This is a genomic window from Nocardiopsis endophytica (assembly GCF_027706725.1).
In the GTDB taxonomy this organism is placed as follows: Bacteria; Actinomycetota; Actinomycetes; order Streptosporangiales; family Streptosporangiaceae; genus Nocardiopsis_A; species Nocardiopsis_A endophytica.
This window is the reverse complement of record NZ_JAQFWQ010000030.1, coordinates 1-57,671: the sequence shown is the minus strand read 5'-3', so window position 1 is coordinate 57,671 and position 57,671 is coordinate 1. Positions and strand designations below refer to the sequence as shown.

Annotated in this window: 45 protein-coding genes, 2 rRNA genes and 1 riboswitch (1 of these 48 running past the window's edge); of the genes, 20 read left to right on the top strand and 27 right to left on the bottom strand. The window is 74.0% G+C overall.

What is annotated here, in order from left to right; translation table 11 throughout:
* The 3 genes in view from O4J56_RS12725 to mnmA are tightly spaced (at most 59 nt apart) and all read right to left on the bottom strand, a layout consistent with a single transcriptional unit that may run on beyond the window.
* A protein-coding gene (locus tag O4J56_RS12725) for a methionine synthase (protein WP_270685950.1) crosses the window boundary here: on the bottom strand, nucleotides 1-695 show its 5' portion. Its footprint begins 340 nt before the window's first position; 695 of the gene's 1,035 nt are visible here — the first part of the coding sequence; the start codon lies at nucleotides 693-695; the stop codon falls past the left edge of the window.
* Nucleotides 688-1,209 (bottom strand): DedA family protein, encoded by a 522-nt coding sequence (locus O4J56_RS12720; protein ID WP_270685949.1) that lies wholly within the window; start codon nucleotides 1,207-1,209, stop codon nucleotides 688-690. The genes O4J56_RS12725 and O4J56_RS12720 overlap by 8 nt, the downstream gene beginning before the upstream one ends.
* Before the next feature lie 59 nt (nucleotides 1,210-1,268).
* The gene (gene mnmA, locus O4J56_RS12715; protein ID WP_270685948.1) at nucleotides 1,269-2,363 is read right to left on the bottom strand and encodes a tRNA 2-thiouridine(34) synthase MnmA; all 1,095 of its coding nucleotides are present in this window, start codon (nucleotides 2,361-2,363) and stop codon (nucleotides 1,269-1,271) included.
* Nucleotides 2,364-2,430: 67 nt separating this feature from the next.
* Between mnmA and O4J56_RS12710 the strand changes: the two genes are divergently transcribed.
* The gene (locus O4J56_RS12710) at nucleotides 2,431-3,588 is read left to right on the top strand and encodes a DUF695 domain-containing protein (protein ID WP_270685947.1); all 1,158 of its coding nucleotides are present in this window, start codon (nucleotides 2,431-2,433) and stop codon (nucleotides 3,586-3,588) included.
* An 11-nt stretch (nucleotides 3,589-3,599) separates the two neighbouring features.
* Here the strand turns inward: O4J56_RS12710 and O4J56_RS12705 are convergent, their stop codons facing one another.
* The 10 genes from O4J56_RS12705 to glgP all read right to left on the bottom strand — a co-directional run bounded on the left by O4J56_RS12705 (nucleotide 3,600) and on the right by glgP (nucleotide 15,970).
* Complete coding sequence (locus O4J56_RS12705; protein WP_270685946.1) at nucleotides 3,600-4,775, bottom strand: cysteine desulfurase family protein; 1,176 nt, start codon at nucleotides 4,773-4,775, stop codon at nucleotides 3,600-3,602.
* Between the two features lie 91 nt (nucleotides 4,776-4,866).
* Entirely contained in the window at nucleotides 4,867-5,811 is a 945-nt protein-coding gene (locus O4J56_RS12700; protein ID WP_270685945.1) for an electron transfer flavoprotein subunit alpha/FixB family protein, read from the bottom strand.
* A 31-nt stretch (nucleotides 5,812-5,842) separates the two neighbouring features.
* Entirely contained in the window at nucleotides 5,843-6,622 is a 780-nt protein-coding gene (locus O4J56_RS12695; RefSeq protein ID WP_270685944.1) for an electron transfer flavoprotein subunit beta/FixA family protein, read from the bottom strand.
* Between the two features lie 233 nt (nucleotides 6,623-6,855).
* Nucleotides 6,856-8,727: a serine/threonine-protein kinase gene (locus tag O4J56_RS12690; protein ID WP_270685943.1), complete on the bottom strand. Its 1,872-nt coding sequence runs from the start codon at nucleotides 8,725-8,727 to the stop codon at nucleotides 6,856-6,858.
* A gap of 146 nt (nucleotides 8,728-8,873) precedes the next feature.
* Nucleotides 8,874-9,428 (bottom strand): YbaK/EbsC family protein, encoded by a 555-nt coding sequence (locus tag O4J56_RS12685; protein ID WP_270685942.1) that lies wholly within the window; start codon nucleotides 9,426-9,428, stop codon nucleotides 8,874-8,876.
* A gap of 29 nt (nucleotides 9,429-9,457) precedes the next feature.
* On the bottom strand, nucleotides 9,458-10,246 hold the full coding sequence (locus tag O4J56_RS12680; protein WP_270685941.1) for an enoyl-CoA hydratase/isomerase family protein: 789 nt from the start codon (nucleotides 10,244-10,246) through the stop codon (nucleotides 9,458-9,460).
* A 55-nt stretch (nucleotides 10,247-10,301) separates the two neighbouring features.
* Nucleotides 10,302-11,012, bottom strand: a complete 711-nt coding sequence (locus tag O4J56_RS12675) for an energy-coupling factor transporter transmembrane component T (protein WP_270685940.1) — start codon at nucleotides 11,010-11,012, stop codon at nucleotides 10,302-10,304.
* Nucleotides 11,006-12,520 (bottom strand): ABC transporter ATP-binding protein, encoded by a 1,515-nt coding sequence (locus O4J56_RS12670; RefSeq protein ID WP_270685939.1) that lies wholly within the window; start codon nucleotides 12,518-12,520, stop codon nucleotides 11,006-11,008. The genes O4J56_RS12675 and O4J56_RS12670 overlap by 7 nt, the downstream gene beginning before the upstream one ends.
* Nucleotides 12,517-13,104 carry an ECF transporter S component gene (locus O4J56_RS12665; RefSeq protein WP_270685938.1) on the bottom strand — a complete coding sequence of 196 codons (588 nt, stop codon included), beginning with the start codon at nucleotides 13,102-13,104 and terminating at the stop codon, nucleotides 12,517-12,519. Before O4J56_RS12665 ends, O4J56_RS12670 begins: the two co-directional genes overlap by 4 nt.
* 60 nt (nucleotides 13,105-13,164) lie before the next feature.
* A riboswitch (TPP riboswitch) is annotated at nucleotides 13,165-13,270 on the bottom strand.
* Nucleotides 13,271-13,339: 69 nt separating this feature from the next.
* Nucleotides 13,340-15,970 carry an alpha-glucan family phosphorylase gene (gene glgP / locus O4J56_RS12660; RefSeq protein ID WP_270685937.1) on the bottom strand — a complete coding sequence of 877 codons (2,631 nt, stop codon included), beginning with the start codon at nucleotides 15,968-15,970 and terminating at the stop codon, nucleotides 13,340-13,342.
* 388 nt (nucleotides 15,971-16,358) lie between these two features.
* Here glgP and O4J56_RS12655 point away from each other — a divergent pair, with 388 nt between their 5' ends.
* The 5 genes from O4J56_RS12655 to O4J56_RS12635 all read left to right on the top strand — a co-directional run bounded on the left by O4J56_RS12655 (nucleotide 16,359) and on the right by O4J56_RS12635 (nucleotide 24,761).
* Nucleotides 16,359-18,311, top strand: coding sequence for an alpha-1,4-glucan--maltose-1-phosphate maltosyltransferase (locus O4J56_RS12655; protein WP_270685936.1), 1,953 nt, complete (start codon nucleotides 16,359-16,361; stop codon nucleotides 18,309-18,311).
* Nucleotides 18,308-20,017: a maltose alpha-D-glucosyltransferase gene (gene treS / locus O4J56_RS12650; protein WP_270685935.1), complete on the top strand. Its 1,710-nt coding sequence runs from the start codon at nucleotides 18,308-18,310 to the stop codon at nucleotides 20,015-20,017. Before O4J56_RS12655 ends, treS begins: the two co-directional genes overlap by 4 nt.
* Nucleotides 20,014-21,399 carry a maltokinase N-terminal cap-like domain-containing protein gene (locus tag O4J56_RS12645; protein ID WP_270685934.1) on the top strand — a complete coding sequence of 462 codons (1,386 nt, stop codon included), beginning with the start codon at nucleotides 20,014-20,016 and terminating at the stop codon, nucleotides 21,397-21,399. The genes treS and O4J56_RS12645 overlap by 4 nt, the downstream gene beginning before the upstream one ends.
* A 9-nt stretch (nucleotides 21,400-21,408) precedes the next feature.
* The gene (gene glgB, locus O4J56_RS12640) at nucleotides 21,409-23,586 is read left to right on the top strand and encodes a 1,4-alpha-glucan branching protein GlgB (RefSeq protein ID WP_270685933.1); all 2,178 of its coding nucleotides are present in this window, start codon (nucleotides 21,409-21,411) and stop codon (nucleotides 23,584-23,586) included.
* A gap of 104 nt (nucleotides 23,587-23,690) precedes the next feature.
* The gene (locus O4J56_RS12635) at nucleotides 23,691-24,761 is read left to right on the top strand and encodes a DUF418 domain-containing protein (protein ID WP_270685932.1); all 1,071 of its coding nucleotides are present in this window, start codon (nucleotides 23,691-23,693) and stop codon (nucleotides 24,759-24,761) included.
* Here the strand turns inward: O4J56_RS12635 and O4J56_RS12630 are convergent.
* A complete protein-coding gene (locus tag O4J56_RS12630) occupies nucleotides 24,676-25,398 on the bottom strand; it encodes a hypothetical protein (RefSeq protein ID WP_270685931.1) in 723 nt (240 codons plus the stop codon). The two genes, O4J56_RS12635 and O4J56_RS12630, sit on opposite strands and share 86 nt — an antisense overlap.
* Nucleotides 25,399-25,477: 79 nt before the next feature.
* Between O4J56_RS12630 and sppA the strand changes: the two genes are divergently transcribed.
* Both sppA and O4J56_RS12620 read left to right on the top strand, forming a co-directional pair.
* Nucleotides 25,478-27,184, top strand: a complete 1,707-nt coding sequence (gene sppA, locus O4J56_RS12625; protein ID WP_270685930.1) for a signal peptide peptidase SppA — start codon at nucleotides 25,478-25,480, stop codon at nucleotides 27,182-27,184.
* A gap of 32 nt (nucleotides 27,185-27,216) precedes the next feature.
* Nucleotides 27,217-27,684: a flavin reductase family protein gene (locus O4J56_RS12620; RefSeq protein WP_270685959.1), complete on the top strand. Its 468-nt coding sequence runs from the start codon at nucleotides 27,217-27,219 to the stop codon at nucleotides 27,682-27,684.
* A gap of 163 nt (nucleotides 27,685-27,847) precedes the next feature.
* On the opposite strand, the gene O4J56_RS12615 is transcribed toward O4J56_RS12620, so the two are convergent.
* From O4J56_RS12615 to O4J56_RS12590, 6 genes are read right to left on the bottom strand one after another with little or no spacing between them, the layout of a single operon-like run.
* Complete coding sequence (locus O4J56_RS12615) at nucleotides 27,848-28,768, bottom strand: ABC transporter substrate-binding protein (protein ID WP_270685929.1); 921 nt, start codon at nucleotides 28,766-28,768, stop codon at nucleotides 27,848-27,850.
* A 24-nt stretch (nucleotides 28,769-28,792) separates the two neighbouring features.
* Complete coding sequence (locus O4J56_RS12610) at nucleotides 28,793-29,476, bottom strand: ABC transporter permease (RefSeq protein WP_270685928.1); 684 nt, start codon at nucleotides 29,474-29,476, stop codon at nucleotides 28,793-28,795.
* Complete coding sequence (locus O4J56_RS12605; protein ID WP_270685927.1) at nucleotides 29,473-30,141, bottom strand: ABC transporter permease; 669 nt, start codon at nucleotides 30,139-30,141, stop codon at nucleotides 29,473-29,475. The genes O4J56_RS12610 and O4J56_RS12605 overlap by 4 nt, the downstream gene beginning before the upstream one ends.
* Nucleotides 30,134-31,249: an ABC transporter ATP-binding protein gene (locus O4J56_RS12600; RefSeq protein WP_270685926.1), complete on the bottom strand. Its 1,116-nt coding sequence runs from the start codon at nucleotides 31,247-31,249 to the stop codon at nucleotides 30,134-30,136. The genes O4J56_RS12605 and O4J56_RS12600 overlap by 8 nt, the downstream gene beginning before the upstream one ends.
* A 7-nt stretch (nucleotides 31,250-31,256) precedes the next feature.
* Nucleotides 31,257-31,907 carry an HAD family hydrolase gene (locus O4J56_RS12595; protein ID WP_270685958.1) on the bottom strand — a complete coding sequence of 217 codons (651 nt, stop codon included), beginning with the start codon at nucleotides 31,905-31,907 and terminating at the stop codon, nucleotides 31,257-31,259.
* 16 nt (nucleotides 31,908-31,923) lie between these two features.
* Nucleotides 31,924-32,646 (bottom strand): NUDIX hydrolase, encoded by a 723-nt coding sequence (locus tag O4J56_RS12590; protein ID WP_270685925.1) that lies wholly within the window; start codon nucleotides 32,644-32,646, stop codon nucleotides 31,924-31,926.
* Between the two features lie 71 nt (nucleotides 32,647-32,717).
* Here O4J56_RS12590 and nadA point away from each other — a divergent pair, with 71 nt between their 5' ends.
* Together nadA and O4J56_RS12580 are read left to right on the top strand one after the other, a co-directional pair.
* Entirely contained in the window at nucleotides 32,718-33,698 is a 981-nt protein-coding gene (nadA, locus tag O4J56_RS12585; protein ID WP_270685924.1) for a quinolinate synthase NadA, read from the top strand.
* Between the two features lie 83 nt (nucleotides 33,699-33,781).
* On the top strand, nucleotides 33,782-35,023 hold the full coding sequence (locus O4J56_RS12580; protein ID WP_270685923.1) for an RNA polymerase sigma factor: 1,242 nt from the start codon (nucleotides 33,782-33,784) through the stop codon (nucleotides 35,021-35,023).
* Nucleotides 35,024-35,032: 9 nt separating this feature from the next.
* Here the strand turns inward: O4J56_RS12580 and O4J56_RS12575 are convergent, their stop codons facing one another.
* Complete coding sequence (locus O4J56_RS12575) at nucleotides 35,033-36,145, bottom strand: steroid 3-ketoacyl-CoA thiolase (protein WP_270685922.1); 1,113 nt, start codon at nucleotides 36,143-36,145, stop codon at nucleotides 35,033-35,035.
* A gap of 22 nt (nucleotides 36,146-36,167) precedes the next feature.
* On the bottom strand, nucleotides 36,168-36,755 hold the full coding sequence (locus tag O4J56_RS12570; RefSeq protein ID WP_270685921.1) for a TetR family transcriptional regulator: 588 nt from the start codon (nucleotides 36,753-36,755) through the stop codon (nucleotides 36,168-36,170).
* 229 nt (nucleotides 36,756-36,984) lie between these two features.
* Here O4J56_RS12570 and O4J56_RS12565 point away from each other — a divergent pair, with 229 nt between their 5' ends.
* The 9 genes from O4J56_RS12565 (at nucleotide 36,985) to O4J56_RS12525 (ending at nucleotide 46,718) form a co-directional block, all read left to right on the top strand.
* A complete protein-coding gene (locus tag O4J56_RS12565) occupies nucleotides 36,985-37,959 on the top strand; it encodes an acyl-CoA dehydrogenase family protein (RefSeq protein ID WP_270685920.1) in 975 nt (324 codons plus the stop codon).
* A gap of 22 nt (nucleotides 37,960-37,981) precedes the next feature.
* Nucleotides 37,982-39,151, top strand: a complete 1,170-nt coding sequence (locus O4J56_RS12560; RefSeq protein ID WP_270685919.1) for an acyl-CoA dehydrogenase family protein — start codon at nucleotides 37,982-37,984, stop codon at nucleotides 39,149-39,151.
* Nucleotides 39,152-39,161: 10 nt separating this feature from the next.
* The gene (locus tag O4J56_RS12555; protein WP_270685918.1) at nucleotides 39,162-40,421 is read left to right on the top strand and encodes an OB-fold domain-containing protein; all 1,260 of its coding nucleotides are present in this window, start codon (nucleotides 39,162-39,164) and stop codon (nucleotides 40,419-40,421) included.
* Nucleotides 40,418-41,578, top strand: a complete 1,161-nt coding sequence (locus O4J56_RS12550) for a lipid-transfer protein (RefSeq protein WP_270685917.1) — start codon at nucleotides 40,418-40,420, stop codon at nucleotides 41,576-41,578. The genes O4J56_RS12555 and O4J56_RS12550 overlap by 4 nt, the downstream gene beginning before the upstream one ends.
* 30 nt (nucleotides 41,579-41,608) lie before the next feature.
* Nucleotides 41,609-42,649, top strand: coding sequence for an MBL fold metallo-hydrolase (locus O4J56_RS12545; RefSeq protein ID WP_270685916.1), 1,041 nt, complete (start codon nucleotides 41,609-41,611; stop codon nucleotides 42,647-42,649).
* Nucleotides 42,642-43,529, top strand: a complete 888-nt coding sequence (locus O4J56_RS12540; protein ID WP_270685915.1) for an SDR family NAD(P)-dependent oxidoreductase — start codon at nucleotides 42,642-42,644, stop codon at nucleotides 43,527-43,529. The genes O4J56_RS12545 and O4J56_RS12540 overlap by 8 nt, the downstream gene beginning before the upstream one ends.
* A 77-nt stretch (nucleotides 43,530-43,606) precedes the next feature.
* Complete coding sequence (locus O4J56_RS12535; RefSeq protein WP_408639113.1) at nucleotides 43,607-44,917, top strand: glycosyltransferase family 4 protein; 1,311 nt, start codon at nucleotides 43,607-43,609, stop codon at nucleotides 44,915-44,917.
* Nucleotides 44,914-45,642, top strand: coding sequence for a class I SAM-dependent methyltransferase (locus O4J56_RS12530; RefSeq protein ID WP_270685956.1), 729 nt, complete (start codon nucleotides 44,914-44,916; stop codon nucleotides 45,640-45,642). Before O4J56_RS12535 ends, O4J56_RS12530 begins: the two co-directional genes overlap by 4 nt.
* Entirely contained in the window at nucleotides 45,639-46,718 is a 1,080-nt protein-coding gene (locus O4J56_RS12525) for a prenyltransferase (RefSeq protein WP_270685914.1), read from the top strand. Before O4J56_RS12530 ends, O4J56_RS12525 begins: the two co-directional genes overlap by 4 nt.
* A gap of 63 nt (nucleotides 46,719-46,781) precedes the next feature.
* On the opposite strand, the gene O4J56_RS12520 is transcribed toward O4J56_RS12525, so the two are convergent.
* Nucleotides 46,782-50,192: a transglycosylase domain-containing protein gene (locus O4J56_RS12520; protein WP_456299795.1), complete on the bottom strand. Its 3,411-nt coding sequence runs from the start codon at nucleotides 50,190-50,192 to the stop codon at nucleotides 46,782-46,784.
* Between the two features lie 427 nt (nucleotides 50,193-50,619).
* Nucleotides 50,620-51,279: a hypothetical protein gene (locus tag O4J56_RS12515; RefSeq protein WP_270685912.1), complete on the bottom strand. Its 660-nt coding sequence runs from the start codon at nucleotides 51,277-51,279 to the stop codon at nucleotides 50,620-50,622.
* A gap of 225 nt (nucleotides 51,280-51,504) precedes the next feature.
* On the opposite strand from O4J56_RS12515, the gene O4J56_RS12510 reads away from it, so the two are divergent.
* Entirely contained in the window at nucleotides 51,505-51,945 is a 441-nt protein-coding gene (locus tag O4J56_RS12510; protein ID WP_270685911.1) for a protein-tyrosine phosphatase family protein, read from the top strand.
* 266 nt (nucleotides 51,946-52,211) lie between these two features.
* Here the strand turns inward: O4J56_RS12510 and O4J56_RS12505 are convergent, their stop codons facing one another.
* From O4J56_RS12505 to O4J56_RS12495, 3 genes are all read right to left on the bottom strand, one after another.
* Entirely contained in the window at nucleotides 52,212-53,603 is a 1,392-nt protein-coding gene (locus O4J56_RS12505; RefSeq protein WP_270685910.1) for an HNH endonuclease signature motif containing protein, read from the bottom strand.
* 668 nt (nucleotides 53,604-54,271) lie between these two features.
* Nucleotides 54,272-54,390, bottom strand: a 5S ribosomal RNA gene (gene rrf / locus O4J56_RS12500).
* A 120-nt stretch (nucleotides 54,391-54,510) separates the two neighbouring features.
* A 23S ribosomal RNA gene (locus O4J56_RS12495) occupies nucleotides 54,511-57,603 on the bottom strand.
* Nucleotides 57,604-57,671: the final 68 nt, after the last annotated feature.

Genomic DNA, 57,671 nt, shown 5'->3' with positions numbered 1-57,671 from the left:
TGGAACAGGGACACCGGCGCGCCCTCGGCGCAGCAGTGCACCGCCGGGACCGCCCCGGCATCGGCGACGGCGGCGGTCAGCGCGCGCAGCCGCTCCTCCACGCGCACCCGGTCGGGCGCGGGGATGCTGCGCAGCCCGCTGGCGGTGGGCACCCGCCCGGCCGCCACGGCGGGCAGGCCCGGCTCGTCGACCTGCACCACCAGGCGCGCGCCGGGAAGCCGCCCGGCCACCTCGGCGATGTGCGCGCGCAGGCCCTCCTCCAGGGACGCGGCCAGGTCGGCCACGGCACCGGGGTCGGAGAGCATCCGCTCGCCGCCGCGCAGCTCCACGGCGGCCGCGAGCGTCCAGGGCCCGGCCACCTGGAGCTTGAACGCGCCCTGGAAGGCGGCGCCGTGCCGCTGCACCGCGTCCAGGTCCCAGGACAGGAAGCTGCGGGCGCGCGCCAGGTCCCGGCCGGGGGCGCGGGCCACCCGCCATCCGGTGGGCTGCACCTCCAGCGGCAGGTCGACCAGCAGGGCGGCGGCGCGGCCCACGGTGTCGGCGCCGGCGCCGCGGGCGGGCAGCTCGGGCAGGTGCGGCAGGTCGGGCAGCTCGCCGAAGACGGTGCGCGCCGCCTCGTCGGGGTCGGTCCAGGGGTAGGACCCCATGCCGGTGGCGCTCGCGGCGGGCCAGGGGTAGCGTCGGGGCTCAGTCACGTCCGACAAGGGTAGGCGAACCCTCGTCGGAGCCGGTGCCCGCGGCCTTTCGGGCGGCGCGGCGCCGGTACACCAGCACCCCGGCCACCGCGGCGGCGGCCAGCAGGGCGAGCGCGGCGGCCAGCGCGGGCGAGTGCGTGAAGGCGCTCCACCAGGCGGCGATGACCGCCATCCCGCCCAGGCTGTACAGGGCGGCCCACAGGGCGCAGCCCGGCAGCATCGCGGCCAGGTAGCGCCCGAAGTGCATCCGCATCGCCCCGGCCACCAGGTGCACGGCGGTCTGCACGCCCACGGTGAGGTAGACGGCGGTGACCACGGGCGGGCCGAACCGGTTGATCAGCCGCTCGGCGCGGTCCAGGCGCGGCCCCAGCCGCTCGCCCAGCCGCGAGCGGTGCACCCCGGCGCCCAGCCCCCGCCCGGCCCAGTAGGTGGCCATGGTGCGGGCGAAGACGATGGCGAACAGCGCCGAGTAGACGATCCAGAAGGGACGCCCCTCCAGGAACCCGTACTCCATGCGCCCTCCCGGTCCCCGCCGGCCGCCCGGACCCCCCGGGCGGCATTGCTAAGGCTAACCTAACCGGCAGTGGCCGGGGAAGGGGCGGCCTCCGTGGCCCCGATCGTCGCCGAGCCCAGCACCGCCGCGCCGTCGTAGAGCACCGCGGTCTGCCCCGGGGCCACCCCGGCGGCCGGCTCGTCCAGCACGATGCGCAGTCCTCCCTCGTGGGCCCGGACCGTGCAGCCGTAGACCTCGCCGTGCGCGCGCAGCTGCACGGTGCAGGCCAGCTCCCCCTCCTCCGGGGACAGGGCGGCGCGGCCGCTCCACACCGGGCGGTCGCCGCGGATCGCCGCGACCCGCAGCGAGGAGCGCGGCCCCACCGTCACCGTGTTCTCCACCGGCTCGATGGACAGCACGTAGCGGCGCTCGGGGGCCCCGCCCAGGTCCAGCCCCTTGCGCTGGCCCACGGTGAAGGCGTGCGCCCCCTGGTGCTCGCCCACCACGTTGCCCGACTCGTCCTTGATCGGCCCCGGGGAGCCGCCCAGGCGGTCGTTGAGGAACCCGGCGGTGTCGCCGTCGGCGATGAAGCAGATGTCGTGGCTGTCCGGCTTGTCGGCCACCGCCAGCCCGCGCCGCGCCGCCTCGGCCCGCACCTCCTCCTTGGTGCAGTCGCCCAGCGGGAACATCGCGTGCTCCAGCTGCTCACGGGTGAGCACCCCCAGCACGTAGGACTGGTCCTTGCCCTCGTCCACGCTGCGCACCAGGCGGCCGCCGGCCTTGCGCACGTGGTGGCCGGTGCACACCGCGTCGAACCCCAGCGCCACCGCCCGGTCCAGCACCGCCTCGAACTTGATCTTCTCGTTGCAGCGCAGGCACGGGTTGGGCGTCCGCCCTGCGGCGTACTCGGCGACGAAGTCCTGGACCACGTCCCGGTCGAACTCCTCGGCCATGTCCCACACGTAGAACGGGATGCCGATCACGTCGGCCGCCCGCCGGGCGTCCCGGGAGTCCTCCACCGTGCAGCACCCCCGCGCCCCCGTCCGGTAGGACTTGGGGTTCTTCGAGAGCGCCAGGTGCACACCGGTCACCTCGTGGCCCGCCTCAGCGGCGCGGGCGGCGGCCACGGCCGAGTCGACGCCGCCGGACATGGCGGCCAGTACGCGCAGAGTCATAGCCCCTCCAGGGTATGCGCCCCGGGGGCGGGCCCAGGACGCCTCCCGCTTCTGCGAAAATCGGACCATGGCTCTGTTCCGTCGCCGTCGCTCCCCCGCGTCCGATTCCGCCGTCACCATCGACGCCTTCTGGGCCGCCTGGCCCGGGCTGCGCTCCGCGCTGGCGTCGGCCGTCGACGCCGGAGAACCCGTGCCCGAGGAGGCGGCGGCGCGCCTGACCGAGCTGGTGCAGGGCATCCACCCCGCCCTGGGGTGGGACGTGGGCCGCGCGCCCGAGCCCGCCGAGCCGGAGCTCGAGGGCCTGGACGCCCCGCTCGACGCCGACCCCGAGGACCTGCTGCGGCGGCTGGCCGAACAGGACGAGGCGGCCGCCGCCCCGGCCCCCGACTACGCGCTCACCCTGCGCCCCGGCCCCGACGACGAGGCGCGGGTGCTGTCCGAGCGCTGGTCGCGCGCGGCCCCCGAGGAGCCGGAGTGGGTGTTCCGCCCCGCCGTGCCCGCCGACCACCGGGCGCTCGCCGGGGGCCTGGACTGGAACGGCCACGAGCTGGACCTGTCGCACGCCACCGTGGAGCTGCGGGTGGACCAGCGCCGGGGCCGCATCGACGCCGGGGTCTACCACCCCGACTTCATGTTCCTGCCCGAGGAGGACCGGGCCGGGGTCGCCGAGCACGTGGTGCTGCTCGCCGTGGGCGAGGACGACCGGGTGCGCGCCGTCGGCGAGGTGCGGCCGCTGGTCGAGAAGCCTCTGGACCCGCTGCCGCCCACCGCCGTCCCCTCGGTCGTCGAGCAGCTCACCGGCGGCTCGGGCGGCTCCTGGGTGTCCTTCCGGGCGCGGGTGCCGCTGCGCGGCGTGATCGAGGTGCAGGCCCGCCACCCCCTGCGCCGCCGCGACTTCCCCGCCTTCACCCTGCTGGCCCGCGTCGAGCTGGCCTACACCGACGCCGACGACGAGCGCCAGCCCACCGCCGAGGCCGCCGCCGAGATGGACGCCTTCTCCCAGCGGCTGCAGCGGGTGGCCGGCGGCGACGGCGCCCTGTTCGGCCAGGAGACCTCGGCCGGCAAGCGGCGGCTCTACCTGTACCTGGACCCCGAGTCCGGGGTGATGGGCCCGTTGGAGGAGGCCGCGCGGCGGTGGCCGCACGGCGCCTCGGTGGGCAGCAGCATGGACCCGGAGTGGCGGTTCATCGGCGCGCTCACCCAGCCCATCCGGCGCCGGCGGTAGCGCCGCGGGCCTCAGCGCCGCCGCTTGCCGCGCGCGGCGCGGGCCCGCTCCACCGCGGGGCCGATCGCCGCGCCCAGCGCCTCCACGTCCGCCTCCGTGGAGCCGCGGCCCAGGCTGAACCGGAGCGAGCCGAGCGCGGTGTCGGTGTCGGCGCCCATCGCCAGCAGCACGTGCGAGGGCCGGGCCACCCCGGCCGTGCAGGCCGACCCGGTCGAGCAGGCGATGCCCTGGGCGTCCAGCAGCATCAGCAGCGCGTCGCCCTCGCAGCCGGGGAAGGAGAAGTGGGCGTTGCCCGGCAGGCGGTCCCGCGGGTCGCCGTTGAGCACCGCGTCCGGCACCGCCTTGTGCACGGTGCGCACCAGTTCGTCGCGCAGCCGCGCCAGGCGCCCGGCGTGCTCGTCGCGCTCGGCCGCCGCCAGCCGCGCCGCCTCGGCGAACCCGCGCAGCAGCGGCGCCGCCAGGGTGCCCGAGCGCACGTCCCGCTCCTGGCCCCCGCCGTGCAGCACCGGCTCCGGGTCCACCCCGCGCGCCAGCAGCAGGGCGCCCGCGCCCACCGGCCCACCGATCTTGTGCGCCGAGGCGGTCAGGGCAGCAAGGCCCGCGTGCGCGGAGAAGTCCACCTCCAGCGCGCCCACCGCCTGCACGGCGTCGGTGTGCATCGGCACCCCGAACTCGGCCGCCGCCTCGGCCAGCTCGGCCACCGGCTGGACCGTGCCGACCTCGTTGTTGGCCCACATCACCGAGACCAGCGCCACGTCGCCGGGGTCGCGCGCGATCGCCGCGCGCAGGTCCTCGGGGCGCACCGCGCCGCGCCCGTCCACGGGCAGCTCCTCGACCACGGCGCCCTGGCGCCCGCCCAGCCAGTGCGCCGGGTCCAGCACCGCGTGGTGCTCCACCGCGCTCACCAGCACCCGGCGCCTGCGGGGATCGGCCGCCGACCGCGCCCAGTACAGGCCCTTGACCGCGAGGTTGTCGGCCTCGGTGCCGCCCGCGGTGAACACCACCTCGTTCGGCGAGGCCCCCAGGGCCCCGGCGATGTCCTCGCGGGCCTCCTCCACCGCCCGGCGGGCGGCCCGGCCGGCCCCGTGCAGCGCGGAGGCGTTCCCCAGGCGCCCGTACTCCTCGGTCATCGCGGCGAGGGCCTCGGGGCGCACGGCCGTCGTCGCGGCGTGATCCAGATACACCATGGCGCCCCCAAGGATACGGCGGCGCCGGAACGGGGTGGGCCCCCGGCTCACCGCCCGGGGCCCACCCCTGCCCGCGCTCCTGCCCGCGGTCCTACTTGCGCTTGCCGATCTCCTCGGTCAGCTGCGGGGCGACGGTGTGCAGGTCGCCCACGACGCCGAAGTCGGCGATCTCGAAGATCGGCGCCTCGGGGTCCTTGTTGACCGCGACGATGTTCTTCGAGGTCTGCATGCCGGCCCGGTGCTGGATCGCGCCGGAGATGCCCAGCGCGATGTACAGGTTCGGGCTGACCGTCTTGCCGGTCTGGCCGACCTGGAACTGGTTGGGGTACCAGCCCGCGTCGACCGCGGCGCGGGAGGCGCCCACGGCCGCGCCCAGCGCGTCGGCCAGCTGCTCCACCACGGTGAAGTCGTCCGAGCCGACGCCCCGGCCGCCGGAGACCACGATCGCGGCCTCGGTCAGCTCCGGGCGCTCGCCCTGCTCCTGGGCCACGCGCTCGACCACGCGGGCGCCCCTGGCGGCCTCGGAGACCTCCACGTCCACGGCCTCCACGGCGGCCTCGCCCGGCTGCGGCTCGGCCGGGACCGAGTTGGGCCGCACGGCCACCACGGCGGCGCCGGAGCGCACCTTGGCCTTGGTGACGGTGGCGCCGCCGAAGATGCTGTGCTCGGTGACCAGGTCGGCCGAGACGTCGACGACGTCGGTGAGCACGCCCGAGCCCAGCTTGACCGCGGTGCGCCCGGCGACCTCCTTGTTCTGGGCCGTGGCCGAGACCAGGACCGCCGCCGCGCCCGTGTCCTGCGCCAGCTTCGCCAGCAGCTCGGCGGTGGGCGCCACGACGTAGTCGTTGAGCTCGGCCGGGGCGGTGTAGACCTTCTGCGCGCCGTACTCGGCCAGCTTGGCCGTGCCCGAGTCGGACGCCTCGCCGACCCACACGGCCGACGGCTCGCCGATCCGCCGCGCGGCGGTCAGCAGCTCGGTGGTGACCTTCTTGACCTCACCGTCGACGTGGTCGACGAGGACGAGGACCTCAGCCATTGGTTAATCCCCTCTTTCGTCTCCGCCGGACCTACACGAACTTCTTCTCGGCGAGGAAGTCGGCCGCCTTGGCGCCGCCGTCGCCCTCGTCCTTGACGATCGTTCCGGCGGCCCGCGGCGGGGCGGGGCTGGCCTCGACGGTCTCGGTGGCCGCGGCGGCCGTGCCGACCCTGTCGGCCTCGATGCCGGCGTCGGCGATGCCGAGCTTGGCGACCGGCTTCTTCTTGGCCTGCATGATCAGCTTGAAGGACGGGTAGCGCGGCTCGTTGATCTTCTCCACGACCGAGACCACGGCGGGCAGCTGCGCCTCGACGACGTCGTAGCCGTAGTCGGTCTGGCGCTGCACCGTGATGGCGGTGCCCTCCACGTCGACCTTGCCGGCCAGGGTGAGCTGGGGCAGGCCCAGGTACTCGGCCAGGGCGGCGCCGACCACGCCGGTGCGCGCGTCGGTGGACTCCGACCCCAGGACGACCAGGTCGAACTCCAGGGTGCCCAGCGCCTTGGACAGCGCATAGGCGGTCTGCAGCGCGTCCGAGCCGTGCAGCGCGTCGTCGACGAGGTGCACCGCCTTGTCGGCGCCCATGGACAGCGCCTTGCGGATGGAGTCGGTGGCCTGGTCCGGACCCATGGTCAGGACGGTGACCTCGCCCCCGTGCTTCTCGCGGAGGAGGAGCGCCTCCTCGATCGCGTACTCGTCGAGCTCGTTGATGACCCCGTCCGACGCGGCGCGGTCCAGCGTGAAGTCGTCGGACGCCAGTTTCCGCTCGGTCGCCGTGTCCGGGACCTGCTTGACCAAAACGACAATATTCATGGCCGGTGGCCGACCTCCCTGCACTGTGATGCGTCGCCCTCCGGCGGCGCGGACGCGGGCGCGTCCGTGGTACCTCAAGGGTGCCAAATGCGCTGGTCGCATCCGGCGCCGGGGGCGCGTTCCGGTCCCGCGCCCCGCGGGCTCGTCGTCCTGACACCACCGATGTTACTGACTGGTAGCCCAGACGGCGAACGCGGGTGTGCGCTCAGAGCGAACAGGGGGCCGGCGCCGCCTCAGCCGAACCAGTGGCTGGGCGCCCATCCCGTCCACACCGGGGCGGAGGTGAACCCGAAGGAGAGCACCAGCAGCGCGAACAGCACGGTGAACACGATCACGCCCCAGTAGACGTAGACGCTGCGGAAGCCCGCCTTGTCCACCAGCTCCATGGCCTGGCGCCGGGCGCCCCGGCCGTTGGTGCCCACCATGTTGCCCAGCACCATGAAGAACACCATGTAGGAGCCGATGTTGTTGGCCGTGTTGGTATCGGTGACCATCCCGATGATCAGCCCCAGCACGAAGCCGATGCCCAGGTAGATCAGCCCGAAGCCCAGGTTCACCCCCAGCGAGCGGATCAGCGCCACCGGCATGCTCAGCGCCACCACCATGGTGTCGGAGCTGCGCGGGCCGCGGGTCTGCAGCCGCTTGGCGTGGTCGGACTTGACCTTGTCCAGCCCGCCCAGCACGCTCACCACCAGCAGCCCGAGCACCAGGCCGATGGTGGGCACCACCAGCGCCAGCCCGGCGATCAGCGCCGCCACCGGCAGCAGGTAGAGCCTGGGCAGGTGCCACCGCTCGTCGTCGTAGTCCTCGCCGCCGTAGCCGCCGAAGTAGTCCGACCAGCGGTCGGTGCGGCTGCGGCCCCCGCGGCCCTGGCCGCCGTACTCGCGGGAGGTGGTGTAGCCCTCCTCGACGCCGTCGCCGCCGAACATCGCGGTCTGGTCGGGGGCGCCCCCGCGGCCCTGCTCCTGGCCGACCGGGGTCAGGATGTCGCGGAAGTCCTCGGGGCGCAGCGTGGAGTTGAAGTACTGGGTGTGCGGCCCCTGCGCGGCCTCGTCCTCATCGTCGTCGGCGTAGTAGGTGCGCACCTGCGGTTCGGGCTCGGCCGGGGCCACCTGCGTGTGCTGCGCCTGCTGCGCCTCGGGCTCCTCCGGCGCCACGGGCTCGGGCTCCTGGTGGAGCGCCTGCTCCTGCTGCTGCGGGGGCCGCTCCTGCATCGGCGCGTGCACCGTGTGGCTGCCGGTCGTGCCCGACGCCGCGTAGGCCGCCATGTCGTCGCTGAGCGGCAGGTCCAGGTTGAGCCGCGCGGTCTCGGCCACCAGCTGGGCCGCGGTGGGGCGGGCGGACATGTCCCGGGAGACCGCCGCGTTCACCAGCGGGCGCAGCTGGTCGGGCATCCCGTCCAGGCTGATCTCCCCGTTGAGGATGCGGAAGAAGATGACCTCGAAGGACCCGGCGCCGTAGGGCGCGGTGCCGGTGGAGGCGAAGGCGACGGTGGCGCCCCAGGCGTGCACGTCGGTCGCCGGGCCGAGCGCCGTCCCCTCGATGACCTCCGGCGACAGGTAGCTCGGGGTGCCCACGAAGGTGCCGGTCTGGGTGAGCTTGGCGCCGTCCACGGCGTGGGCGATGCCGAAGTCGATGACGATGGGCTCGCCGTTGGAGATGATGACGTTGCCCGGCTTGAGGTCGCGGTGGATGACCTCGGCGGCGTGGATGTCGTCGATGGCGCGCGCCAGGCCGCCGACGAAGCGGGTCAGGGCGCGCCCGCGCAGCGGGCCGTGGTTCTCCACGGTGGCGTCCAGGGTCGGCCCGGGGATGTACTCGGTGACCACCCAGGGCAGCTCGGCATCGGTGTCGGCGTCGATGACCTCGGCGACGTTGCGGCTGCGCACCCGCCGCATGGTCTCCACCTCGCGGGCCAGCCGGGCGCGGGCGATCGCGTCCCCGGCCACCTCCGAGCGCAGCACCTTGATCGCCACGAAGCGGTCCTGCCGGGGGTCGTGCCCCTGGTACACGACGCCCATGCCGCCCTGCCCGATGCGGCGCCGGATGGTGTAAGGGCCGACGCGTTCCGGCAGCTCCTCGCCCTCGGGGAAACCTGCCGTCATAGCCATTGCCTTCTCATCCCCTCAAACCCCGCATACCACCACACCAGCTTAGCCGTCGGCCGGGGGACCTCTGCGGCCGGCGGCCGCGGGTCCCGGAGTCCCGGGCAACCCCATGAGTATGACGGAAATCCGGGGCGCCCGGTTCCTCAGCCCGCGGCCGGAACCCCCAGCCCGTCGACGACCTGGGCCCCCGGCAGCCGCGCGAGCGCCGCCCCGGGGACGATGAGCTTGGCCGCGCGCACGCCCGCGCCTACCACGGCGCGGGGGCACCGTGCGGCGGCCGCGTCGACCAGGACCGGCCATTCCGGGGGCAGCCCCACCGGGGTGATGCCGCCGAAGGCCATGCCGGTCGCCTCCACCGCGTCCTCCTGGCGGGCGAAGGAGGCCTTGCGCGCCCCCAGCAGGCGGCGCACCGCCCCGTTGACGTCGGCCCGGGTGGTGGCGAGCACGACGCAGGCGGCCGTGCGCACCTCGCCCGCCCGCCTTCCCGCCACGATCACGCAGTTGGCCGAGGCCTCCGGCGGGACGCCGTAGCGCTCGCAGCACGCGGCCGTGTCGGCCAGGTCCGGATCGATGGGCGCCACCAGCGGCTCCTCCTCGCCCTCGGCCCCCTTCCACCCCTCCAGGGCGGCGGCGACGGGCGGGGCGAGCAGGTCGGGCCGCTCGCGGGCGGGCACGGCGTCGAACCCCCACACCTGCATCGGCTCACTCCTCTCTCGGCCGCGGTTCCTCAGCGGCCGGTGAACTCGGCCTTGCCGGGGCCCTGCTCCACGAAGCTGCGCATCCCGGCCTTCTGGTCCTCGGTGCCGAACAGGCCCGCGAACCACCCGCGCTCGATCTCCAGGCCGGTGTCCAGGTCGGTCTCCAGGCCCCGGTCGATCGCCTCCTTGGCGGCGCGCAGCGCCACCGCCGGGCCGCCCGCGTAGCGGGCCGCCATCTCCACGGCGGCCGAGTACACCTGGTCGGCCGGGACCACCTTGTCGACCAGGCCGATGCGCTCGGCCTCGTCGGCGCCCACGTGCCGCCCGGTGAAGACCAGGTCCTTGGCCCGGGCGGGGCCGATCAGGCGCGGCAGGCGCTGGGTGCCCCCGGCGCCCGGGATGATGCCCAGCTGGATCTCGGGCTGGCCCAGCTTGGCGTCCTCGGCCGCGACCCGGAAGTCGGCGCACAGCGCCAGCTCGCACCCGCCGCCCAGGGCGTAGCCGGTGATCGCGGCGACCACGGGCTTGGGCACCCGCGCCACGGCGGTGAAGCAGTCCTGGAGGACGCGCGAGTGGGCGCTCATGTCGGCGAACGACATGTCGGCCATCTCCTTGACGTCGGCCCCGGCCGCGAAGACCCGCTCGCCGCCGTAGAGGACCGCCGCCGCCACCGAGCCGTCGGCGGCGACCTCCTCGGCCGCGGCCCCGATCTCCCGCTGCACCTGCGCGTTGAGCGCGTTCATCTTGGGCCGGTCCAGCCGGACCACCGCCACCGCCGGGTGGGTCGGGTCCTTCTCCACGCGCACGAACTCCGGCACGTCTCTCGCCTCCTGTACCCGCTGTTGCCCTGTCACCCAGGTGTCTACCACGGCCTCACGCGAACAGCGGGCGCCAGGCCCCCAGCCACAGGGACAGGACGTAGGCGGCGGCCAGCACGGCGGCCGTGGCCGCCAGCAGCGCCGTGTCGGCCCACGTCCACACGCTGCTCCGGGCGTGCGTGCGCGGCCCGGTGCCGAACCCGCGCGCGTCCATCGCCGCCGCGAGCTGCGTCCCGGTCCGCACCGCCCGCACCAGCAGCGCGAACACCTTGCCCGCGAACAGGCGCACCGCGGCGGCCGGACGCCCGCCCGCCTCCAGCCCGCGCGCGCGGCGGGCCAGGGTGAGCATGCGCCACTGCTCGGCCAGCAGCGGCACCAGGCGCAGCGCGGCCAGCACCCCCAGGGCGGGCCGCTCGGGCACCTTGAGCCGCTGCACCAGCGCGTCGGCGGTCTCGGTGGGGTCGCTGGTGAGCACCGCCAGCACGCACGGCAGGGCGATGGCCGCCAGGCGCACGCCCAGACCGAGCGCGGCCATCGGGCCGGCGTCCCCGTAGAGCAGGTTGACCACCGCCACCGAGCCCGCCGCCAGCAGCAGCGGCGGCAGGAGCACCAGCGCGGCCCGCGCCGGGATCCCGGCGAACGGCAGCAGCACGGCGACGGCCGCCAGCACCACGCCGGGGGTGACGGGGTCGACCACCGGCGCCAGCGCGACGGCGACCAGCAGGGCGGCCACCAGCTTGGCCGCCGGGTTGCGGCGCGTCAGCACGGGTCCCCCCGCTCCCCCGCCGCCAGGCGCAGCTCCGCGTCGGCGAACCCGTCGAGCAGCCGCTCGTCGTGGGTGGCGGCGACCACGGCCCGGCCCTCGTGGCGCAGCCCGTGCAGCAGCTGCGCCAGCTCCGCCCAGGTCACCGCGTCCTGGCCGAAGGTCGGCTCGTCCAGCAGCAGCACGTCGGGGGCGTGCTCGGGGCCCGCGCTCAGCGCGGTGGCCACCGACAGGCGGCGCTTCTCTCCGCCGGACAGGGTGAAGGGGTGGGCGTCGGCCAGGCCCTCCAGGCGCAGCCGCCCCATCAGCTCGGCGGCCCAGGCCCCCGCCCGCCGCGCGCCCAGCCCGGCGCGCAGCGGCGCGAACTCCAGCTCGTCGCGGACCGAGCCGGTGACGAACTGGTCCTCGGCGTGCTGGAACACGGTGCCCACGCGCCCGGCCAGCCGCCGGGCGGGCCAGCGCCCCAGGTCGCGCCGGTCGGCCCCGGCCAGCGCCCCGGCCGGGCGCACCCGGCCGCCGTCCGGGCGGGCCAGCCCGCCCAGCAGCCCCAGCAGGGTCGACTTGCCCGCGCCGTTGGGGCCCGTCAGCACCGTGACCGCGGAGGCGCGCACATCGGCCTCCACCCCGTCCAGCACGGCGCGGCGGCCCCGGGAGGGCACGCCGGGTCCGCGCGGCTCCAGCGCGCGCAGGGCGCGGGCCTCGATCAGCGCCTCCCCGGGGCGGCCGTGGCCGCGCGGCGCCTCGGGCTCGCGCCCCGGCACCCACACCCCGCGCGCCGCGAGGTCGGCGCCCCGGGAGGCGAACACCCGCTCCGGCGGGCCGTCGGCGGCCACGCCGCCGCCCGGCTCCAGCACCACCACCCGGTCGACCAGGCCGACCGCCTCGGCCACCCGGTGCTCCACCAGCACCAGGGTGGCGCCGCTGCGCGCGGCCAGGTCGGCCACGACCCCCCGGACCAGCGCGGCCCCGGCCGGGTCGAGGTTGGCGGTGGGCTCGTCGAGCAGCAGCAGCCGCGGCCGCATGGCCAGCGCACCGGCGATCGCCAGGCGCTGCTGCTCGCCGCCGGACAGCGCGGCGGTGGAGCGGTCGGTGCCGTAGGGGAAGCCCACGTCCGCCAGGGCGGCGCGCACCCGGGGGCCGATCTCCTCGGGCGGCACGCCCAGGTTCTCCGGCCCGAACGCCGCGTCGTCCCCGGCGCGCGCCATCACCAGCTGCGCCTGCGGGTCCTGGCCCACCAGGGCCGCGCCGCCGCGCCCGCGCCGGGCGGGGGCGCCGTCCAGCAGCAGCTCCCCCTCGGACTCGCCGGTGACCGCGGCGTCCGGCCCGGTCAGCCCGGCCAGGGCGTGCAGCAGGGTGGACTTGCCCGCCCCGGACGGGCCGAGCAGCAGCACCCGCTCCCCCGGCGCGACGGACAGGTCCACCCCGCGCAGCGACCAGGCGTCGCGCCCGGCGTAGCGCCAGCCCCAGCCGATGAGGTCCACGCGCGCACCCTGGAGGGCGTCCGCGCTCATCCGCGCGCCGAGGGGAACGGCGAGAGCGCCCCGGCTCGGGCCAGCGCGGTGGTGAGCGCGCGGCTCCCGGCGCCGCCGATCACGGCGGCGCTGACCACCACGATCACCCCGTAGGCCAGCATGAAGTGCGGCGGCCAGGTCGGGTAGTACAGGGTCAGGTCCATGGCCACCGGCGCCAGCCCGGCCACCGCCCCGGCGGCCACCGACACGCCCATGCCCCAGCGCCGGTACCGGGTGGCGGCGAACACCAGCTCGGGCAGCAGGCCCTGGAGCAGCCCGGCGACCAGCACCATCAGCCCCCAGGAGGTGCCCAGCAGGGCCGAGACGGCCGCGGCGGCCACCGAGGTCAGCACCCCCGCGCCCGGCCTGCGGATCACCTGCATGCCCAGCACGCCCGGCACCAGCCACATCCCGTAGATCACCGCCTGGGCGGGCGGGAAGAACAGGAACACCGGCTCGGTCGCCGACCAGAGCATGCCCCAGACCCAGAACACGACGCCGACGGCGACGCCCAGGACGGCGGCGACGACGATGTCCACGGTGCGCCAGCGGACCGAGCCCGCCTGCGGATTCGCGATCTTCAACGGATGTCCCTTCGTATCGGTGGCGACACGAGGGGGCGTGAGCCAAGAGCGCCCGTCGCTCGGGCGGGTCCTACGACTTCCTTCGCCGGCATGATCCGGATCAGGTGTCTAAGGGTCTGCGGCCGGACCGCACTCTCAGCGCCGGAGCGCTCCCCTGTCGTTCCCGTCCATTATGACCGAACGGTCGGAAACGGGACGACCCGCCCTACCGCGGCACGCCCTACCGCGGCAGGCCCTACCGAAGAACGATGCCGTCGTCCATCGCCTGCGGCGGGTCGGGCAGGACCACCAGGCCCATCTCCACCGGGCAGGTCAGGCGCGGGTGGTACGGCAGCACCCGCACCGTGTACCCGCAGGCCCCGGCCCGCGACAGCGGCACCGTCCCGGTGTAGCGCAGCAGCGCCCCCTCGCCGCCGTCCGGCTTCAGCTCCACCGCCAGCGGCTCCTCCAGGCGGTCCCCCTCGCCGACCCGGCCGATCAACGCCTCCACCCGCACGTCGCCCGGTTCCAGGCCGCCCAGCACCACCGTGGCGTGCACCGTCAGCTCGCCGCCCACCTGCGGCGCCTCCTGCACGCCCGCCACGTCCACGTGCTGGATGCGCACGCCGGGCCAGCCCGCGCGCACCCGCCGCTTCCAGTCGGCCAGCTCCCGCGCCCCGGCCGCGCCGTCGGCCAGCAGGCGGCGCGAGGAGTCGGCGGCGCCCTGGTAGAGCCGCTCGGTGTACTCGCGCACCATCCGGGTGGCCAGCACCTTGGGCCCCAGCGACACCAGGGTGTGCTTGACCATCTCCAGCCAGCGCTTGGGCAGCCCGGAGGCGTCGCGGTCGTAGAACAGCGGCGCCACCCGGTGCTCCACCAGGTCGTACAGGGCGCGCGCCTCCAGGTCGTCGCGGCGCTCGGGGTCCTCGACGCCGTCGGCGGTGGGGATGTCCCACCCGTTCGAGCCGTCGAACCACTCGTCCCACCAGCCGTCGCGCACCGACAGGTTGAGCCCGCCGTTGAGCGCCGACTTCATCCCCGAGGTGCCGCTGGCCTCCAGCGGGCGCAGCGGGTTGTTCAGCCACACGTCGCACCCCTGCACCAGGGCGGTGGCCAGCGCCATGTCGTAGTCGGGCAGGAACACCAGGCGGTGGCGCACCCGCGGCTCGTCGCCGAAGCGCACGATCTCCTGGATGAGCCGCTTGCCGCCCTCGTCGGCCGGGTGCGCCTTGCCCGCGATGACGATCTGCACCGGCCGGTCCGGGTGCAGCAGCAGCCGCCGCAGCCGCTCGGCGTCGCGCAGCATCAGGGTGAGGCGCTTGTAGGAGGGCACCCGGCGGGCGAAGCCGATGGTGAGCACGTCCGGGTCGAGCGCCTCGTCCACCCAGCCCAGCTCGGCGGCGCCCGCCCCGCGCACCCGCCAGGAGGCGCGCAGCCGCTCGCGGGCCTCCTCGACCAGCCGGGCGCGCAGCACGCGGCGCATGTGCCACAGCTCGGCCTCGTCGGCGCCGGTGACCTTGCGCCACCCCTCGGGCCCGGTGAACTCCCCGGAGTCGGGCACCAGGCGCGCGGCCAGCTCCTGGGCCTCCTCGGCGACCCAGGTGCGGGCGTGCACCCCGTTGGTGACCGAGGCGATGGGCACCTCCTCGGCGTCGAACCCGGGCCACAGCCCCTGGAACATCGAGCGGCTCACCGCCCCGTGCAGGCGGCTGACCCCGTTGGCGCGCTGGGCCAGGCGCAGCCCCATCACCGCCATGTTGAACACGCCCGGGTCGCCGCCCTCGTGGTCCTCGGCGCCCAGCGCCAGCAGCCGGTCGGCCGGAAGCCCCGGCACCGCCGGGGACGGACCGGCCAGGTGGCGGCGGACCGACTCGCGCGGGAACCGGTCGATCCCGGCCGAGACGGGGGTGTGGGTGGTGAACACCGAGCCCGCGCGCGCGGCCTCCACCGCCTCGTCGAAGCCCAGGCCGGTCTCCATGTACTCGCGTACCCGCTCCAGCCCCAGGAACCCGGCGTGGCCCTCGTTCATGTGGAACACCTCGGGCACCGGGTGGCCCGCGCGCCCGCAGTACAGCCGCACCGCGCGCACCCCGCCCACGCCGAGCAGGATCTCCTGGCGCAGCCGGTGCTCGCCCCCGCCGCCGTAGAGCCGGTCGGTGACCGCCCGCATCTGCGGGCTGTTGCCCTCGTGCATGGCGTCCAGCAGCAGCAGGGGCACCCGCCCCACCCGGCACACCCAGATGCGGGCGGCGAGCCGCTCGCCGTCGGGCATGTCCACCGCCACCTCGGCCGGGGCGCCGTCCTCCCCGGCCAGCCGGGACACCGGCAGGCCCTCCGGGTCGACCTCGGGGTAGGACTCCAGCTGCCACCCCTCGGGCGAGAGCGTCTGGGCGAAGTAGCCGTGCCGGTAGAGCAGCCCCACCCCGACCAGCGGCAGGCCCAGGTCGCTGGCGCTCTTGAGGTGGTCCCCGGCCAGGATGCCCAGCCCGCCCGAGTACTGCGGCAGCGCGGCGGTGAGCCCGTACTCGGCGGAGAAGTAGGCCACCGCGGCCGGGGGCGCCGGCGCCCCGCCCGCCGCGGCCTCCTGGGCCGCCCGCTGGTACCAGCGCGGCTCGGACAGGTAGGCGTCCAGGTCGGCGGCGGCCTCGGCGACGCGCCGGGTGAAGGAGGCGTCCCCGGCCAGCGCGGCCAGCCGGTCGGCGCCGGCGTCGCCGAGCAGGCGCACCGGGTCGCCCCCGGCCGCCCGCCACAGCTCCGGGCCGACGGCGCGGAAGACCTCCCGGGTCGGGGCGTGCCAGGCCCAGCGCAGGTTGGCGGCGAGCCGCCCCAGCGGGGCCAGCGGCTCGGGCAGGACGGTACGGACGGTGAATCTGCGGATCGCCTTCACGCAGCGGGACGCTAGTCCAGCGGCGGCCCGTGCACCAGGACGCCGCGCAATTTCACGTGCATTCGCACGCCGAATTCCCGTCGCGCCCGTTACTCCCGTGACAGAAGACCGTTATGCCGGTTTTCACAGAATTGAAACGCGGCGAAATCGCCGCGGACATCCGAATCGGAAGTGTGACGACTATCACAAAAATAAGGACCGCCGGACTGTCGGAAGCGGGCGCCCGCGCGCCGACGATAGGACTGTGGGCGCGGCGCCGATACGGCCGCGATTCCCCTCGAAAACCCCAGGTACCCCCTGCCCTCATTCGGTGATGGGCACTGCCCTGAATCGGGTCACACCGGCCACACGCGGCAAATGGCGCCGCCCGCGAAGAATTGGTGCACACGTGATAGGACGAATCCCCGTACTCGACCCCGCCCCGGTGCTCTCCTACGGCACCGCCCAGGCCGCCGAGCACGAGACGGTCCCGGTGGCCGCCACCGTGCTGCGGGAGGGCCACGGCGCCCTCGGCGCGCACGCGGTCCTGTACGACCCGCGCGGGCGCCGCCGCGCCCGTGTGCGCATGGCCGAGCAGGCCCCCGGAACCGACCGCTACACCGCCGGGGTGCGCCCGGATGAGCCCGGCAGGTGGAGCTTCGCGATCGAGGCCTGGGCCGACCCCTACGCCACCTGGAGGCGCGAGGCCGCCGCCAAGATCCCCATCGGCCAGGACACCGAGCTGGTGCTGGAGGAGGGCGCCCGGCTGCTGGAGCGCGCCGCCCGGCGGGTCCCGCGCCGCCCCGCCCTGGCCGCCGCCGCCCGCACCCTGCGGGACACCTCCCTGCCCGCCGCCGACCGGCTCGCCGCGGCCGCCGCCGGGGAGGCGGCCGCGCTGATGGAGGCCGAGCCGCTGCGCGACCACCTCACCCGCACCAAGCGCTTCCCGCTGCAGGTGCACCGGCGGCGCGCCCTGGTCGGCTCCTGGTACGAGTTCTTCCCCCGCTCCGAGGGCGCCCACTACGACGAGGCCGAGGGCGTGTGGCGGTCGGGCACCCTGCGCAGCGCCGCCAAGCGGCTGCCCGCCATCGCCGACATGGGCTTCGACGTCGTCTACCTGCCGCCCGTGCACCCCGTCGGGCACACCTTCCGCAAGGGGCGCAACAACACCCCGGCGGCCGGCCCCGGCGACCCCGGGTCGGTCTGGGCCATCGGCTCCCACGAGGGCGGGCACGACGCGCTCCACCCCGACCTGGGCGACCTGCGCGACTTCGACGCCTTCGTGTCCGAGGCCGCCGCGCACGGCATCGAGGTCGCCCTGGACCTGGCCCTGCAGTGCTCGCCCGACCACCCCTGGGTGGCCGAGCACCCCGAGTGGTTCACCGAGCGCGCCGACGGCACCATCGCCTACGCCGAGAACCCGCCCAAGAAGTACCAGGACATCTACCCGCTGGACTTCGACCGCGACCCCGAGGGCCTGTACGCCGAGGTGCTGCGGGTGGTGCGGTTCTGGATGGACCGCGGGGTGCGCATCTTCCGGGTGGACAACCCGCACACCAAGCCGCTGGCGTTCTGGGAGCGCCTGCTGGGCGAGATCGCCTCCACCGACCCCGACGTGGTCTTCCTGTCCGAGGCCTTCACCCGCCCGGCCCCGATGCACGCCCTGGCCAAGGCCGGGTTCCACCAGTCCTACACCTACTTCACCTGGCGCACCGGCAAGGAGGAGCTGCAGGACTTCGCCACCTCCCTCGCCGGGGAGGCCGCCGCCCACATGCGCCCCAACCTCTTCTGCAACACGCCCGACATCCTCCACGCCTACCTGCAGGAGGGGGGCCGCCCGGCGTTCGAGGCGCGGGCGGTGCTGGCCGCCACCCTGGCGCCCTCGTGGGGGATCTACTCCGGGTACGAGCTCTGCGAGAACACCCCGCTGCGCCCCGGGAGCGAGGAATACCTCGACTCCGAGAAATACGAGTACAAACCACGGGACTGGGACGCGGCCGATGCCGCGGAAATGTCGATCTCCCCGCTGATCCGCAGGCTAAACTGTCTGCGGCGCGACCACCCGGCATTGCAGGAACTGCGCAACCTGCGGTTCCACGATGCCGACCAGCCGGAGCTGATCTGCTATTCCAAACGGCTGGCCGGGGACACGGTCATCGTCGTCGTGAACCTCGATCCGCACCACGCCCGCGAGGCGACGGTGCGACTCGACATGCCCAATCTGGGATTCTCGCCCGAAACGAGCCTGTCGGTACGCGACGAGCTCTCCGGCGAGACCTACACCTGGGGTCGGGCCAATTATGTGCGCCTCGACCCGGCCGTCCAGCCCGCCCACGTCCTGACGGTGGAGCCGCTCCCGTGACCACATCCGCCCTGCCGCCCAATCCGCACTGGTACAAGCACGCCGTCTTCTACGAGGTCCAGGTCCGCGGCTTCCACGACTCCAACGGCGACGGCGTGGGCGACCTGCGCGGACTCATCGACAAGCTCGACTACCTGGCCTGGCTGGGCATCGACTGCCTGTGGCTGCTGCCGCTGTACGAATCGCCGCTGCGCGACGGCGGGTACGACATCTCCGACTACATGGCCGTCCAGCCCGAGTTCGGCACCATCGCCGACTTCGTCGAGCTGGTCGAACAGGCCCACGCGCGCGGCATCCGCATCATCACCGACCTGGTGATGAACCACACCAGCGACCGCCACCCCTGGTTCCAGGCCTCGCGCACCGACCCCGAGGGCCCATACGGCGACTTCTACGTCTGGTCCGACACCACCGACCGCTACTCCGACGCGCGGATCATCTTCGTCGACACCGAGCAGTCCAACTGGACCTACGACGAGGTGCGCGGCCAGTACTACTGGCACCGGTTCTTCTCCCACCAGCCCGACCTCAACTTCGAGAACCCCGCCGTGCAGGAGGCCGTGCTGGAGGTGCTGCGGTTCTGGCTGGACCTGGGCATCGACGGCTTCCGCCTGGACGCGGTGCCCTACCTGTACGAGCGCGAGGGCACCAACTGCGAGAACCTCAAGGAGACGCACGAGTTCCTCAAGCGGGTGCGCAAGGAGGTCGACCGCCTCTACCCCGACCGGGTGCTGCTCAGCGAGGCCAACCAGTGGCCCGCCGACGTCGTAGACTACTTCGGCGACTTCGAGTCCGGCGGCGACGAGTGCCACATGAACTTCCACTTCCCGCTGATGCCGCGGATGTTCATGGCGGTCCGCCGCGAGCAGCGCTACCCCATCTCCGAGATCCTCGCCCAGACGCCCCGCATCCCCGCCAACTGCCAGTGGGCCATCTTCCTGCGCAACCACGACGAGCTGACCCTGGAGATGGTCACCGACGAGGAGCGGGACTACATGTACGCCGAGTACGCCACCGACCCGCGCATGCGCGCCAACGTGGGCATCCGGCGCCGGCTGGCCCCGCTGCTGGACAACGACCGCGACCAGATCGAGCTGTTCACCGCCCTGCTGCTGTCCCTGCCCGGCTCCCCGGTGCTCTACTACGGCGACGAGATCGGCATGGGCGACAACATCTGGCTCGGCGACCGCGACGCGGTGCGCACCCCCATGCAGTGGACCTCCGACCGCAACGCCGGGTTCTCCCGCTGCGACCCGGCCCGGCTGTACCTGCCGCTCATCCTCGACCCGGTGCACGGCTACCAGGCGCTCAACGTCGAGGCGCAGCGCGGCGACGCCGGGTCGCTGCTCAACTGGACCCGCAAGATGATCCGCATCCGCAAGCGCCACCCCGTCTTCGGCACCGGCGACTTCTCCGAGCTGCACGCCAGCAACCCCAGCGTGCTCGCCTTCGTGCGGGAGTGGGGCGACGACCGGATGCTGTGCGTCAACAACCTCTCCCGCTTCCCCCAGCCCGTCGAGCTGGACCTGCGGCGCTTCGAGGGGGCCACCCCCGTGGAGTGCACCGGCGGGGTGCGCTTCCCCGCCATCGGCGAACTGCCCTACCTGCTCACCCTGCCCGGCCACGGCTTCTACTGGTTCCAGCTGCCGCCGGTCGAGGAGGGCGACGGCCCCACCACCGACGACCGCACCCGGGACACGGCATGAAGGAGATCGAGGAGCTGCTGGCCGCGTGGCTGCCGCGGCAGCGCTGGTTCGCCGGCAAGCGCGCCCCCGTCGAGGCGGTGCGCGTCGAGCACGACCTGCCCGTCGGCGGCGGCGACCCCGGGCCGCACGGCCCCGGCATGCGCCTGCTGGTGGTGCGCGTGGACCAGCCCCGCGGCACCGACCGCTACCTGGTGGTGCTCGGCCTGGCCGAACCCGGCCGGCTCCGCCCCGCGCTGGAGCACTGCGTCATCGGCCGGTGCCGCGTCCGCGGCGCCCGGCGCACCGCCTACGACGCCCTGTACGACCCCGAGCTGACCGCCCGCCTGCTGCACCTGATCGCCCGCGGGGCCGACCGCGGCCCACTGCGCTTCCGCACCCGGCCCGGGCGCACGGTCCGCACCGGCCTGCGCAGCCTCGTGCTCACCGGCGAGCAGTCCAACACCTCGCTGGTGTTCGGCGAGGAGTACGTGCTCAAGGCCTTCCGGCGGCTGTGGCCCGGCCTCAACCCCGACCTGGAGCTCAACGGCGCCCTGGAGGGCTCGCCGTACGCGGCCCCGCCGCACGGGTGGATCGAGGCCGACATCGACGACGGCGGCCGACCGGTGTCCACCACCGTCGCCATGCTCCAGGGCTACCTGCGCAGCGCCACCGACGGCTGGGTGCTGGCCGCCACCAGCGTGCGCGACCTGTACGCCGCGCCCGGCGGCGGCCCCGCCGGCGCCGGGGGCGACTTCGCCGCCGAGGCCGAACGGCTCGGCGCCGCCACCGCCGCCGTGCACCGGGCGCTGGCCCGCGCCCTGCCCACCGACGTGCTCTCCCCGGCCTGCCTGCGGGACCTGGCCGACGCCATGGCCCGCCGCCTGGACGAGGCCACCGAGCAGGTGCCCGAACTGGCCCCCTACGCCGGGGTGCTGCGGGCCGCCTTCGACGACTTCGCCCGCGCCCCGGACCCGCTGCCCGTGCAGCGCGTGCACGGCGACTACCACCTGGGCCAGGTGGTGCGCACCGACGCCGGCTGGGTGCTGCTGGACTTCGAGGGCGAGCCCGCCGTGCCGGTGGCCGAGCGGCGCCGCCCCTCCAGCCCGCTGCGCGACGTGGCCGGGATGCTCCGCTCCTTCGACTACGCCGCCCGCCACCAGCTGATCGGCAGCGCCGAGGAGGAGCTGCTGGCCCCGGCCGCCCGCGCCTGGGCCGACCGGAACCGGGAGGCGTTCTGCGCCGGGTACGCCGCCGGGGGCGGCACCGACCCGGACAAGCACCTGACGGCGCTGCGCGCCTTCGAGTACGACAAGGCGGTCTACGAGGTGCTCTACGAGGCCCACCACCGCCCCACCTGGCTGCGCGTGCCGCTGGACTCCATCGCCGCGCTCGCCCACGCTTGAGGAGCCCCATTGACACCCGACCCCGCCGAGGTCGGCCGACTCACCGCCGGCCGCCACCACGACCCGCACGCGCTCCTGGGCGCCCACCCCGACGGCGCCGGGAACGTGGCGCTGCGGGCGCTGCGCCCGCTCGCCCGCACCGTGCACGCCGTCCTGCCGGACGGGTCCCGGGTGCCCATGGAGCACGCCCACGGCGGCGTGTTCACCGCCCGGGTCCCCGCCTCCGCGCTGCCCGCGGGCCCACCCGAGTACCGCATCGCCTGCACCTACACCGAGGGCGGGCCCGAGACCGTCGCCGACGACCCCTACCGGCACCCGCCCACGCTCGGCGACCTGGACCTGCACCTGATCTCCGAGGGGCGGCACGAGGAGCTGTGGCGGGCGCTGGGCGCCCACCCCGGCCCCGACGGCACCGCCTTCGCCGTGTGGGCGCCCGGCGCCCGGGGCGTGCAGCTCATCGGCGACTTCAACCACTGGGACGGCACCGCCCACCCGATGCGCTCGCTGGGCTCCAGCGGCGTGTGGGAGCTGTTCGTCCCCGGGGTGGGCCCCGGCGCGCTGTACAAGTTCCGGGTGCACGGGCGCGACGGCGGCGTGTGCGACAAGGCCGACCCGATGGCCTTCGCCGCCCAGCACCCGCCCGAGACCGCCTCCGTCGTGCACGCCTCCGCCCACACCTGGTCCGACGACGCCTGGATGAACGAGCGCAAGGCCCGCGACCACACCCGCGAGCCGATGAGCGTCTACGAGGTGCACCTGCCCTCCTGGCGCCCCGGCCTGGGATACGCCGAGCTCGCCGCCGAACTCGTCGAGCACGTGCGCGCCCGCGGCTTCACCCACGTGGAGTTCCTGCCCGTGGCCGAGCACCCCTTCGGCGGCTCCTGGGGCTACCAGGTCACCTCCTACTTCGCGCCCACCGCACGGCTCGGCTCCCCCGACGGGTTCCGCCGCCTCGTCGACGAGCTGCACCGGGCCGGGATCGGGGTGCTGCTGGACTGGGTGCCCGCGCACTTCCCCAAGGACGCCTGGGCGCTGGCCCGCTTCGACGGCTCGCCCACCTACGAGCACCCCGACCCGCGCCGCGGCGAGCACCCCGACTGGGGCAGCCTCGTCTTCGACTACGGCCGCACCGAGGTGCGCAACTTCCTCATCGCCAACGCCCTGTTCTGGCTGGAGGAGTTCCACATCGACGGGCTGCGGGTGGACGCCGTGGCCTCCATGGTCTACCTGGACTACTCCCGCGGCTCCGGCGAGTGGGAGCCCAACGCCTTCGGCGGCCGGGAGAACCTGGAGGCGCTGGAGTTCCTGCGCGAGCTCAACACCGTCTGCCACCGGCGCAACCCCGGCATCATCATGGCCGCCGAGGAGTCCACCGCCTGGCCCGGGGTGACCCGCCCGGTCCACCACGGCGGGCTGGGGTTCGGCTTCAAGTGGAACATGGGCTGGATGCACGACACCCTGGAGTACCTCAAGCGGGACCCGGTGCACCGCGCCCACCACCACGGCGAGATCACCTTCTCGATGATCTACGCCTACAGCGAGAACTACATCCTGCCGCTCTCCCACGACGAGGTCGTGCACGGCAAGGCGTCCCTGCTGTACAAGCAGCCCGGGGACGAGTGGCGCCGGTTCGCCGGGCTGCGGGCCCTGTACGCCTACATGTGGGCCCACCCCGGCAAGAAGCTGCTGTTCATGGGCGGGGAGATCGGCCAGGGCGATGAGTGGTCGCACGAGGCCGGTGTGCAGTGGTGGCTGCTCGACCACGGCTTCCACCGGGGCGTGCAGGCGCTGGTGGACGAGCTCAACGGGCTCTACCTGGGACGCCCGGCCCTGTGGTCGCGCGACTGCGAGCCCGAGGGCTTCCGGTGGATCGACGGCGGCGACGCCGAGGGCAACACCCTGGCCTTCCTGCGCTTCGGCGACGACGGGCGGCCCCTGGCCTGCCTGGTGAACTTCGCGGCCGTCCCGCACGAGGGGCGCCGCGTCGGGCTGCCCGAGCCGGGGCCCTGGCAGGTGCTGCTGGACACCGACGACGCGCGGTTCGGCGGCAGCGGGTTCCGCGGCGGCGCCGCCCGCGTCGAGGCCGCGCCCGAGCCCGCGCACGGCCTGCCCGCCTCGGCGGTGCTCGACCTGCCGCCGCTGGGCGTGCTCTGGCTCGAGCCGGCGAAGGCCGGGCGGCAGGGGTAGCCGAAAGGACGAGGGCGGATCCGGCCGGTCGGCCGATCCGCCGCCCCACCCGCGGACCGTACGTTCTCCCTGGTCGAAGTGGTTTTGACGAGAGGAGAAGCGCCGTGGCCGAACCGAGTCGGCGCATCGACGCCCTGGACGTGGTCCGCGGGTTCGCCCTGTGCGGGATCCTGACGGTGAACATCGGGCCCATCACTCAGATGGGCGCCGATGTGCTGGAGGCCCTGCCGCCCGGACAGGGCGTGCCCATGGCGGCGCCCGAGGCGTGGCTGGACATGCTCGTCGCCGAGCGCTTCTTCCCGATCTTCTCGTTCCTGTTCGGGATCGGGTTCGCGATCTTCCTGGAGTCGGCCGGGCGGCGGCACCCGCGGCCCCGGCTGCTCCTGGTGCGGCGCCTGGCCGCCCTGGGCGTGCTGGGCCTGGCCCACCAGCTGCTCCAGCCCGGGGAGGCGCTGACCCCGTACGCGGTGTTCGGGCTCGCGGTGCTGCTGCCCGCGAGCTACCTGCCCTCCTGGGCGGTGCTGGCCCTGGGCGCCGCCGGGACCGCCGTGCCCGCCGCCTTGGGACACGGCGGGACCATGCTCATCCCGGGGCTGTTCCTGCTGGGGCTGGCCGCGGCCCGGTACCGCCTCCCCCAGCGCCTCGACCGGCTGACCGGGTGGACCGCCCTGGCCTTCGGCCTGTTCGCCGCCGCGTCGGTCCCGGCCGCGCTGTGGCAGTACGGGCAGATCGAGAACTCGGGGTTCGCCGCCTCCAGCGCGGTGGCCGGGCTGCTCATGGCCGGGGCCTACGTCTGCGGCCTGGCCCTGCTGATGCGCACCCCGCTCGCCGGGGCGCTGCGCGCCGCCTTCGCCCCGCTCGGGCGCATGGCGCTGACCAACTACGTGACCGCCACGGTGGCCGTGCTCGCGGCGGGGTACCTGCTGGACTTCCGGGCCGGCTTCGCCTGGGGCGCCCTGTTCGCCCTGGCGGCCGGCGTGCTCGCCGCCCAGTGGGCGTTCTCCTCCCTGTGGCTGCGCGCCTTCCGCTACGGCCCGCTGGAGTGGGCCTGGCGCTGCGCCACCTGGTGGGAGGCGGTCCCGATCCGGGTCAGTCCTCCTTCTCCTCCTTCTTCTCTTCCTTCTTCTCCTCCTGCTTCTTCTGCTCCTCGGCCCGGGCCTTCTTGTACTCGGTGACGTCCATCGACGCGGCGACCTGGTCGTACACCGGACCGTAGGCCGGGTCGACCGCGGGCACGTACACCATCACGTCGCTCTCGGGCAGGAACCACATGCGCACCTCGAACGAGGCGCCGCCGTCGCACTCCACCTCCCAGACGCGGTGGTGCGACTTGAGCCCGTCGGCGTGCTCGGTCACCTCCGGCGGGCCGACGGCCAGCTCGGCCCCGCCGGGCTTCTGGCCCTCGCCCTCCGGGGCCCGGCAGGACGCGTCCCCGCCCTGCCAGCCGTCGGACTCGTTGAACGCGGTCCCCTTGGCCGGCCAGTCCCGGCCGTTGCGCTCGGCCGCCTTGGGGTAGACCTGCACCGACCCGTAGCCGCAGTCCCCGCCCTCCGGCGGGTCCAGGCACACGCGCCCGCCGCCCTCCGAGCGCGACCAGCCCTCGGGCATGCCGATCGCCACGCCCTCGAAGGACGTCCCGGACAGGGAGGCCGACGCCGCGGGGACCGCGCCCGTGTAGGCGTCCTCCACCGACGGGGCCCCGCCCGCGCCGTCGCCGCCACCGTCGCCGCCGTCACCGCCGCCGCACCCGGCGGCGAGCAGGAGCAGCCCCGCGGCCGCCGCGGCGGCCTTGAGCCCCAACGCCTCGGACATCGGTCCCTTCCTCCAAGCCGGCGCCGATCCGCCCCGGATCGGCCCTCCGACGATAGCCGACCGCCACTACCCTGTGGGCATGGCGGACCTTCCCGAGCTCATCGCCCCACTGGCCGACCTGCGGCGCAGGCGCACCGCACCGCTGGTCCTCGAACTGGACCTGACCGAAGGGACCACCGACGAACCCCCGGGCCCGCCGCTGGCCCAGGTGCTCACCCGCCGCCGCGAGCGGCTCACCGACATCGTGGAGGGGCTGCGCCGCGGCGCCCGCGACCCGCGCGTGGGCGGCGTGCTGGCCAAGATCGGCGGCGCCCCCGCCGGGCTCGCCGCCGTCCAGCAGATCCGCGACGCCGTCGCCGACTTCCGGGCCTCCGGCAAGCCGGCCGTGGCCTGGAGCGAGTCCATCGGCGACTTCGGCCCCGGCACCGTCGGCTACTACCTGGCGGCCGCCTTCGGCACGATCGCCCTGGCCCCCACCGGCACCGTGGGGCTGACCGGCCTGGCCCTGAACGCGCTCTTCCTGCGCGGCGCCTTCGACAAGGCCGGGGTGCGCCCCGAGACCGCCGCCCGGCACGAGTACAAGACCGCGGTCAACACCTTCACCGAGCACGGCTACACCGCCGCCCACCGGGCGGCCGCCGAGGGCCTGCTGGAGTCGCTGTCGGGGCAGGTGCGCGAGGGCATCGCCGCCGACCGCGGCCTGGAGCCCGGGCGGATCGCCGAGCTGGCCGCCCGCGCCCCGCTCACCGCGGCCGAGGCGCTGGAGGCCGGGCTGGTGGACCGGCTCGCCTACCGCGACGAGGTCTACTCCGACCTGCTGGAGCAGGTCCGGAGCGGCGGCACCGCGCCGGTGCTGCGCTTCGTCTCGCGCTACAACCGGCACCGCGCCGCCGCCGAGCACCTGGGCCCACGCCCCGGGCACGGCCAGATCGCGCTGGTCGGCCTGCACGGGCAGATCCACTCGGGCCACTCCCGCCGCTCGCCCACCGGGCGCACCACCGCCGGGGCCGAGACCGTCTCGGCCGCGCTGCGCGCCGCCCGCCGCGACCCCTCGGTGCGCGCCGTGGTGCTGCGGGTGGACAGCCCCGGCGGCTCCCACTCGGCCTCCGACACGGTCCACCGCGAGGTGCGGCTCACCGGCGAGGCGGGCAAGCCCGTGGTGGTGTCCATGGGCGACGTGGCCGCCTCCGGCGGGTACTACGTCTCCCTCGGCGCCGACCGCATCGTCGCCCAGCCCGGCACGGTCACCGGCTCCATCGGGGTGTTCATCGCCAAGCCCGACGCCCAGGGGCTGCTGGAGCGCCTGGGCATCGGGTACGGGACCGTCGACAGCGACCCGCACGCCGGGATGTTCTCCACCGCCCGCCCCTTCACCGATTCGGAGTGGGAGCGCGTCGACGCCCTGCTCGACGCGGTCTACGCCGACTTCACCGACAAGGTGGCGCGCGCCCGCGGCCTGGCCGCCGAGCAGGTCGACGCCCTGGCCCGCGGCCGGGTGTGGTCCGGCGCCCAGGCGCACGAGCGGGGCCTGGTGGACGCCCTGGGCGGGCTGGAGGCCGCGGTGCGGCTGGCCCGCTCGCTGGCCGGGGCGCCGCACGCGCCGCTGCGCCCCTTCCCGCGCACGAGCCCGCTCGACCGGATCCGCCCCGCCGAGTCCAGCGAGGAGCGCGCCGCCGCGGCCCGCACCCGGCTGGACGCCTGGGGGCCGCTGGCCGAGCTGTCGGCGCGCGCCGGGCTGCCCGCCGCCGGCCCGCTGGTGCTGCCGGGCGACTGGGAGGTGCGGTGAGCGCCCCCGCCCCCGGCGCCTTCACCGAGGCCATGGCGGCCCTGCCCACCGGGGTGGCGGTGGTGGCGGTGCGCGACGGGCGCGACGACGTCGGCAGCACCGTCAGCGCCCTGTGCTCCATCTCGGCCGACCCGCCGGTGGTCATGCTCAGCGTCATCGCCGACGGGTACCTGCGCGAGGTGATCGACCGGCAGGGCGCCTTCGCGGTCAGCGTGCTCGGCGCCGGGCACCGCGCCATCGCCGGGCGGTTCTCCGCCGAGGGGCGGCCCAGCGCCCGGCTGCTGCTGGCCGCCGAGCCGCACGACCGCGGCGAGGCGACCGGGGCGCTGGTGCTCACCGGGGCCCTGGCGGCGCTGGAGTGCTCGGTCGAGCGGAGCCTGGAGGTGGGCGACCACGCCGTCTACTTCGCCGCGGTCACCGGCCTGCCGCGGGTGGACGGCGGGCGCGGCGGGGCCCACCCGCTCGTGCGCTTCGAGGGCCGGTACCGCACCCTGCGGTGAGCGAAACTCTCTAGAGAGGTCGCGGGAGACTACCCTCCGGGCACACCCCTGTACGGGCGGCGCCAGTTCACACGGCGCCGCCCGGGGGGTGCAATGGGCGCATGGACGGCTTCTACACGGTACTCGGAATCCTGGTGGCCGGACTGATCCTGGCCATGATCCTCTAGTCGAGCCCCGCCTCGGCGAGCCAGTCGGCCGCCACGGCGTCGGCGCTCTCGTGCTCGACCCCGACCCGCTCGTTCATCTTCACCAGGTCCTCGGTGGTCAGCTCCGCCGAGACCCGGTTCAGGACCTCGCGCGCCTCGCGGGGCACCGAGGCGTCGTGGATCAGCGGCACCACGTTCTGCGCGCCGAACAGGTTCTCCGGGTCCTCCAGGGTCACGAACCCCTCGGAGGCGATCGCCGGGTCGGTGGTGAACAGGTTGGCCGCCTGCACGTCCCCGTCCGACAGGGCGGTGGGCACCAGCGCCGGGTCCAGCGAGCTGAACCCGCCGAACTCCACCCCGTAGACCTCCTTGAGGCCGGGCAGCCCCTGCGGGCGCGTCTCGAACTCCGGCGGCCCGCCGATCTCCATGTCCCCCGCGACGTCCTTGAGGTCCCCGATCTCGGTCAGGCCCTCCTCGTCGGCGGTCTCCTTGGTGACCGTCACCGAGTCCTTGTTCTCCGCCGGGGAGGCGTCCAGGATGCTCAGCCCCTCGGGCAGCTCCTCGGCCGCCCGCGCGCTGGTCTCCTCGGTCGAGCCGGACTCGGCCTCGGGGTCCAGGTAGAGCAGGATGCCGCCGTTGTACTCGGGCAGCACCGAGATGGCGCCCGACTCCACCTGGTCGTAGTAGACCTCGCGGCTGCCGATGTTGAGCTTGGTCTCCACCTCGCTGCCGGCCGCCTCCAGGGCCTGGGCATAGATTTCGGCCAGCAGGGCCGACTCGGGGAAGTCCGCCGAGCCGACGGTGATCACCCCGGAAGCGCCGCCCCCGCCGCCGTCGGCGTAGGGGTCCTCGCCGCCGCAGGCCGCGGCGGCCAGCGCCACCGCCCCGGCGGCCGCCGCGGCCGCCCCCGCTCTCAGGCCCTCGCTCATCGTGCGCATCGTCCCAACTCCCTCGAACCTCGACTACTCCCGGGCCGCGGCCTCCCGGGCGCGCAGCCCGGGGGCCACCGCCAGGCGGCGCAGCAGCCAGAAGAACACCAGCACGAGCACCGCCATCAGCGCCACCAGCAGCGACCCCCCGGCCACCATGCCGAACTCCTGGCGGTTCTGCCCGTCGAAGATGAACCGCCCCAGGCCGCCCACGCCCACGTAGGCGGCGATGGTGGCGGTGGAGACCACCTGCACCGCGGCGGTGCGCAGCCCCAGCAGCACCATCGGCAGCGCCACCGGCAGCTCCAGGCGCAGCAGCACCTGGGCGCCGCGCATGCCCATCCCGGCGGCGGCGTCGCGCAGGCCGGGGTCGACCGCGCGCACCCCCTCGTAGGTGTTCACCAGGATCGGCGGCACCGCCAGGATCACCAGCGCCACCTGCACCGGCACCAGGCCGATCCCCATCGCCAGCACCACCAGGAACATCACGCCGATGGTGGGCAGCGCGCGGGCGGCGTTGGCCAGGCCCAGCGCGAGCAGCCCGCCCCGGCCGGTGTGCCCGGTGGCCAGCCCCAGCGGCACCGCGATCGCGGCGGCCATCGCCATGGCCGCGGCCGAGTAGGCGGTGTGCTCGGCGAAGCGGGCGGGGATGCCGCCGGGTCCGGACCAGTTGGCCGGGTCGGCGAACCAGGCGGCGACCAGGTCGTAGATGCTCACCGGACCCCCTTGCTCCCGCGGCGCGGCGCCCACGGGGTGAGCAGCCGCTGGGCCAGCACCAGCAGCCCGTCGACGGCGAAGGCCAGGACCGCGGTCAGCACCACGCCCACGATGATGGGGGTGGCGAAGCGGTTGTTGAACCCCTCCCGCAGGATCAGCGCGCCCAGGCCGCCCAGCCCCACCATGGAGGCGACGCTGACCATGCTGATGGTGGCCACCGAGGCCACCCGCAGCCCGGCGATCACCGCGGGCACCGCCACCGGCAGCTCCACCAGCACCAGGCGGCGCAGCGGGCCGAAGCCCATCGCGGTGGCGGCCTGGCGCACGTGTCCGGGCACCTGGTCCAGCCCGTCGACGATGTTGGGCACCAGGATCGCCAGGGTGTACAGGGCCAGCGGCAGCACCGCGGTCCAGATGGTCAGCCCGGTGTAGGGCAGCAGCAGGAAGAACAGCGCGATCGAGGGCAGCGCGTAGAGCACGTTGACCCCGGTGAGCAGCGGCGGGTACAGCCGCCGCCACCGGGCGGCGGCCACCCCCAGCGGCAGCGCCGCCAGCAGTCCCAGCGCGATGGGGATCAGGGAGAGCTGGAGGTGCTGGAGCACGGCGGTGCCGATCGGGTCCTCCAGGCCGCGGGCGATCCAGTCCCAGCGGATCGCCTCACCCATGGTCCCCCCAGATCGCCGCCGCCAGGTCCGCCTGGGAGACCACGCCGACCACCGCGCCGCCGGGGTCCACCCCCACGGCCCGCCCGGCCGGGGAGAGCATCGCGGCGTCCAGGGCGGCCCGCAGCGAGTCGGCCTCCACGTGGAAGATGTGGCCGTAGCCCTCCAGCTCCAGGGACTCCAGGGGCCGGTCGGGGTCGGCGGCGGCCGCGCGCTCGGCCGACAGCCACCCCAGCGGGGCCCGGTCGGCGCCGGTGACCAGCAGCCACGGCTCCCCGGTGGAGGCGGCGGTGCGCGCGGCCGCGCCCGCGGTCCGGCCGCCGTCGAGCACCGCGTCGGTGTGCAGGTCCAGCCGGGAGGCGGGGAAGAAGGACAGCCGCCGCACGCCCCGGTCGTAGCCGACGAACCCCTCCACGAAGGCGTCCACCGGTTCGGCGAGCAGCCGCTCGGGGGTGTCGTACTGGGCCAGCACCCCGCCGGGGCGGAACACGGCGATGCCGTCGCCGAGCCGGACCGCCTCGTCGATGTCGTGCGTGACGAACAGCACCGTCTTGTGCAGCTCGGACTGCAGCCGCAGCAGCTCCTCCTGCAGGCCCGCCCGGACCACCGGGTCGACCGCGCTGAACGGCTCGTCCATCAGCAGCACCGGCGGGTCGGCCGCCAGCGCCCGGGCCACCCCCACCCGCTGCTGCTGGCCGCCGGAGAGCTGGTGCGGGTAGCGCCGCCCCTGCGCGGCCTCCAGCCCCACCAGCTCCAGCAGCTCGGCGGCGCGGGAGCGGGCGCGGCGGCGGCCCCAGCCCAGCAGCAGCGGCACGGTGGCGATGTTGTCCAGCACGGTGCGGTGCGGGAACAGCCCGGCCTGCTGGATGACGTAGCCGATGGAGCGGCGCAGCAGCGCCGGGTCGCGCTCGCGCACGTCGGTGCCGTCGATGAGCACCCGCCCGCCGGTCGGCTCCACCAGCCGGTTGACGGTCCGCAGCGCGGTGGTCTTGCCGCTGCCCGAGGAGCCGACCAGCACCGTGGTGCGGCCGCTGGGGGCCTGCAGGTCCAGCCCGTCCAGGGCGACGGTGCCGTCGGGGTAGCGCTTGGTCACGCCCTCGAAGGTGATCATGCCGTCCTCAGCGGCGCCCGGCGATCCAGGCGGGGATGTCGGTCAGGGAGTCGGCGACCAGGTCGGCGCGCTTGGCGTCGGGGTCGTCGGCGTGCAGGTAGCCCTGCATGCCGCGGCGCAGCAGCACCGTGGCCATCCCGGCGGCGCGCGCCGGGAGCACGTCGTTGTCGAGCCGGTCGCCCACGTAGGCGATCTCCCCGGGGGCGGCGCCGACCTCGCGCACCACCCGCTCGAAGAAGGCGGGGTCGGGCTTCTCCAGCCCCCACTCCTCGGACACGTGCACCGCGTCCACCGGCAGGTCCATGGCCTCCAGCGCCGCGCGCGCCTGCGCCGGCTGGTTGCCCGCCACCACCACGCCCAGCCCCATCGCGCGCAGCTCGGCCAGGGCCGGGCGCACGTCCGGGTACAGGTCGTGCTCGTCGAACCCGTCGGCGAGGGTGCCCGGGTCCTCGGCCCTCCAGGCCGCGACCTCCTCCTCCAGCCGGAAGCCGGGCTTGACCAGCCGGAAGGCGTCCATCAGCGGGCGCCCGCGGGCCATCACCCCGCCCATCAGGCCGAAGAAGGCCAGGCGCGGGACGCCGAGGCGGTCGGCCCAGCGCGCGAAGATGCGCGTCTCGTCGACCAGCGTCTCCCCGACGTCGAAGACCACACTCCTCAATCTCACGGTCAGGACGCTAGCACGGAGGCCGCTGGTCCGGTCGGGCCGCGCCGGGCGGCCGGAGCACGGCGAAGGCGTCGGTCACCTCCAGCCGCGGGGCCCGGAACCGGAAGAGCGCCGCCGGGCGGCCGCCGGACCGGCCGGAGGGCACCGACCGGCCGGTCTCCTCGATCTGGCCCCGGCGCAGCAGCACCCGGCGCAGGTTGGTGGCGGCCACGTCGTGCCCCAGCGCCGCCCGGTAGTACCCGGACAGCTCGGACATGGTGAACTCGGGCGGGGCCAGCGCGAAGCCGATATTGGTGTAGGAGAGCTTGGCGCGCAGCCGGCGGCGCGCCGAGTGCACGATCGCCGCGTGGTCGTACCCCATGGGCGGCAGGTCCGAGGCGGGGTGCCAGGCGGTGTCGGCGGGCACCACCGGCTCGATGTGCGCGGGCACCAGCCCCAGGTAGGCGGTGGCCAGGGTGCGCCCGCCCGGGCACCGGTCCGGCGCCCCGCGGGTCTCCAGCTGCTCCAGGTGGGCCAGGTCGCGCACGTCCACCTTCTGGGCGAGCTGGCGCCGGATGGACTCGCCCAGCCCCTCGTCGCCGCCCAGCCGCCCGCCCGGCAGCACCCAGGCGCCCTCGAACGGCGGGCGGGCGCGGCGCCACAGCAGCACGCTCAGCCGCCCCGACCGGATCTGCACCACCGCGGCCAGGACCTCGTGCCCGGCCTTCTCCGCCGTCCCCGCTGCGTCCTCCATGGCCCCCCATGTTAGGCTTTTTCGAGTTTTTGCCTACAAGTCAAAAACCCGTTCCGAAGGAAGAACCGGCCATGGCCACCGTCAACGCAAGCCAGACCTGGGCCGCCGAGGTCCGCCGCCTCGCCGACGAGCGCGGCGCGGTCATCCTCGCCCACAACTACCAGCGCCCCGAGATCCAGGACGTCGCCGACCACACCGGCGACTCGCTGGCCCTGTCCCGCCTGGCCGCCCGCGTGGAGGCCGACACCATCGTCTTCTGCGGCGTCCACTTCATGGCCGAGACGGCCAAGATCCTGGCCCCCGACAAGACCGTGCTGCTGCCCGAGCCGAAGGCGGGCTGCTCGCTGGCCGACACCATCTCCGCCGAGGACGTGCGCGCCTGGAAGGCCGAGCACCCGGGCGCCGTGGTCGTCGCCTACGTCAACACCACCGCCGCGGTGAAGGCCGAGACCGACATCTGCTGCACCTCCTCCAACGCCGCGGACGTGATCCGGTCCGTCCCCGAGGACACCGAGATCCTCTTCCTCCCGGACCAGTTCCTGGGCGCCCACGTCAAGCGGGTCACCGGGCGGGAGAACATCCACGTGTGGATGGGCGAGTGCCACGTGCACGCCGGGATCGACGGCGCGGCCCTGCGCGAGCGCGCCGCGGCCGAGCCCGACGCCGAGCTGTACGTGCACCCCGAGTGCGGCTGCGCCACCTCCGCGCTCTACCTGGTCGGCGAGGGCACCGTCCCGCAGGAGCGGGTCAAGGTCCTGTCCACCGGCGGCATGCTCGCCGCCGCCGAGAGCACCACCGCCGACAAGGTGCTCATCGCCACCGAGACCGGGATGCTGCACCAGCTGCGCGCCGCCAACCCGACCACCTCCTTCGAGCCGGTCAACCCGCGCGCCGAGTGCCACTACATGAAGATGATCACCGGCGAGAAGCTGCTGGAGTCGCTGCGCACCGGCAGCGGGGAGATCACCGTCGACGAGCGGACCGCCGAGCGGGCGCGCCGCTCGGTGGAGCGGATGATCGCCATCGGCACCCCCTCGCGCGGGGGCGAGTGAGATAACGGATTCCTCTCCTTGTCCCCGCACCCGGCCCATGGCCCCGGCCGGTGCGGGACCCTCGGGCACAGAGGGGAGGAGCGATGCCACCGCGCAGCGAACCGGCGGCGCTCTACGACGCGCACGCCGCCGAGCTGTACCGCTACTGCTGGACCCTGGTGGGACCGGACGCGGCCGGCGACGCCGTCCGCGAGGCGCTGACCGCCGCCGCCGTGCTGGAGTGCGCGGACGCCGAGGACCTGCGGCCCTGGCTGTTCGCCCTGGCCCGCACCGCCTGCCGGCTCGCCGGGTTCGCCCCCGGGCCGCCCTTCGAGGCGGTCCCCGCCGCCCCGGACGAGCGCCCGGCCCGCGCCATGTGGTGCCGCCTCCCGCCCAGCTACCGGGAGCTGCTGGAACTGCACCGCCGCCACGGCCTTGCCGCCGGGCAGATCGCCAAGATCCTCGGCCTGGACCCCGAGACCTGCGCCGAGCTGTGCCGCGCCGCCGGGAGGCGCGCCGCCGACCTGCTCGCCGAGGCGCTGGAGGAGGCCGGGCGCGGCGGCGGGGCCGCCGACCCCGACGCGGCCCTGGAGCTGCTCGAACCCCCCGGTCCGCCCGCCGGGCTGCGCGGGCGCGTCCTGCGCGCCTGCACCTCCCCCTCCGGCGCCGTCGAGCGGGAGGAGTCCGCCGCGCGGATGCGCCCGCTGGGCCACGACGGGTTCCCGCTGCACCGCCGCCGCGGCCCGCAGGCGCCGCCCGCCGCCGACGAGCGCCCCGAGGCGGCCGGTGCCGAGCCGCGCCCCACCTCCCTGCCCGGGGACCGCGTCACCACCGCCGACGTGCCCCTCCCCGCCGGCCCCGGGGACCCCGGCGCGGGGGACGACGGGCGCCACTGGCCCGGAGCGGCGGTCTCGGGCCTGGTCACCGTGGCCGTGGCGGTGCTGCTGTCCGCGGCGGCGTTCTGGCTCAACGGGCCCCGCACACTGACGCCCGACGGCACACCGCCCCCGGTCGCGGGGGACCGCTCCCCCGTCGCCGGGAGCGAGACCGGCCGGGAGGAGGCGACCGACACGGCGGTCGTCAGCCCCGGGGAGGCCCCGAGCCCCTCCTCCGGGGCGGCGCCTTCGGCCTCCCCGGCGCCCTCGGCGTCCGCGGCCCCGTCGCCGCCCGGAGCGTCCCCGGGGCCACCGGGCCCCACGGCCACCCCGGCACCCTCGGCGGAGCCGACGCAGCGCCCCACCTCCGACCCCGGCGCACCGACCGCGCCGCCGGACGGGGGCGACGGCGGCGGGGGCGACCCGGTGCTCGACTTCTTCGAGGACCTGGCCGACCTGCTCACCCCCTAGCCCCGCCCCCTAGACGCGCTCCAGCACCGCCCCGGACGCCAGCGCCCCGCCCGCGCACATGGTGACCAGCGCCGTCGCACCGTCCCGGCGCTCCAGCTCGTGCAGGGCGGTGGCCACCAGCCGGGCGCCGCTCGCCCCCACCGGGTGGCCGAGCGCGATCGCGCCCCCGTTGGGGTTGACCCGGCCGGTGTCGGCCCCGTGCACCTGCACCCAGGACAGCACCACCGCGGCGAAGGCCTCGTTCACCTCGGCCACGTCCAGGTCGGCCGGGGTCATCCCGGCGTCGCCGAGCACCTTCCCGGTGGCCCGCACCGGCCCGTCCAGGTGGAAGTGCGGCTCGGCGCCCACCAGGGCGTGCGCGCGCAGCCGCGCCCGCGGGCGCAGCCCCAGCTCGCGCGCCCGGCCGGCCGAGGCCAGCAGGACGGCGGCGGCGCCGTCGGAGATCTGCGAGCTGGTCCCGGCGGTGTGCAGGGCGCCCTCGCCCACCGGGCGCAGCGCCGCCAGCCCCTCGGGGGTCGTCTCCCGCAGGCCCTCATCGGTGTCCAGGCCCGGCACCGGCACCACCTCGCGGTCGAACCGCCCCTCGGCCCAGGCGCGGGCGGCCCGGGCCTGCGAGCGCACGCCCCAGGCGTCCAGGTCCGCGCGCCTCAGGCCGCGCCGGGCGGCGATCCGCTCGGCGGCGGTGAACTGGTCGGGCAGGTCCACGTCCCAGTCGGCGGGGCGGGGGTCGTCGGGGTGGACCGCCCGGCCCAGCGGGACCCGGCTCATCACCTCCACGCCGCAGGCCACGGCGGTGCGCACCGCGCCGCAGGCGATCATCGCCGCGGCCAGGTGCACCGCCTGCTGGCTGGAGGCGCACTGGGCGTCCAGCGTGGTCGCCCCCGTCTGCCAGGGCAGCCCCGCGTACAGCCAGGCGTGCCGGCCCACGTGGTTGCCCTGCTCCCCGGCCTGGGTGACGCACCCGGCGAAGACCTGGTCCACCTCGGCGGGGTCGGCCCCGGCCCGCTCCAGCACGGCGCGCTGGACGCGGCCGAGCAGCTCGACCGGCTTGGTCCCGGCGAGCGCGCCGCGCCGCCGGGCGATCGGAGTACGGACGGCTTCCACGATCACGGGCTCGGCCATGACCGCGAGACTATAACGTGTTCTACTCCTCGGAAAGGCCCGGCAGCAGCCGTTCGGCGGTCACGGTGAGCCGTTCGTGGACCTGTTCCACGTCCCGGTGGCCCTTGAGGACCTCCAGCAGTTCGAAGATCCACACGCTGGCCAGCGACCCGGCCAGCACGTAGGCGGGGGCGTCCCGGTCGGGCTCGCCGGCGTCCCCGTCCCGGCCCCCGTCCCCCGCCACCCGCCACAGCAGGTCGGTGATGCGCTGGCCCAGCTCGGTCTTGACCTCGGCCATGATCAGCGAGCGCACCAGCGCGTCGGCCAGCTCCGGCTCGCGCATGAGCCCGCGGGTGGCGCGCATCAGCACGTCCACCGCCCGCCCCGCCGCGGTCGGCGCCGCCGGGGGCCGCCGCTCGATGCTGGACTCCAGCAGGTCCAGCTCCTCGGTGACCACCGCCACCACCAGGTCCATCTTGGAGGGGAAGTAGCGGTACAGCGTGCCCAGCGCCACCCCGGCCCGCTCGGCCACGGTGCGCATCTGCATCGCCTCCACGCCGCCCCGCAGGGCCAGCGCGGCGGCCGTCTGCACGATGCGCCTGCGGCGCTGGTTCTGACTCCGCGACCGCATCCCTACCGGCGCCTGAACCGCCACGGTTCCCCTCCCCGCCTTCGTCCCCGAGCCTGTGCCGTCCACAAGAACACGTTATCTAAGGATCGCCCAGCCGATCAGCTCTCCACAACTGTGGAGAAGACCTCATCTTGCGATGTTGCGGCCGTGTTAACCGGAGGATTGCGGACACCCTTCCCCTTCCGGGCGCGGCAATCTAGAATCCGTTCTAGATTTTCGAGGAGGACCCGTGGACTTCTCCCCCGACGAGCCCCAGGAGGACCTGCGCGCCCTGGCCGCCGAGGTCCTCGACCGCGAGGACGACCCCGCCCGCCTGCGGCGCGCCCTGGCCGACACCGGCATCGCCGCCGCGAAACAGGGCGCCGTCGGCGCCGCCCTCGTCCTGCGCGAGGCCGCCGCCCGCGCCTCACCCGCCCCCCTGCTCCCCGCCCTGGCCCTGGACCCGCTGGTGGACCCCGCCGACACGGCCGCCCCGGCCACCGCCCCCGTCCCCGCCTCCGGCCCACTCGGCGTCCGAGCCCGCCCGGACGGGGACGGCGCCCTGCGCGTCGACGGCGCCGCCGCCGGGGTGCCCCACGCCGACGAGGCCCACACCCTGCTCCTGCCGGTGGACACCCCCGACGGGCCCGCCGTCGCCCGGGTGCCGGCGGGCGCCGCCGGGCTCACCCTCGCCCCCCAGCACACCGGCTGCCACATCCCCGCCTTCCGGGCCGGCCTGGACGGCGTGCGCCTGGCCGCCGGGGACCTGCTCACCGGCGGCGCCGTGCGCACCCTGCACCTGTGCACCCTGACCGCGCTCACCGCCACCGCCGCCGGGGCCCTGCGCGCCGCCCTCGACCTGACATGCGAACACGTGCGCACCCGGCACCAGTTCGGCCGCCCCCTGGCCCAGATGCAGGCCGTCACCATGCGCGTCGCCGACGTCTCCATCGCCTCCCGCTCCCTGGACGCCGCCCTGCTCGCCGGAGCCTGGCGTCTCGACCGCGGCGACCCCAACGCCGCGCCCGTGCTGGAGTCGGCCGCCCTGCTCGCCACCGAGGACGCCCTGGACGCCCTGCACGCCGCCCAGCACCTGCACGGCGGCCTCGGCGTCGACACCTCCTACCCCCTGCACCGGCACTTCGCCACCGCCAAATGGGTCTCGGCCGCCCTCGGCGGCCCGGAGGCGCGCCTGGAGGCCCTCGGCGACCTGGCCCTCGCCTAGCCCCTCACCACAGGAGCCGCCCGTGTTCATCGACCTCACCGACGACCAGCGCAGGCTCCGCGATGAACTACGCGCCTACTTCGCCCGCAGCGTCACCCCCGCCGAGCGCGACCGCGCCGCCGACGACCCCGGGGTCTACAAGCGGGTGGTGCGCCGCCTGGGCCGCGACGGCATGCTCGCCCTCGGCTGGCCCGAGGAGTACGGCGGCCGGGGTCTGGGCCCCGTCGAACAGCAGGTGTTCGTCAACGAGGCCTCCCGCGCCGGGGTACCCTACCCCCTGGTCACCCTGCAGACCGTCGCCCCGGTCATCCTCCGCCGCGGCACCGAGGAGCAGCGCGCCGAATTCCTGCCCCCCATCCTCGCCGGGGAGCTGCACTTCGCCATCGGCTACACCGAGCCCGAGGCCGGGACCGACCTGGCCGCCCTGCGCACCACCGCAACGCCCGACGGCGCCGGGGGCTACACCGTGCACGGCTCCAAGCTCTACACCTCCGGCGCGCACTTCGCCGACCACATCTGGCTCGCCGCCCGCACCGGGCCGCCCGGCTCCCGGCACCGGGGCATCACCCTGCTCATCGCCGACACCGCCGACCCCGGCTTCTCCTGGACCCCCATCACCACCGCCGACGGCCACCACCACACCAACGCCACCCACTACGACGGGGTGCGCGTGCCGCCCGGCCGCCGCGTCGGCGGCGAGGGCGAGGGCTGGCGCATCATCACCGAGCAGCTCAACCACGAACGCCTCACCCTGGGCCCCGCAGGAACCATCGGCCGCGCCTACGACCGCTTCCTTCAATGGGCCCGCACCGCCCGCGGCCCCGGAGGGCGCCCCCCGGCCGAGGTCCCCCAGGTGCGCCGCGCCCTCGGCCGCGTCCACGCCTACCTGCGCGTCAACGAGCTGCTCAACTGGCAGGTCGCCGCGGGCGACGGCAGCGGGTGGATCGGCGCCCCGGACGCCTCCGCCAACAAGGTCTACGCCAGTGAGCGGCTGCAGGAGGTCCCCCGGATCGTCGCCGAGACCGCCGCCCGCTACGGCGACCCCGCCGACCCCGCCACCGCCGGCCTGCTGGAGCGCATGGACGCCGCCGCCAAGGGGTCGCTGGTGATGACCTTCGGCGGCGGCGTCAACGAGGTGCAGCGCGAGCTCATCGCCACGCTCGGGCTGGGCCTGCCGCGCGCCCCCCGCTGAGAGGAGTCCCATGATCGAGGACCTCGCCGAGGCCGCCCGCGCCCGCGGGGAGGTCGACGGCGGCACCGCCCCCGACCCGGTCAACGCGCCCATGGTCCGGCACTGGCTGGAGGCCATGGGCGACCCCGCCGCCCACTACCTGGACGAGGGCCTGGCCCCGCCCGCCATGCTGCAGGTGTGGACCATGCCCGGCCACGGCGGCGGCCCCCGCCCCTCGGCCGTCGACACCGTGCTCGCCGGGCTCGACGCCCACGGCTTCACCGGCGTGGTCGCCACCGACTGCACCCAGGCCTACGACCGCCCCCTGCGCTTCGGCGAGACCCCGCGCGCCGCCACCGCCTTCACCTCCCTGCGCGGCCCCAAGTCCACCGCCATGGGCCGGGGGTACTTCCTCACCTGGGAGACCACCTGGTACTGCGGCGATGAACGCGTCGGCACCATGACGTTCCGGGTCCTGAAGTTCGACCCCGCGACACGCCCGGAACCCCGCCCACCGGAGGACGGGGCCCAGCAGCCGCCGCCCCCGCCGCCGCCCTCGACCGGCGACACCGCCTTCTTCTGGGACGGCGCCGCCGCCGGGGAGCTGCGCATCCGCCGCTGCGCCGACTGCGGCACCCTGCGCCACCCGCCCGGCCCCCTGTGCCCCGCGTGCCGCTCGGCCGCCGCCGACCACGTCGTGGCCTCCGGCCGGGGCACCGTGCACAGCTACACCGTCCACCACCACCCGCCGGTCCCCGGGCGCACCGCCCCCTTCGCCGTCGCCCTGGTCGACCTGCCCGAAGGGGTCCGCGTCGTCGGCGGCGTCACCGGCGCCGACCCCGCCGACGTGCACGTGGGCATGGCCGTGCGCGCCGACTTCGCCCGGGGCGGCGCCGAACCGCCCCGCTGGCGCCCCGCCGACCAGGCCGTGCTGCCCGCCCTGGAGCTGGAGCTGACCCGCACCTCCATCACCGCGCAGGCCCTGGCCACCCGCGACTTCACCCCCGTGCACCACGACCCCGGCCGCGCCCGCGCCCAAGGAGCGCGCGACGTCTTCCTCAACATCCTCACCACACAGGGCCTCGTGCAGCGCTACGCCACCACGCACCGCCCCGGCGCCCGGGTGCGCCGCATCGCCGTCCGCCTGGGCGCCCCCGCCCACGCCGGCGACACCCTCGTGCTCACCGGAACCGACCGCCCCCGCGAGGGCCGCGTCGAGGTGCGCGGCACCACCGCGCTGGGACGGCACGTCACCGCCACCGTCGATGTGGTCGATGTGGAGGACCGATGAAGGCCGTGATCGCCGGGATCGGCGCCACCGAGTTCTCCAAGGACTCCGGGCGCAGCGAGGCGCGCCTGGCCGCCGACGCCGCCCTGGACGCCCTCGCCGACGCCGGGATCGCCCCGGAGGAGGTGGACGGCATGGCCACCTTCACCATGGACCCCACCTCCGAGATCGCGCTCGCCCGCGCGATCGGCGCCGGGGCGCTCCGCTTCTTCACCCGCGTCCCCTACGGCGGGGGCGCCGCCTGCGGCGCCGTGGCCCAGGCCGCCATGGCCGTCTCCTCCGGGGCCGCCGACACCGTCCTGGTCTACCGGGCCTTCAACGAGCGCAGCGGGCGCCGCTACGGCCGCGCCGTCGCCCAGGACGGCGGTACCCCCACCACCCTGGCCCTGGAGCTGGGCTGGCACGTGCCCGCCGGTCTGGCCACCCCCGCCTCCTGGGCGGCGCTGCCCGCCCGCCGCTACATGCACGAGCACGGCGCCACCGGCGAGGACTTCGGCCGGGTCGCGGTCCAGATGCGCGCCAACGCCGCCACCAACCCCCGCGCCTGGTTCCACGGCCGCCCCATCACCCTGGAGGAGCACCAGGCCTCCCGGTGGGTCGCCGAACCGCTGCGGCTGCTCGACTGCTGCCAGGAGAGCGACGGCGGCGTGGCGCTCGTCGTCGTCGGCGCCGCGCGCGCCCGGTCGCTGCCCCGGCCCCCGGCCGTCATCGAGGCCGCCGCCCAGGGGTCCGGCGCCGGGCAGCTCACCATGGTCGACTTCTACCGGGACGACATCGCCGCCCTGCCCGAGATGGCCGCGGTCGCCGAGCGGCTGTGGGCCGACAGCGGTCTGGGCCCATGGGACATGGACGCGGCGGTCCTCTACGACCACTTCACCCCCTACGTCCTGATGCAGCTGGAGGCGCTGGGCTACTGCAAGCGCGGGCAGGCGCCCGCCCTCGTCGCCGACGGCCGCATCGGGCCCGGCGGCGACCTCCCGGTCAACCCGCACGGCGGCCAGCTCGGCGAGGCCTACATCCACGGGATGAACGGCATCGCCGAGGCCGTCCGCCAGATCCGCGGCACCGCCGCCAACCAGGTCCCCGGCGCCGCGCACGTCCTGGTCACCGCCGGCACGGGGGTGCCCACCAGCGGCCTGGTGCTGGGCGCCTACAGTTAGAACCGAATTCGGTTCGACGAAAGGCGACGCATGCGCCCCCTCCCCCGCGAGCTGCCGCCCGTCGAGGACCTCGGCGGCGGGGTCTGGTCCATCCCCGTGCCGATCCCCGGCAACCCGCTCGGCTACACCCTCGTCTACGCCCTGGAGACCCCCCGCGGCCCCGTCCTCGTCGACGCCGGATGGGAGCACGAGGACTCCTGGGCCGCGCTGGCCGACGGGCTGCGCGCCGCCGGGTCCGACCCCGCCGGCGTGCACGGCGTCGTCGTCACCCACTTCCACCCCGACCACGCCGGGCTGGCCGGGCGGGTGCGCGCCGCCTCCGGCTGCTGGATCGCCATGCACCACGCCGACGCCGGGATGCTCCGGTTCATCGCCGAGGCCGGCGTCGGAGCCGGGACCGGCCTGGAGACCGCCCAGCTGCGCGCCGCCGGGGCCACCGAGGACGAGGTCGCCGCCTACGCCCGCACCGACCCGCGGCTCGACCCGCCCGCCGCCCCCGACACCGAGCTGGCCCACGGCGAACTCGTCGACGTGCCCGGCCGCAAGCTGCGCACCGTATGGACCCCCGGCCACTCCCCCGGCCACATCTGCCTCCACCTGGAGGACGCCGACCGCCTGTTCACCGGCGACCACGTGCTGCCCCGCATCACCCCCCACATCGGCCTGTACCCCTTCACCCTGCCCGACGGGCGGCCCGACGACCGCGACCCGCTCGGCGCCTTCCTCGACTCCCTCGCCCACATCGGCGACACCGCGCCCGCCGACACCGAGGCGCTGCCCGCCCACGAGGCCCGCTTCACCGGTCTGGCCGAGCGCGCCGCCGCCATCGCCGACCACCACACCGAACGCCTCGACCTGCTCGCCACCGCCCTGCACCACGGCCCCGCCACCCTGTGGGAGCTGTGCGCCGCGCTGCCCTGGAGCCGCGGCTGGGAGGCGATGGGCGTCGTCCAGCGCCGCCTCGCCGCCTCCGAGACCGCCGCGCACCTGCGGGTGCTGGAGCGCCGCGGCCTCGCCGTGCGGACCGGCCCACCGCCCGAGGTCCTGACCTGGAGGAGAGCCCATGGATGACCCGAACGTGCGCCTGGACGGCCTCGCCGCAGCCGTCACCGGCGCCGGGCGCGGCCTCGGCCGGGCCCACGCCCTGGCCCTCGCCGAGGGCGGCGCCCGCCTCGTCGTCGCCGACCTGCACGGCGCCGAGGAGACCGCCGCCGAGATCCGCGCCCGCGGCGGCACCGCCCGCGCCGTCGGGGGCGACGCCGCCGCCGACGGCGCCGGGGAGCGCCTGCTGGCCGCCGCCGAGGAGCACTACGGGCGCCTGGACGTGCTCGTCAACAACGCCGGGGTGGTCCGCGACCGGATGCTGTTCAACATGGACGAGGCCGACTGGGACGCCGTCGTCCGCACCCACCTGCGCGGCCACTTCCTCGCCTCCCGCGCCGCCGCCGCGCACTGGCGCGCCCGGTCCAAGCGCGCGGGCGGCCCCGTGCACGGCCGCGTCGTCAACACCGCCTCCGAGGCGTTCCTCCTCGGCTCCCCCGGCCAGCCCAACTACGCCGCCGCCAAGGGCGGCATCGCCGCCCTGACCACCGCCACCGCCCAGGCCCTGCGCCGCTACGGCGCCACCGCCAACGCCATCTGCCCCCGCGCCCGCACCGCCATGACCGCCGGCGTGTTCGGCCCGCCCCCGCAGGACGGCCCCGACCCGCTGGCGCCCGAGCGCGTCTCCCCCCTCGTCGCCTACCTCGCCTCGCCCGCCGCCGCCCACGTCACCGGCCAGGTCTTCGTCGTGCACGGCGGCGTCATCGGGGTGCTCAAGCCGCCCGAGCTGGGGCCGGTGCTGCGCTCCCCCGGCGGCTGGACCGGCCCCGGGGAGGTCGCCCGCGCCCTGGACGGCGCCGACCTGCCGCCGCACGGGTTCACCGCCCCCGAGGTCGCGTCGCTGGCCTGAGGGGCGGACCATAAGATCGGGCGGGACGGCCGCGTACTAAACTGCTCGGTAACTTTTCGTTCCATCCACCGCCCCCGATGGGTTCGAGGACCATGCCGCACACCCCGCCGCCCCCCGCCCAGCGACCCCTGCGCGTCGCCCTGCTCTCCTACCGGAGCAAGCCCCACTGCGGCGGACAGGGCGTCTACGTCCGCCACCTGTCCCGGGAACTCGCGGCCCTCGGCCACCGGGTGACCGTCCTGTCCGGCCAGCCCTACCCCGAACTCGACGACGGCGTCATCCTGGAGAAGCTGCCCAGCCTCGACCTGTACAACGACGCCGACCCCTTCGCCACGCCCCCGCTGCACCGGTGGCGCGACTGGATCGACGCCCTCGAGGTCGGCACCATGTGGACCGCCGGCTTCCCCGAACCCCTCACCTTCTCCCTGCGCGCCCTGCGCGAGCTGCGCCGCCGCCGCGGCGAATTCGACGTCGTGCACGACAACCAGACCCTCGGCTACGGCCTGCTCGGCCTGCAGAAGGCCGGATTCCCCCTGGTCACCACCATCCACCACCCCATCACCGTGGACCGGCGCATCGAACTGGAGGAGGCCCGGGGGTGGCAGCGCCTGTCCAAGCGGCGCTGGTACTCCTTCACCGCCATGCAGGGGCGCGTCGCCCGCCGCCTCGACCCCGTCCTGGTGCCCTCCCGCTCCTCCGCCGACGACATCGTCCGCGAATTCGGCGTCGAACGCCCCCGCATCGACGTCGTCCCCCTCGGCGTCGACACCCGCCACTTCCACCCCCGCCCCGGGGACGGCTCCCCCAACGGCGGGCGCGTCCCCGGCCGCATCGTGTGCACCGCCAGCGCCGACAGCCCGCTCAAGGGCGTCGCCACCCTGCTGCGCGCCGTCGCCAAGCTCGCCACCGAACGCGACGTCTCACTGACCGTCGTCAGCCGCCCCAAGCCCGGCGGCCCCACCGACGCCCTCGTCGACGAGCTGTCCCTGCGCGACCGCACCACCTTCGTCCACGGCATCGACGACGCCGAGCTCGGCCGCCTCATCGCCTCCGCCGAGGTCGCCGTCGTCCCCTCCTTCTACGAGGGCTTCTCCCTGCCCGCCGTCGAGGCCATGGCCTGCGGCACCCCCCTGGTCGCCAGCCGCGCCGGCGCCCTGCCCGAGGTCGTGGGCACCGACGGCGCCGCCGGCGTGCTCACCGAGCCCGGCGACCCCGAGGAGCTCGCCGCCCGCATCGGCGCCCTGCTCGACGACCCCGCCGAGCGCGCCCGCATGGGCCGCGCCGCCTGGGACCGCGTCCAACAGCGCTTCACCTGGCGCGCCGTCGCCGAGGCCACCGCCGCCCGGTACGCCGCCGCCCTCGCAACGACCCGAAGGAGCCAGCACTGATCACCGTCGACTTCTCCCTGTTCCCCGTCGGCCCGGGCGACCGCGTCCTCGACCTGGGATGCGGAGGCGGACGCCACGCCTTCGAGGCCTACCGGCGCGGCGCCGACGTGGTCGCCTTCGACCAGAACACCACCGACCTGGCCGACGTGGCGACCATGTTCGCCGCCATGCGCGCCGAAGGGGAGGCGCCCGCCGGCACCGAGGCCGAGACCGTCAAGGGCGACGCCCTGGACATGCCCTTCGACGACGGCTCCTTCGACCGGGTCATCGCCGCCGAGATCTTCGAGCACCTGCCGCACGACACCGCCGCCATGGCCGAGCTGTACCGGGTCCTGCGCCCGGGCGGCATCGCCGCCGTCACCGTCCCCAGCTTCCTGCCCGAGCGGCTGTGCTGGGCGCTGTCGGAGGACTACCACACCGCCGAAGGCGGCCACGTGCGCATCTACACCCGCGCCGAACTCCAGGCCAAGCTCAAGGCCGCCGGGTTCGTCCTCGGCCCGCACCACCACGCCCACGCCCTGCACGCCCCCTACTGGTGGCTCAAGTGCGCCGTGGGCACCGACGACGACGCCCACCCCGCCGTCCGGGCCTACCACCGCATGCTGGTGTGGGACATGCTCCAGGCGCCCCCCGTCACCCGGATCGCCGAGAAGGCCCTCAACCCCGTCATCGGCAAGAGCGTCGTCGTCTACGTCCGCAAGCCCCACGACGCGGGACCCGTATGAGCCCCGCCCCCGCACAGGCCACCGTCCTCGAGGTCCCCGGCGTCCTGACCGCCTCCCAGATCGAGCGCTCCGCCCGCTACCTGCTCGCCAGCCAGGAGCCCGGCGGGGCGCTGCCCTGGTTCCCCGGCGGCCACCTCGACGTGTGGGACCACGTCGAGTGCGCGATGGCCCTCACCGCCGCCGGGCACCACGCCGCCGCCCGCCGCGCCTACGCCTGGCTGGCCGGGGTGCAGCTGCCCGACGGCTCCTGGCCCGCCAAGATGCGCCAGGGCCGCCCCGCCGCGGACCACCGCGAACCCAACCACGCCGCCTACCCCGCCGTCGGCGTCTGGCACCACCTGCTCACCACCGGCGACACCGCCTTCGCCGAGCGGATGTGGCCCGCCGTGGCCGCCGGCGCCGAGTTCGCCCTCGGCCTGGCCACCGAGCGCGGCGAGGTCCTGTGGGCCCGCGGCGCCGACGGCGGCCCCGGCGACCACGCCCTGCTCACCGGGTGCGCCAGCGTGCACCACGGGCTGCGCTGCGCCGCCGCCCTCGGCGAACGGCTCGGCCGCGGCCTCCCCGGCCTGCGGGCCGCCGCCGACCGCCTGGGCCACCTCGTCGCCGAGCACGAGGAGGTCTTCGCCGACCGGTCCCGCTTCTCCATGGACTGGTACTACCCCGTCCTCGGCGGGGCTCTGCGCGGCCCCGGCGCCCGCAAGCGCCTCGACGAGCGCTGGGACACCTTCGTCGTCCCCGGGCTGGGCATCCGCTGCGTCAGCGACCAGCCCTGGGTGACCGGCGCCGAGACCAGCGAGCTCGTGCTGGCCCTGGCCGCCGTCGGCGACACCGAGCGCGGCACCCGGCTGCTCGCCGACATCGCCCACCTGCGCGACCCCGACGACGGCGCCTACTGGACCGGGTACCAGTTCGCCGAACGGGTCAACTGGCCGGTCGAGCGCAGCACCTGGACCGCGGCCGCCGTCATCCTCGCCGCCGACGCCCTCACCGGGGCCACCCCCGGCGCCGCGGCGTTCACCGCCGACTGGGGCGAGCCCCCCGCCGACCCGCGCGGCCTGTGCGGCTGCCCCTTCTAGAACGCGGCGGAGCCGCGCCCCTACGAGGGGCGCGGCTCCGGTTCCGGGTCAGCGGGCGGCGGCTCAGGGAAAGAAGGTGCCGTCGTCACCCCCGCCGCCGTCCGGCGGCGGTGGCTGGTCACCGCCGCCGTCGGGCGGTGGCTGGTCGCCGCCCCCGTCCGGCGGAGGCTGGTCGCCCCCCGGGTCGGTCGGATCGGGATCCGCCGGGATCTCCGGCTCCTGCGGCTGCTCCGGCTCCTGGGGTTCCTGCGGCTCCTGGGGCTCTTGCGGCTCCTGCTGCCCCTGGTCGCCCTCGGGGTCCTGCGTCGGCACGTCGGGCGCGTAGTTCTCCGTCGTCCCGCCGTAGCTCGGCGACGGGAACGGCTCGGGGTCCTTGCCCTCCATCGCCTTGGCCATGAACGTCCGCCAGATCGACGCGGGCACGTTGCCGCCGTAGACCTCGCCCACCCCCGGCAGGACGAACGGCTGGTTGTTGCCGTTGTACACGCCCACCGCCGTGGACAGCTGCGGGGTGTACCCCGCGAACCACCCGGCCACGCTGGAGTCGGTGGTGCCCGTCTTGCCCGCCACCGGGCGCCGGTCCGGGAGCTGCGCCGCGGTCCCGGTGCCGGAGGTGACCACCTGCTGCAGGGCGTAGGTGACGTCGGCCGCCACGCCCTCCTTCATCACCCGCTCCTCGGCCGGCTTCTCCCGCAGGTTGTCCCCGTTGACGTCGACGATCTCGCGCACCACGTGCGGCTCGATGTGCACCCCGCCGTTGGCGAACGTCGCGTACCCGGTCGCCTGGTCCACCGCGCTGACGTCGGACACGCCCAGGGCCAGCGTGGGCGCGGACGCCTGCTGCTCGGTGATCTTGTCCTTCGGGATCCCCGCCGCGTGCGCCATGTCCACGACCTCGGGCAGGCCGGTCTCCAGCGCCAGGTTGATGAAGCCGGTGTTGCTCGACTCGCGGGTGGCGTCGATCAGGTTCTGCGGACCGCCGCCCGGGTGCGAGTTGTTCACCACCGAACCGTTGAACGACTGGCCCGACGTGCCGTCCACGATGGTGTTCAGGCTCATGCCGTTCTCCAGCGCGGCCGCCAGCACATAGGGCTTGAACGCCGAGCCCGCCTGCGCCGAACCGCGGAACGCGCTGTCGTACTGGTTCTCGTTGTAGTCCTCGCCGCCGTAGAACGCCACGACCTCACCGGTCGCCGGGTCGATCGCGGTCAGCCCCGCGTACACCCCCTCCGGCAGGGAGCTCACGTCGACGTTGCTCTCCACCGCCTCCACGGCGGCGTCCATGAGGTCCTTGTCGAACGTGGTGACGATCTTGTAGCCGTTGCGGTTGATGTTGTCCTCGGTGTACCCGAGGCCCTCCAGCTCGGACATGGCCTGCTGGAGCATGTACCCCTTGTAGCCGCTCAGGTCCATCCCCTCGGCGGGGCGGCTCTCCTCGGGCTTGGGGAACTCCATCGCGTCCCCGTCGGCCTTGGTGATGATCTCCTCCTCCACCAGGCCGTTCACCACGTACTTCCAGCGCTTCTCCATCTCGGGGGTGGTGTCGCTGTCGGCCATGCCGAACTTCGTCGGCTGCTGGATCGCGGCCGCCAGGAACGCGGCCTCGTCCGGCGTCAGCTCGCCCACGTCCTTGTGGTAGTAGGCCTGGGCGGCGGCCTGGATGCCGTAGGCGTTGCGGCCGAAGTAGATGGTGTTGAGGTACTGCTCCATCACCCACTTCTTGTCGTACTCGTCCGACCGGTCGATCTTGAGGGCGATGATCATCTCCTTGAGCTTGCGGGAGATGGTCTGGTCCTTGGAGACGCCCTCGAAGTAGTTGCGGACCATCTGCTGGGTGATGGTGGACCCGCCCTGCACCTGCTGGCCGGTGAAGGTCGACCACGCGCCCCGGACCGTGCCCGAGACCGACACGCCCGGCTCGGTCCAGAAGCCGCGGTCCTCCGCGGAGATGACCGCCTCCTGGACGTGCTCGGGGATCTCGTCGTAGGAGACGGGGTCCCGGTCGACACCGCGCTCGGCGAACTTCGTCTCGCCGTCCGCGTAATAGAAGACCGACCCCTGGTCGGTCGCCTCCGCCTTCGCCGTCGTAGGCACCTCGAACGAGGCGTAGGCCACCGCGAACCCGCCGATCCCGAGCAGCATGAACGCACCCGCCGTGATCAGCAGCGCGCGCGTCACCCGGAACCACATCGGCTTCTTGGGCCTCTTGCCCTTCCCCGGACCGGATGGGCCCTTGGGCCCCTTGGGGCCCTTCTTCCCCTTGCCCTTGCCGGGACCACCGGCCGCCGCGGCCGAGGCCGTGGACGCGTCCCCGGCGGCAGCGGCCCCGGAGGCGCCCATCCCCTTGCCCGGCACCTTGGCCCGGAGCAGGTTCCGCGCCCCCGTGACCGGCGGCTCGTCACCGCCGCCGGGAGTACCGCCGGAAGCACTGTCGGAAGCACCGCCGGAAGCACCGCCGGCATGGGCGGAGGACTCGGCGGAGGGCTCGGGTGCGGGGGTGGAATCCGCGGGAGCCGCCGGGGTGGTGGGCCCCGCAGGCGCCGGAGGCGGCGTGGGGATCGCGTAGACGGGCTTGCCGCCGCCCTTGGGGGCCGCCTCGGAGGCGGCCTCCGGCGACGCCTCCGACGATGCCTCCGAAGAGGAATCGGAAGAGGAGTCGGCGTCGCCCTTCGTGCGGCCCTCGGAGCCCGAACCCGCGGCCGCACCTACCGCGGCTGCACCGGCCGCGGCCGCAGCGGCGGCCGAAGCGGAGGAGCCGTCGCCCTCCGTCTCCTCCGCCGTGTCGTCGGCGGCGCCGTCAGCCGTGTCGTCAGCCTTGTCGTCACTGAGGACCGGCGTGAAGGCGGCCGTGCTCTCGGGGTCCCAGGAGTCCCCGTCGTCCTCTGCCGCGGAGCCCTTCTCCCCCTCGGGCTCCGTGCCGGACGTCTCGCCGGACTCTGTTGCGGCTTCCCCCGCAGCATCCGTGACGGATCCCGCGGCAGGCTCCTCAGGCGCTCCGCCGTCATCGTCGTCGAACACCGGGGCGAACGCCGCCGTGCTCTCCGGGTCCCACGATTCAGAGGTGTCGGAGGGGTCGGAAGAGGCCTCGGAGGTGTCCGAGGAGGCCGGTCTCTCCGGCTCCTCGGCCGAGTCCTCCCCCTCCTCCGCGCTGTCCGCAGGGGCCTGCCCGGCTTCGGCGGAGCCCGTCCCGGAGGCGGCGGAGGCACCCTCGTCCCAGGTCCCGTCGCTGCGCAGGCTGAACCCCTGCTCCGCGAGGGTCTTGGCGACCTTGTCCCGGAAGAAGCTGCCGCTGTCCTTGAAGGCGCCGACGCCTTCGGCGTCATCGGCGTCGCCCGCGTCCGCGCCCTTGTCGTCGCTGTCGTCGCTCACCGGCGCCTCACCGGACTCCGCCTCCCCAGGCCCACCGTTTTCGGACTCCCTGCTCGCGGACTCGTCGCTCTCGGGCACGTCACCGGCCGCCGCGTCGGCCGGCACCCCCTCCTCAGCGGGGGCACCCGCGGCGGTCTCGTCGTTCTCTGGCGTCTCGGGGCGCCGCTCGTCGTCGGCGCCGTTGGTGCTGTCACTCAGTTGGAGGCCCCCTGGAATCCTCGATCCCCCATACGTGTCCACCGCTGTGTGACGCGGACATGGGCCGAATCGGTTCAGCAGAAATCTCGGGCGGGGAACGGCGCTGTGGGGGAGACCGCCGAAAACCCCGCCAACACGATACCCGGCTCCGCCGCCGCCCGACGTCGCGGGGAATGGTCAGCGGCCGATTCTTACAGGACTCTTATTTCACAGGGGGAGGGCCCATATTGGCCCCGCCGAGCACGTGTTCACCGTGGGTGAAGACGCTCGCCCCACACCGCCCGAAAGCGGGTCAAGCCATTCCAGGGAGTAACCGCCCGGTCCACCGCGGCGGCTACGGGACGCCCGCACCCGAGGACGGTCCGCCGCCGAGCCCGCCGGCGCCGTCGTCCGTACCACCGCCGCCGCCCGTACCGCCGGTGTCATCGGTACCACCGCCGCCGTCAGTGCCCCCGTCGGTGCCTTCCTCTGGGCCGCCGTCGGTGCCGCCGTCGGGGTCCACATCGACGCCCCCGCCGGTCCCGTCGTCGGGGCCTTCGGTGGCCCCCTCGGACGGCACGGACACGACGGTCGGCGGGCACGTCCCGGTCTCCCCGGCCGCGACCGCGTCCTCCGCCTCTGCGCACGGGGAAGAGCCGTCAGGTTCACCGTCGGGACCGACCACGGAGTTCATCCCGGGCTCCACCAGCGGGACGGTGGTCCCCGAGGCGCTCTCGTCGCCCTGCACCACGGAGGCGACGGGGCGGCCCACGGCCACCTCGGCGGAGGTGACGGCCCCGACCGGAGCGGCCAGGCCCGCGGGGACCAGCAGGAGCAGGGCGGCGCCGCCGACGGCGCCGTCCACGGCGGCCACGACCGCCACTCCGGCCAGGGCCACGCCGCCCGCCGCCATGCCCAGCGCGGCTCCCGTGTCCCCCATGAGGAAGGCCAGCACGAGCACGGCGACCATGTCGAGTATGAAGGTGGTGAACCACGCGGCCACGTGCTTGCCCATCGCGCTCCCCTCCGAACGGCGGGCGAAGTGCACGGATCATAGCTCCGGAATGCACGCACGCCACCCGGGCCCAGAAGGTTTCCCCTCCGCCGGAGGCCCGATTCCGGCTCCGGCGCCGCCCTGAATGGAGGCGGACGGTCCGAAAGCGATCGAATGCGCATCGAGAACCGCACACCCGCACCATCCGGCCGGATTTCCCACCGGCCGGAGAAAGGAGATTCGGACATGCCGGCGACATGGGACTCCAAGGCGCCGGGGGTCCTGACCCTGCCTTCCGGCCGCCTGGTGCGCGGCCGCGGCCTGCGCCGCCCCCGACCCGATGGCCCCGACCCCGATTTCGGCCTCTACCTGCAAGGACGCCGTCCTCCCTCGGTGCCGTGGGAGAGCGTGTGGGTGCGCTGGCCGGATTTCCTGCTTCCCGTCGACCGCACCGCCGGGGAGCACTTCAGAACGGCGTGGCGGCGCGCGCCCGACGAACGCGTGGAGGTCGCCTGCTCGGCGGGGATCGGCCGCACCGGGACCACCCTGGCGTGCTTGGCGGTGCTCGACGGGCTGTCACCGGATGCGGCCGTCGAATACGTCCGCCGCAACTACGACCGGCGCTCCGTGGAGACGCCGTGGCAGCGATGGTACGTACGGCAATTCCACGCCCGGGAAGCGATATAGCAGACCCAGAACACTTTTCGGAGAAGTATCGGGAATGCCGGAGCGGGTCCAGGCGACGGCGCATGGGCGCCTGAACAGGCCTGCTCGGCGTCCGCCGGGACCTCCGCCCGGTCGGAGAGGCGGGTCCGCGGCGGGGTCGCGACGGTTCCAGGAGAAGGTGGGGAACCGAGAGGAGGCAGGGTCATACGACACCTTCGGCGGGGCTCCGCCGGAGGGGTTCTTGCGGGTCGTACCGGGGATCTGCCGGAGGTTCGCGGTGAGGCTCGTCATCGGTGACCGGGTGGGTCCGGCGGGTCCGGCCCCGCCTCCCCTTCCCCGTGCTCCCGGCGGGTCCCACCGCCACGGCGGGGCCGGTGGCGGCGGTCGGCGGCCAGGTAGTGGGCCTCCGCGCGGCGCCGGTGCTTCTCCCGGTTGTGGCGGCCGCAGAGCATCTGGCCGTTCTCCACGGTGGTGGAGCCGCCCTCCCACCACTCGGTCCGGTGGTCGGCCTCGCACCAGCGGACCGGGGTGGTGCACCCCTCCTCCCACTGGCACACCGTGGTGCGCGCGGCGAGGGCGTGGCGGACCTTGTCCGGGAAGAGCCGACGGGCGGTGCCCACGTCCAACACCTTCCCGGTGACCGGGTCGGTCACGATCCGCTGCAGGACGCAGTCGGTGGCGAAGGCCCGGGCCACCGAGCCGGGGAGGACCCGGTCGCGGTCGCTCACCGCGGGCTCGGAGCCCTCCTCGCCCTGCAGGGTGGCCAGGGGGACCGTGACGTTCACCAGCGGCCGCCCCGCCCCCTTGCCGCCGCAGGAGCAGGGCCGCGGGGCCGCCAGGGCCTTGGCCGCGTCCGAGCCCTCCTCGGGCACCGGGACCGGAACGCCCTCGGCGATGAGCCGGTTCTCGCAGAGCTGCATCAGGGCGTCGAACCAGCGCTCGCCCGTGGTCCGCTCATCCCCCTCCGACGGGGGCATCAGGTGGCACTCCAGAGCCGCGACCAGGATGTGCTCGCTGGCGATGTCGCCCTGCACATCAAGGGTGAAGCCGAAGGGGTTCCGCAGGCGCCGCAGCCTGCGCTCCTCGTAGGCCCGCCGGTTCTCCTCCTCGTGCGTCTTGGGGGAGATGCGGCAGACGAGGGTGCGGCCGATCTTGCCGAGCGTGCTCTTGTCGGCACCCGACTTGGCGGCCTGCAGCATGATCGGCTCGGCCTTGGCCCGGAACTCGTCCTCGTCCGGGTACTCATCGACGGGCCGCTTGTCCGTAGCGTTCTCGCACTCGGCCACGATCTTGGCCAGGTGCGCGAACCCGATCTCCCCCGCCTCAGCGGACCGGACCGAGTCGCCGTAGTCGTCCATGTGCTCGGCGACCCGAACGATGTCCTTGGCCTGGGCCAGGCTCCGGCCGTTGTCGCGCAGGAGCCCAGTGACGGTGGAGTGGTCGGTTCCGGCCAGGGCGCCGGTCTCGCGCATCCGCGCGGCCAGCCGGGCCGCCGCCAGGTCCAGGGCGTCCTGCCCTCCGGCCAGAGCGGCCATCGCCTGGGTCAGGGCCTCCCGGTGGCCCGGAGCCACCTCCGCGCCCACGGCCCGGTCGATGCCGCGCAGCACACCCGCCAGGCCCTTCCGGATCTCCTCCGCGGGAGACCCGGCGGGGATGCCGGGGTACTGCTCGATCGCCATATACCAAAGATAAGCGATCGCCGCGGTTTTATGGGGGAATCCCCAGGATTTCCCAAAGAAATTCAGAGAAACCATGACCGCCCAGGTCACAGCACATGTTGATCTTGATCGGCGAGGCCCCCGCAACCTTTTTCAAGAACCCGGCGAAAGGACGCCGCAAGCCCTCTTAGAGGGCGTGCGGCAAGGTTTTCGGTAATCTTGCGGAACCCGCCCCGCCCACCCGCCAGGGGGGGGTTGAACACCCCCACCGCCCCCCTTCCAAGGGGGGCGGGGGCCGCACGCCGCGCGAGACGCAGGGCCCCTGGAGAGCCGATGCCACCGCCCTCCCAGTAGCAGGCACCAACGACATTCCAGGGCCGATCACCGAACCTCGCCGTCGCCGCCCCTCCACCTGCACCGCTTCGAGCCTTCGTCCGGCCGACGCCCGTGAGCGGAGCACCGCCTCGGCCGCCCGCCCCGGCCGCGAGCGGCCCGCCGGACGGCAGGCAGGGCCCGGGAGCCAGTGACCTTTCGCCGTCGCCGCCCACCAGGGCGACCGTGCGCACGCCCGCCGGCCGGCAGCGCCACGACACGGGCCGCCGACCCCGCCGCTTGTTCACATGTTCACAAGCTCGGGCACGAAAAAAAGGGGCGGGGCCCAAAAAGGACCCCGCCCCTCCTCGAAGAAAATGCGGCGGCAACCTACTCTCCCACCCCACACCATGGAGGCAGTACCATCGGCGCAAAGAGGCTTAACGACCGGGTTCGGAAAGGGACCGGGTGTGACCCTCCAGCCATAACCACCGCAAACCAACACCCACAACACACCCCAAACAAGAGGCGGCCGGGGAAACCTATATGAAAACACTTCCGATTCGTGTGCGAACCCCAAAAAAGGGAACAGTATGCGCGAGCACCCAGCATCCATGGCGGACAAGCCCTCGGCCTATTAGTACCGGTCAGCTCCACGCCTCACAACGCTTCCACACCCGGCCTATCAACCCAGTAATCCACTGGAAGCCTTACCCCCACAACAGGGCAGGAGACCTCATCTCGAAGCAAGCTTCCCACTTAGATGCTTTCAGCGGTTATCTCTCCCGAACGTAGCCAACCAGCCATGCTCCTGGCGGAACAACTGGCACACCAGAGGTTCGTCCGTCCCGGTCCTCTCGTACTAGGGACAGCCCTTCTCAAGTCTCCAACGCGCACAGCGGATAGGGACCGAACTGTCTCACGACGTTCTAAACCCAGCTCGCGTGCCGCTTTAATGGGCGAACAGCCCAACCCTTGGGACCAACTCCAGCCCCAGGATGCGACGAGCCGACATCGAGGTGCCAAACCATCCCGTCGATACGGACTCTTGGGGAAGATCAGCCTGTTATCCCCGGGGTACCTTTTAGCCGTTGAGCGACACCGCTTCCACACGCCGGTGCCGGATCACTAGTCCCTGCTTTCGCACCTGCTCGACACGTCCGTCTCACAGTCAAGCTCCCTTGTGCACTTACACTCAACACCTGATTGCCAACCAGGATGAGGGAACCTTTGGGCGCCTCCGTTACCCTTTAGGAGGCAACCGCCCCAGTTAAACTACCCACCAGACACTGTCCCCGAACCGGATCACGGCCCCAGGTTAGATGCCCGAAACAGCCAGAGTGGTATTTCACCAACGCCTCCACCCCCACTAGCGTGACGGCTTCACAGGCTCCCACCTATCCTACACAAACCATCCCAAACACCAATGTCAAGCTATAGTGAAGGTCCCGGGGTCTTTCCGTCCTGCTGCGCGAAACGAGCATCTTTACTCGTACTGCAATTTCACCGGGCCCGCGGTTGAGACAGCGGGGAAGTCGTTACGCCATTCGTGCAGGTCGGAACTTACCCGACAAGGAATTTCGCTACCTTAGGATGGTTATAGTTACCACCGCCGTTTACCGGCGCTTAGATTCCCAGCCTCGACCCCGAAGGATCTAACCAGTCCTCTTAACGTTCCGGCACCGGGCAGGCGTCAGTCCGTATACAGCGTCTTACGACTTCGCACGGACCTGTGTTTTTAATAAACAGTCGCTTCCCCCTGGTATCTGCGACCCCACCCAGCTCAGAAAGCAAAGTTCCATCACCGGACAGGGCTCCCCTTCTCCCAAAGTTACGGGGACAATTTGCCGAGTTCCTTAACCACGGTTCACCCGAACGCCTCGGTATACTCTACCTGACCACCTGCGTCGGTTTAGGGTACTGGCCGCCCGCGAACTCACTAGAGGCTTTTCTCGACAGCACGGGATCACCCACTTCACCAAAAACGGCTCGGCATCACGCCTCACCCACAACAGGGCACGGATTTACCTGCACCCCGGGCTACACGCTTACCCCCGGACAACCACCGCCGGGTAGGGCTACCCCACTGCGTCACCCCATCGCTTACCTACTACCAAATCGGGTCCCACGCCTCCACCCCACAAACCCCGAAGGGAAAATGAGGCTTCAGTGGTGGTTAGCATCAAAGGATTCAGTATGGACGCGCACGGACGGGTACGGGAATATCAACCCGTTATCCATCGACTACGCCTGTCGGCCTCGCCTTAGGTCCAGACTCACCCTGGGCGGATTAACCTGCCCCAGGAACCCTTGGTCAATCGGCGCCGGAGTTTCTCACTCCGGTATCGCTACTCATGCCTGCATTCTCACTCGCACACACTCCACGACACGGTCACCCGGCCGCTTCACCGCATGCACGACGCTCCCCTACCAACCCGGACCTAACGTCCGGGCCCCACGGCTTCGGCGGTGTACTTAAGCCCCGCTACATTATCGGCGCAGAATCACTTGACCAGTGAGCTATTACGCACTCTTTAAAGGATGGCTGCTTCTAAGCCAACCTCCTGGTTGTCTCAGCAACTCCACAACCTTTCCCACTTAGCACACGCTTAGGGGCCTTAGCCGATGATCTGGGTTGTTTCCCTCTCGACCACGAAGATTATCCCCCGCAGTCTCACTGCCGCGCTAACCGAACCGGCATTCGGAGTTTATCTGACATCAGTAACCTTGTCGGGCCCATCAGCCAAACAGTAGCTCTACCTCCGGCAGGCAACACACGACGCTGCACCTAAATGCATTTCGGGGAGAACCAGCTATCACGGAGTTTGATTGGCCTTTCACCCCTACCCACAGCTCATCCCCCAGGTTTTCAACCCTGGTGGGTTCGGGCCTCCACGACCTCTTACAGCCGCTTCACCCTGGCCATGGGTAGATCACCCCGCTTCGGGTCTACAGCATGCGACTACAAACGCCCTATTCAGACTCGCTTTCGCTACGGCTACCCCACCCGGGTTAACCTCGCCACACACCATAACTCGCAGGCTCATTCTTCAAAAGGCACGCCATCACCCCCGCGAACGAGAGCTCTGACGGCTTGACAGCACACGGTTTCAGGTACTATTTCACGACCCCTCACCGGGGCACTTTTCACCTTTCCCTCACGGTACTAGTGCACTATCGGTCACCAGGACGTATTCAGGCTTAGCAGGTGGTCCTGCCAGATTCACACGGAATTTCACGGGCTCCGCGCTACTCGGGAGTGCACCCAATGGAACACGCATCGCCTTCACCTACGGGACTCTCACCCACTACGGCGCCGCTTCCCAACGGCTTCGGCTAACAACACGCGCCCCACACCGGCCCGGCAGGACCAGTACAGGCACATCCCACAACCCCGCGGACGCAACGACTGCCGTCTATCACACGCCCACGGTTTAGCCAACATCCCCTTTCGCTCACCACTACTCAGGGAATCACTATTGTTTTCTCTTCCTGCGGGTACTGAGATGTTTCACTTCCCCGCGTTGCCACCGACTGCCCTATACATTCAGGCAGCGGCAACCCGACACGACTCGGGCTGGGTTCCCCCATTCGGACACCCGCGGATCAAAGCTCGGTTGACAGCTCCCCGCGGCCTATCGCGGCCTCCCACGTCCTTCATCGGCGCCTGGTGCCAAGGCATCCACCGTATGCCACTAATACTTGGCCACCACAGATACAAGATGCTCGCGCACACTATCCACGAATCAAAACACCAGCCACAAACCCACCTACAAC

Coding starts and splice junctions, on each gene's coding strand:
- O4J56_RS12720 (WP_270685949.1), bottom strand. CDS start 1,209: ATGGAGTACGGGTTCCTGGAGGGGCGTCCCTTCTGGATCGTCTACTCG.
- mnmA (WP_270685948.1), bottom strand. CDS start 2,363: ATGACTCTGCGCGTACTGGCCGCCATGTCCGGCGGCGTCGACTCGGCC.
- O4J56_RS12710 (WP_270685947.1), top strand. CDS start 2,431: ATGGCTCTGTTCCGTCGCCGTCGCTCCCCCGCGTCCGATTCCGCCGTC.
- O4J56_RS12705 (WP_270685946.1), bottom strand. CDS start 4,775: ATGGTGTATCTGGATCACGCCGCGACGACGGCCGTGCGCCCCGAGGCC.
- O4J56_RS12700 (WP_270685945.1), bottom strand. CDS start 5,811: ATGGCTGAGGTCCTCGTCCTCGTCGACCACGTCGACGGTGAGGTCAAG.
- O4J56_RS12695 (WP_270685944.1), bottom strand. CDS start 6,622: ATGAATATTGTCGTTTTGGTCAAGCAGGTCCCGGACACGGCGACCGAG.
- O4J56_RS12690 (WP_270685943.1), bottom strand. CDS start 8,727: ATGACGGCAGGTTTCCCCGAGGGCGAGGAGCTGCCGGAACGCGTCGGC.
- O4J56_RS12685 (WP_270685942.1), bottom strand. CDS start 9,428: ATGCAGGTGTGGGGGTTCGACGCCGTGCCCGCCCGCGAGCGGCCCGAC.
- O4J56_RS12670 (WP_270685939.1), bottom strand. CDS start 12,520: ATGAGCGCGGACGCCCTCCAGGGTGCGCGCGTGGACCTCATCGGCTGG.
- O4J56_RS12645 (WP_270685934.1), top strand. CDS start 20,014: ATGAAGGAGATCGAGGAGCTGCTGGCCGCGTGGCTGCCGCGGCAGCGC.
- O4J56_RS12630 (WP_270685931.1), bottom strand. CDS start 25,398: ATGTCCGAGGCGTTGGGGCTCAAGGCCGCCGCGGCGGCCGCGGGGCTG.
- sppA (WP_270685930.1), top strand. CDS start 25,478: ATGGCGGACCTTCCCGAGCTCATCGCCCCACTGGCCGACCTGCGGCGC.
- O4J56_RS12620 (WP_270685959.1), top strand. CDS start 27,217: ATGGCGGCCCTGCCCACCGGGGTGGCGGTGGTGGCGGTGCGCGACGGG.
- O4J56_RS12615 (WP_270685929.1), bottom strand. CDS start 28,768: ATGCGCACGATGAGCGAGGGCCTGAGAGCGGGGGCGGCCGCGGCGGCC.
- O4J56_RS12605 (WP_270685927.1), bottom strand. CDS start 30,141: ATGGGTGAGGCGATCCGCTGGGACTGGATCGCCCGCGGCCTGGAGGAC.
- O4J56_RS12600 (WP_270685926.1), bottom strand. CDS start 31,249: ATGATCACCTTCGAGGGCGTGACCAAGCGCTACCCCGACGGCACCGTC.
- O4J56_RS12590 (WP_270685925.1), bottom strand. CDS start 32,646: ATGGAGGACGCAGCGGGGACGGCGGAGAAGGCCGGGCACGAGGTCCTG.
- nadA (WP_270685924.1), top strand. CDS start 32,718: ATGGCCACCGTCAACGCAAGCCAGACCTGGGCCGCCGAGGTCCGCCGC.
- O4J56_RS12580 (WP_270685923.1), top strand. CDS start 33,782: ATGCCACCGCGCAGCGAACCGGCGGCGCTCTACGACGCGCACGCCGCC.
- O4J56_RS12575 (WP_270685922.1), bottom strand. CDS start 36,145: ATGGCCGAGCCCGTGATCGTGGAAGCCGTCCGTACTCCGATCGCCCGG.
- O4J56_RS12570 (WP_270685921.1), bottom strand. CDS start 36,755: ATGCGGTCGCGGAGTCAGAACCAGCGCCGCAGGCGCATCGTGCAGACG.
- O4J56_RS12555 (WP_270685918.1), top strand. CDS start 39,162: ATGATCGAGGACCTCGCCGAGGCCGCCCGCGCCCGCGGGGAGGTCGAC.
- O4J56_RS12550 (WP_270685917.1), top strand. CDS start 40,418: ATGAAGGCCGTGATCGCCGGGATCGGCGCCACCGAGTTCTCCAAGGAC.
- O4J56_RS12545 (WP_270685916.1), top strand. CDS start 41,609: ATGCGCCCCCTCCCCCGCGAGCTGCCGCCCGTCGAGGACCTCGGCGGC.
- O4J56_RS12540 (WP_270685915.1), top strand. CDS start 42,642: ATGGATGACCCGAACGTGCGCCTGGACGGCCTCGCCGCAGCCGTCACC.
- O4J56_RS12535 (WP_408639113.1), top strand. CDS start 43,607: ATGGGTTCGAGGACCATGCCGCACACCCCGCCGCCCCCCGCCCAGCGA.
- O4J56_RS12525 (WP_270685914.1), top strand. CDS start 45,639: ATGAGCCCCGCCCCCGCACAGGCCACCGTCCTCGAGGTCCCCGGCGTC.
- O4J56_RS12515 (WP_270685912.1), bottom strand. CDS start 51,279: ATGGGCAAGCACGTGGCCGCGTGGTTCACCACCTTCATACTCGACATG.
- O4J56_RS12510 (WP_270685911.1), top strand. CDS start 51,505: ATGCCGGCGACATGGGACTCCAAGGCGCCGGGGGTCCTGACCCTGCCT.
- O4J56_RS12505 (WP_270685910.1), bottom strand. CDS start 53,603: ATGGCGATCGAGCAGTACCCCGGCATCCCCGCCGGGTCTCCCGCGGAG.